The 57,671-nt window shown below is 40.7% G+C and carries 50 protein-coding genes and 1 tRNA gene (1 of these 51 running past the window's edge); 22 read left to right on the forward strand and 29 right to left on the reverse strand.

Going from position 1 to position 57,671, the window contains the following annotated elements:
* Positions 1 to 41: 41 nt before the first annotated feature.
* Positions 42 to 1,733 (forward strand): serine/threonine-protein kinase, encoded by a 1,692-nt coding sequence (locus tag H6H03_RS18280; protein ID WP_190956645.1) that lies wholly within the window; start codon positions 42 to 44, stop codon positions 1,731 to 1,733.
* A 114-nt stretch (positions 1,734 to 1,847) separates the two neighbouring features.
* On the opposite strand, the gene H6H03_RS18285 is transcribed toward H6H03_RS18280, so the two are convergent.
* The 4 genes from H6H03_RS18285 to H6H03_RS18300 all read right to left on the reverse strand — a co-directional run bounded on the left by H6H03_RS18285 (position 1,848) and on the right by H6H03_RS18300 (position 6,870).
* Positions 1,848 to 2,636 carry an ABC transporter permease gene (locus H6H03_RS18285; RefSeq protein ID WP_190956524.1) on the reverse strand — a complete coding sequence of 263 codons (789 nt, stop codon included), beginning with the start codon at positions 2,634 to 2,636 and terminating at the stop codon, positions 1,848 to 1,850.
* A 76-nt stretch (positions 2,637 to 2,712) separates the two neighbouring features.
* A complete protein-coding gene (locus H6H03_RS18290) occupies positions 2,713 to 3,696 on the reverse strand; it encodes an ABC transporter ATP-binding protein (RefSeq protein WP_190956525.1) in 984 nt (327 codons plus the stop codon).
* A 228-nt stretch (positions 3,697 to 3,924) separates the two neighbouring features.
* Positions 3,925 to 5,571, reverse strand: coding sequence for an ABC1 kinase family protein (locus tag H6H03_RS18295; RefSeq protein ID WP_190956526.1), 1,647 nt, complete (start codon positions 5,569 to 5,571; stop codon positions 3,925 to 3,927).
* 234 nt (positions 5,572 to 5,805) lie between these two features.
* Positions 5,806 to 6,870: a mannose-1-phosphate guanylyltransferase gene (locus tag H6H03_RS18300; protein WP_190956527.1), complete on the reverse strand. Its 1,065-nt coding sequence runs from the start codon at positions 6,868 to 6,870 to the stop codon at positions 5,806 to 5,808.
* A 115-nt stretch (positions 6,871 to 6,985) separates the two neighbouring features.
* On the opposite strand from H6H03_RS18300, the gene H6H03_RS18305 reads away from it, so the two are divergent.
* The 5 genes from H6H03_RS18305 (at position 6,986) to H6H03_RS42055 (ending at position 10,630) form a co-directional block, all read left to right on the forward strand.
* The gene (locus tag H6H03_RS18305) at positions 6,986 to 8,500 is read left to right on the forward strand and encodes an LCP family protein (protein ID WP_190956528.1); all 1,515 of its coding nucleotides are present in this window, start codon (positions 6,986 to 6,988) and stop codon (positions 8,498 to 8,500) included.
* Positions 8,501 to 8,606: 106 nt separating this feature from the next.
* A complete protein-coding gene (locus tag H6H03_RS18310; protein WP_190956529.1) occupies positions 8,607 to 9,113 on the forward strand; it encodes a pentapeptide repeat-containing protein in 507 nt (168 codons plus the stop codon).
* 42 nt (positions 9,114 to 9,155) lie between these two features.
* Positions 9,156 to 10,082 (forward strand): hypothetical protein, encoded by a 927-nt coding sequence (locus H6H03_RS18315; RefSeq protein ID WP_190956530.1) that lies wholly within the window; start codon positions 9,156 to 9,158, stop codon positions 10,080 to 10,082.
* A gap of 84 nt (positions 10,083 to 10,166) precedes the next feature.
* On the forward strand, positions 10,167 to 10,454 hold the full coding sequence (locus tag H6H03_RS18320; RefSeq protein ID WP_190956651.1) for a hypothetical protein: 288 nt from the start codon (positions 10,167 to 10,169) through the stop codon (positions 10,452 to 10,454).
* Entirely contained in the window at positions 10,352 to 10,630 is a 279-nt protein-coding gene (locus H6H03_RS42055) for a Uma2 family endonuclease (RefSeq protein ID WP_190956531.1), read from the forward strand. Before H6H03_RS18320 ends, H6H03_RS42055 begins: the two co-directional genes overlap by 103 nt.
* Positions 10,631 to 10,742: 112 nt before the next feature.
* On the opposite strand, the gene H6H03_RS18330 is transcribed toward H6H03_RS42055, so the two are convergent.
* The 3 genes from H6H03_RS18330 to H6H03_RS18340 all read right to left on the reverse strand — a co-directional run bounded on the left by H6H03_RS18330 (position 10,743) and on the right by H6H03_RS18340 (position 15,412).
* Positions 10,743 to 11,336: a Uma2 family endonuclease gene (locus H6H03_RS18330; protein ID WP_190956532.1), complete on the reverse strand. Its 594-nt coding sequence runs from the start codon at positions 11,334 to 11,336 to the stop codon at positions 10,743 to 10,745.
* 419 nt (positions 11,337 to 11,755) lie between these two features.
* Complete coding sequence (locus tag H6H03_RS41805) at positions 11,756 to 14,656, reverse strand: GAF domain-containing sensor histidine kinase (RefSeq protein ID WP_313931878.1); 2,901 nt, start codon at positions 14,654 to 14,656, stop codon at positions 11,756 to 11,758.
* A gap of 180 nt (positions 14,657 to 14,836) precedes the next feature.
* Positions 14,837 to 15,412: a GAF domain-containing protein gene (locus H6H03_RS18340; protein ID WP_313931875.1), complete on the reverse strand. Its 576-nt coding sequence runs from the start codon at positions 15,410 to 15,412 to the stop codon at positions 14,837 to 14,839.
* A 671-nt stretch (positions 15,413 to 16,083) separates the two neighbouring features.
* Between H6H03_RS18340 and murJ the strand changes: the two genes are divergently transcribed.
* From murJ to H6H03_RS18355, 3 genes are all read left to right on the forward strand, one after another.
* Positions 16,084 to 17,748: a murein biosynthesis integral membrane protein MurJ gene (murJ, locus tag H6H03_RS18345; RefSeq protein WP_190956533.1), complete on the forward strand. Its 1,665-nt coding sequence runs from the start codon at positions 16,084 to 16,086 to the stop codon at positions 17,746 to 17,748.
* A gap of 292 nt (positions 17,749 to 18,040) precedes the next feature.
* Positions 18,041 to 18,562 carry an outer membrane beta-barrel protein gene (locus H6H03_RS18350; protein WP_190956534.1) on the forward strand — a complete coding sequence of 174 codons (522 nt, stop codon included), beginning with the start codon at positions 18,041 to 18,043 and terminating at the stop codon, positions 18,560 to 18,562.
* A gap of 207 nt (positions 18,563 to 18,769) precedes the next feature.
* Positions 18,770 to 19,060, forward strand: coding sequence for a hypothetical protein (locus tag H6H03_RS18355; RefSeq protein WP_190956535.1), 291 nt, complete (start codon positions 18,770 to 18,772; stop codon positions 19,058 to 19,060).
* Between the two features lie 85 nt (positions 19,061 to 19,145).
* Here the strand turns inward: H6H03_RS18355 and trhO are convergent, their stop codons facing one another.
* A complete protein-coding gene (trhO, locus tag H6H03_RS18360) occupies positions 19,146 to 20,054 on the reverse strand; it encodes an oxygen-dependent tRNA uridine(34) hydroxylase TrhO (protein WP_190956536.1) in 909 nt (302 codons plus the stop codon).
* Between the two features lie 71 nt (positions 20,055 to 20,125).
* On the opposite strand from trhO, the gene H6H03_RS18365 reads away from it, so the two are divergent.
* The 3 genes from H6H03_RS18365 to H6H03_RS18375 all read left to right on the forward strand — a co-directional run bounded on the left by H6H03_RS18365 (position 20,126) and on the right by H6H03_RS18375 (position 21,299).
* A tRNA-Ala gene (locus H6H03_RS18365) sits at positions 20,126 to 20,198 on the forward strand.
* Between the two features lie 357 nt (positions 20,199 to 20,555).
* A complete protein-coding gene (locus tag H6H03_RS18370) occupies positions 20,556 to 20,783 on the forward strand; it encodes a hypothetical protein (protein WP_190956537.1) in 228 nt (75 codons plus the stop codon).
* A 72-nt stretch (positions 20,784 to 20,855) separates the two neighbouring features.
* Complete coding sequence (locus H6H03_RS18375; protein ID WP_190956538.1) at positions 20,856 to 21,299, forward strand: hypothetical protein; 444 nt, start codon at positions 20,856 to 20,858, stop codon at positions 21,297 to 21,299.
* A 391-nt stretch (positions 21,300 to 21,690) separates the two neighbouring features.
* Here H6H03_RS18375 and H6H03_RS18380 read toward each other — a convergent pair whose 3' ends face one another.
* Complete coding sequence (locus H6H03_RS18380) at positions 21,691 to 21,888, reverse strand: DUF2795 domain-containing protein (RefSeq protein ID WP_190956539.1); 198 nt, start codon at positions 21,886 to 21,888, stop codon at positions 21,691 to 21,693.
* 516 nt (positions 21,889 to 22,404) lie between these two features.
* On the opposite strand from H6H03_RS18380, the gene H6H03_RS18385 reads away from it, so the two are divergent.
* Entirely contained in the window at positions 22,405 to 23,838 is a 1,434-nt protein-coding gene (locus H6H03_RS18385; protein WP_190956540.1) for a lysophospholipid acyltransferase family protein, read from the forward strand.
* 403 nt (positions 23,839 to 24,241) lie between these two features.
* Here H6H03_RS18385 and H6H03_RS18390 read toward each other — a convergent pair whose 3' ends face one another.
* Positions 24,242 to 24,856 carry a Uma2 family endonuclease gene (locus H6H03_RS18390; protein WP_190956541.1) on the reverse strand — a complete coding sequence of 205 codons (615 nt, stop codon included), beginning with the start codon at positions 24,854 to 24,856 and terminating at the stop codon, positions 24,242 to 24,244.
* A 251-nt stretch (positions 24,857 to 25,107) separates the two neighbouring features.
* On the opposite strand from H6H03_RS18390, the gene H6H03_RS18395 reads away from it, so the two are divergent.
* Positions 25,108 to 25,776, forward strand: a complete 669-nt coding sequence (locus H6H03_RS18395) for an HAD family hydrolase (RefSeq protein ID WP_190956542.1) — start codon at positions 25,108 to 25,110, stop codon at positions 25,774 to 25,776.
* A gap of 135 nt (positions 25,777 to 25,911) precedes the next feature.
* Here H6H03_RS18395 and H6H03_RS18400 read toward each other — a convergent pair whose 3' ends face one another.
* Both H6H03_RS18400 and H6H03_RS18405 read right to left on the reverse strand, forming a co-directional pair.
* Positions 25,912 to 27,279 carry a cytochrome P450 gene (locus tag H6H03_RS18400; RefSeq protein ID WP_190956543.1) on the reverse strand — a complete coding sequence of 456 codons (1,368 nt, stop codon included), beginning with the start codon at positions 27,277 to 27,279 and terminating at the stop codon, positions 25,912 to 25,914.
* Positions 27,280 to 27,489: 210 nt separating this feature from the next.
* Positions 27,490 to 28,158 (reverse strand): 2OG-Fe dioxygenase family protein, encoded by a 669-nt coding sequence (locus H6H03_RS18405; RefSeq protein ID WP_190956544.1) that lies wholly within the window; start codon positions 28,156 to 28,158, stop codon positions 27,490 to 27,492.
* A 304-nt stretch (positions 28,159 to 28,462) separates the two neighbouring features.
* On the opposite strand from H6H03_RS18405, the gene sfsA reads away from it, so the two are divergent.
* A complete protein-coding gene (sfsA, locus tag H6H03_RS18410) occupies positions 28,463 to 29,188 on the forward strand; it encodes a DNA/RNA nuclease SfsA (RefSeq protein ID WP_190956545.1) in 726 nt (241 codons plus the stop codon).
* A 274-nt stretch (positions 29,189 to 29,462) separates the two neighbouring features.
* Here sfsA and H6H03_RS18415 read toward each other — a convergent pair whose 3' ends face one another.
* The 14 genes from H6H03_RS18415 to H6H03_RS18480 all read right to left on the reverse strand — a co-directional run bounded on the left by H6H03_RS18415 (position 29,463) and on the right by H6H03_RS18480 (position 43,928).
* Positions 29,463 to 29,864 carry a fasciclin domain-containing protein gene (locus tag H6H03_RS18415; protein WP_190956546.1) on the reverse strand — a complete coding sequence of 134 codons (402 nt, stop codon included), beginning with the start codon at positions 29,862 to 29,864 and terminating at the stop codon, positions 29,463 to 29,465.
* Between the two features lie 268 nt (positions 29,865 to 30,132).
* The gene (locus H6H03_RS18420) at positions 30,133 to 31,368 is read right to left on the reverse strand and encodes a nucleotidyltransferase domain-containing protein (protein ID WP_190956547.1); all 1,236 of its coding nucleotides are present in this window, start codon (positions 31,366 to 31,368) and stop codon (positions 30,133 to 30,135) included.
* A 3-nt stretch (positions 31,369 to 31,371) separates the two neighbouring features.
* Positions 31,372 to 33,189: an ABC transporter ATP-binding protein gene (locus tag H6H03_RS18425; protein ID WP_190956548.1), complete on the reverse strand. Its 1,818-nt coding sequence runs from the start codon at positions 33,187 to 33,189 to the stop codon at positions 31,372 to 31,374.
* A 3-nt stretch (positions 33,190 to 33,192) separates the two neighbouring features.
* Positions 33,193 to 33,639, reverse strand: a complete 447-nt coding sequence (locus H6H03_RS18430) for a lasso peptide biosynthesis B2 protein (protein WP_190956549.1) — start codon at positions 33,637 to 33,639, stop codon at positions 33,193 to 33,195.
* A gap of 47 nt (positions 33,640 to 33,686) precedes the next feature.
* The gene (locus H6H03_RS18435; RefSeq protein ID WP_190956550.1) at positions 33,687 to 34,655 is read right to left on the reverse strand and encodes an NAD-dependent epimerase/dehydratase family protein; all 969 of its coding nucleotides are present in this window, start codon (positions 34,653 to 34,655) and stop codon (positions 33,687 to 33,689) included.
* A gap of 4 nt (positions 34,656 to 34,659) precedes the next feature.
* Positions 34,660 to 35,562, reverse strand: coding sequence for a glycosyltransferase (locus H6H03_RS18440; protein WP_190956551.1), 903 nt, complete (start codon positions 35,560 to 35,562; stop codon positions 34,660 to 34,662).
* A 55-nt stretch (positions 35,563 to 35,617) separates the two neighbouring features.
* Positions 35,618 to 36,631 (reverse strand): HPr kinase/phosphorylase, encoded by a 1,014-nt coding sequence (locus tag H6H03_RS18445; protein ID WP_190956552.1) that lies wholly within the window; start codon positions 36,629 to 36,631, stop codon positions 35,618 to 35,620.
* A gap of 125 nt (positions 36,632 to 36,756) precedes the next feature.
* Entirely contained in the window at positions 36,757 to 36,897 is a 141-nt protein-coding gene (locus tag H6H03_RS18450) for a hypothetical protein (protein ID WP_190956553.1), read from the reverse strand.
* A 64-nt stretch (positions 36,898 to 36,961) separates the two neighbouring features.
* The gene (locus H6H03_RS18455) at positions 36,962 to 37,105 is read right to left on the reverse strand and encodes a hypothetical protein (protein WP_190956554.1); all 144 of its coding nucleotides are present in this window, start codon (positions 37,103 to 37,105) and stop codon (positions 36,962 to 36,964) included.
* 186 nt (positions 37,106 to 37,291) lie between these two features.
* Positions 37,292 to 37,429, reverse strand: a complete 138-nt coding sequence (locus H6H03_RS18460) for a hypothetical protein (protein WP_190956555.1) — start codon at positions 37,427 to 37,429, stop codon at positions 37,292 to 37,294.
* A gap of 500 nt (positions 37,430 to 37,929) precedes the next feature.
* Positions 37,930 to 39,111: a glycosyltransferase gene (locus tag H6H03_RS18465; protein WP_190956556.1), complete on the reverse strand. Its 1,182-nt coding sequence runs from the start codon at positions 39,109 to 39,111 to the stop codon at positions 37,930 to 37,932.
* 28 nt (positions 39,112 to 39,139) lie between these two features.
* Positions 39,140 to 39,430: a PqqD family protein gene (locus H6H03_RS18470; protein WP_099067599.1), complete on the reverse strand. Its 291-nt coding sequence runs from the start codon at positions 39,428 to 39,430 to the stop codon at positions 39,140 to 39,142.
* A 314-nt stretch (positions 39,431 to 39,744) separates the two neighbouring features.
* Positions 39,745 to 42,006, reverse strand: coding sequence for an FAD/NAD(P)-binding protein (locus tag H6H03_RS18475; protein ID WP_190956557.1), 2,262 nt, complete (start codon positions 42,004 to 42,006; stop codon positions 39,745 to 39,747).
* Positions 42,007 to 42,560: 554 nt separating this feature from the next.
* Positions 42,561 to 43,928, reverse strand: coding sequence for a cytochrome P450 (locus H6H03_RS18480; RefSeq protein WP_190956558.1), 1,368 nt, complete (start codon positions 43,926 to 43,928; stop codon positions 42,561 to 42,563).
* A gap of 523 nt (positions 43,929 to 44,451) precedes the next feature.
* On the opposite strand from H6H03_RS18480, the gene H6H03_RS18485 reads away from it, so the two are divergent.
* The 3 genes from H6H03_RS18485 to H6H03_RS18495 all read left to right on the forward strand — a co-directional run bounded on the left by H6H03_RS18485 (position 44,452) and on the right by H6H03_RS18495 (position 49,151).
* Positions 44,452 to 45,804, forward strand: coding sequence for a glutamate-cysteine ligase family protein (locus H6H03_RS18485; protein ID WP_190956559.1), 1,353 nt, complete (start codon positions 44,452 to 44,454; stop codon positions 45,802 to 45,804).
* Between the two features lie 260 nt (positions 45,805 to 46,064).
* On the forward strand, positions 46,065 to 47,633 hold the full coding sequence (locus H6H03_RS18490) for an alpha-amylase family glycosyl hydrolase (RefSeq protein WP_190956560.1): 1,569 nt from the start codon (positions 46,065 to 46,067) through the stop codon (positions 47,631 to 47,633).
* 345 nt (positions 47,634 to 47,978) lie between these two features.
* Complete coding sequence (locus tag H6H03_RS18495; RefSeq protein ID WP_190956561.1) at positions 47,979 to 49,151, forward strand: homospermidine biosynthesis protein; 1,173 nt, start codon at positions 47,979 to 47,981, stop codon at positions 49,149 to 49,151.
* Here H6H03_RS18495 and H6H03_RS18500 read toward each other — a convergent pair.
* The gene (locus H6H03_RS18500; protein ID WP_190956562.1) at positions 49,101 to 49,295 is read right to left on the reverse strand and encodes a hypothetical protein; all 195 of its coding nucleotides are present in this window, start codon (positions 49,293 to 49,295) and stop codon (positions 49,101 to 49,103) included. The genes H6H03_RS18495 and H6H03_RS18500 overlap by 51 nt on opposite strands.
* 3 nt (positions 49,296 to 49,298) lie before the next feature.
* The gene (locus H6H03_RS18505) at positions 49,299 to 51,008 is read right to left on the reverse strand and encodes a PAS domain S-box protein (protein WP_190956563.1); all 1,710 of its coding nucleotides are present in this window, start codon (positions 51,006 to 51,008) and stop codon (positions 49,299 to 49,301) included.
* 921 nt (positions 51,009 to 51,929) lie between these two features.
* On the opposite strand from H6H03_RS18505, the gene H6H03_RS18510 reads away from it, so the two are divergent.
* The 3 genes from H6H03_RS18510 to H6H03_RS18520 all read left to right on the forward strand — a co-directional run bounded on the left by H6H03_RS18510 (position 51,930) and on the right by H6H03_RS18520 (position 55,848).
* Complete coding sequence (locus H6H03_RS18510) at positions 51,930 to 52,289, forward strand: VOC family protein (protein WP_190956564.1); 360 nt, start codon at positions 51,930 to 51,932, stop codon at positions 52,287 to 52,289.
* A gap of 91 nt (positions 52,290 to 52,380) precedes the next feature.
* Positions 52,381 to 53,673 carry a recombinase family protein gene (locus tag H6H03_RS18515; protein ID WP_190956565.1) on the forward strand — a complete coding sequence of 431 codons (1,293 nt, stop codon included), beginning with the start codon at positions 52,381 to 52,383 and terminating at the stop codon, positions 53,671 to 53,673.
* Between the two features lie 558 nt (positions 53,674 to 54,231).
* Positions 54,232 to 55,848, forward strand: a complete 1,617-nt coding sequence (locus H6H03_RS18520; RefSeq protein ID WP_190956566.1) for an ArnT family glycosyltransferase — start codon at positions 54,232 to 54,234, stop codon at positions 55,846 to 55,848.
* A 702-nt stretch (positions 55,849 to 56,550) separates the two neighbouring features.
* Here H6H03_RS18520 and H6H03_RS18525 read toward each other — a convergent pair.
* The gene (locus H6H03_RS18525; protein ID WP_190956567.1) at positions 56,551 to 56,934 is read right to left on the reverse strand and encodes a hypothetical protein; all 384 of its coding nucleotides are present in this window, start codon (positions 56,932 to 56,934) and stop codon (positions 56,551 to 56,553) included.
* A gap of 548 nt (positions 56,935 to 57,482) precedes the next feature.
* Between H6H03_RS18525 and H6H03_RS18530 the strand changes: the two genes are divergently transcribed.
* Positions 57,483 to 57,671 carry the 5' end (the start) of a chloride channel protein gene (locus H6H03_RS18530; protein WP_190956568.1) on the forward strand. It continues 1,716 nt past the right edge of the window, so the window shows 189 of its 1,905 coding nt (coding positions 1-189); it begins with the start codon at positions 57,483 to 57,485; the stop codon falls past the right edge of the window.

Consider the following 57,671-nt stretch of genomic DNA (forward strand, 5'->3'; position numbering starts at 1 on the left):
CCATCCCCTCATCCCCCACTCCCCACTCCCCACCCTCAGTCATGAGCCTTTGTATCAATCCCGTTTGTCCTAAACCAAATCACCCAAATAATCATCAAAACCGTTTTTGTCAAAGTTGTGGTTCTCATCTGGAATTGCTAGGGCGTTATCGGGTGAATTCTCTGTTGAGTGACAAAACAGGTTTTAGTAAAGTTTATGAGGCATACGAACAAAATACCCCCAAAATCCTCAAGATACTCAAAGAAGATTTATCAAGCAACCCCGAAGCAGTAGAACTATTTCAGCATGAGTTCACTGTCCTTTTGAAACTAAACCATCCCGGTATTCCCAAGAAAGATAGTTATTTCCAATATCAAACTCGAAATGGTTTAGTTTTGCATTGCATCGCAATGGAAAAAATCGACGGTTACAACTTAGAAGAGTGGTTTCAACAGCACAATCAACCTATTTCCCAAGAACAAGCGATCGCCTGGTTAAAACTGTTAACAGAAATTTTAGATTTAGTCCATAACAAACAATACTTGCATAGAGATATTAAGCCATCCAACATCATGATTAAACCCGATGGCCAATTAGTAATCATTGATTTTGGCACTGCCAATGAAATCGTCAAAAACTACCCAGACGAAAGCCCTAAAATGACAGCACTGATGTCGTCTGGTTACAGTGCTCCAGAGCAAATGAATGGTGAAGCAGTGCCACAATCAGATTTCTTTGCCCTGGGACGCACCTTTGTGTTTTTGCTGACAGGAAAACATCCCTTAGATATGTATGATGTCCAGCACAATTTGTTGCACTGGAAAAATCATGCGATCGATATCTCACCCTTACTATTAAATTTAATTGATTGGCTGATAGCACTAGATATAGAAAAACGTCCCAACAATGCCCAGGAAATTTTACAGCGGTTAGAAGAAATTGAAAATAAACTAATAAAAAATAATACTTCAAATCCCGATATCAATAACTTTGAAACCGAGCGATCGCTCCCAATAAATCCAAACTTTTCCAATGCAAATAACCATCTGGAAAAATTACCGCTACTGCGGATTTTCGCAACACTGCTAGTAGTTTTAGGATTACTTAGTATACTAATAATAGCAACGCAGACATCAAAAAGTTCTTTAATACCAAATTATGGGCAATTTCCCGAAAAAAAAGGTAATATTGATTATTTTCCCTATCAAGAAGGTAGAGATAGTCAAGGAAGAATCGCCAAATTTAACATCGCTGTTTTATCACTACAATACAAGTGGGTTGTAGGTAGCAATTTTCAAATTCAAAATAACGATCAAATTATTAGCCTTAACCTTTTAAAGTTGAACTTAGAAACAGAAGGTATACAGAATATAATGGAAGAACCCAGTGAAATTATTTCTGTAGGTACAGCTTCTTGCAAAGGCAATATAGAATTTCAACAACGTGTAGCTTTAGAACGTTCCTTCCAAATACAACTTTTAGTAAAAAAATTATTTATCAATCAACCCAGCATCAAACGCTATCGCTTATTAAACTTGGGTCAATTTAAACGGGCTGATTGTCAAGCACACCAGGATTTAACTACATATCAAAGAAGTATTATAATTATTGGCGTTAAAAAAGAATCAACAAGCGTAATTCTAGATGAAGCTTTACGAAATAGGTTAGAAAAAAAGCCTTTTGCTGATTTTAAATTAGAAGATTATTCTTTGGGATCGGCTGAGAAATTTAAGACCATACCAGGTAATTTATAATGATTATTTCTGGCGGATAGATAAACCTAAAACACCACACTAAATTTAGAATTTGGTGAGATTTTTAGGTAGCGATCGCAATTTCCTATCTCTTGATTCTGAATTTTACTGTACTTAAGCTCCCATGCCAGAATAGCGCTTCAAACCCGCACGCCAAAGCAAGCGATTCGCACCCAAAAATATTAATATCCAGCCCATCATTGAGAAAAATCCTCGCCATATATCCGCAGGTAGCCCCACCAAAATACTTGCAGGAAAATCAACTAAATAGGGAAAAGGTGTAAACATCACTATTTTCCGTACAGGTTCTGGAAAAACTTCTAAAGGTGCTATCAAACCAGATAAAAATAGATAAAACAACAACCAAAAATTTTCTAAAGCGCTAGCCCGTTCTGTCCAAAAAGCCAGCATTGCAAACGTATACTGAATTATAAACCGCAAAGTAAAAGCCAGCGCCACCGCCAATATAAACAACAGAATTTGGCTTAAACTTGGTAACCAAAAAGCTTGAGGATAAAGAATAAAAAATAATCCTATTAATAAAAAAGCGAAGCTCAAACGGGCAAATCTTTCAGAAATATGCCCTGCAAGATGATGCCATACTGGATCGATTGGTTGTAGTAATCTCGGCGAAAGCTTGCCTTCTACTACCTCTCTTTCAAAGTCCCAAATTACCCAAGCCACGGTAAATTGCCTGACAATAAAAACGGTAATGAAGTAACGGGCAAAATCTACAGGTGATAGTCCAAACCGCCCACCTTGGGCTGCTTGTATCCAAATACCCATGAGGATAATTGGCAAAGTTCCAGCCAAAACCCATAAAATAAGTTCTGCTCGATATTCAACCATATAGGCATAGTATACAGAGAGAAAAGTTAAGGCTTTTCTGATTATCCGCTTCATCTATTTACTTCCCACAACAAAAATTATTTAACACCCAGAATTTAGACTTTTTGTACAGACGCGATTAATCGCGTCTCTACTCCACCACCCCCGCCTGAAAAACTTGCCCAATCACCTGTTCTATAGGCGGTTCGGTAACTGTTAAATCAATTACTTCTAAATCTGCCAAAATTTTAGATACAGTGCGGGTGAGTTCCTCTCGTGGCACCAGAAAACGCGCTGTTCGCCCTTCTAGGTGTTGCACATCACCATAGGTCATGAGTTTTTGTATTGTTATAGGTTGGGCTAACTCGATATCGACTTCGCGGTAAGGAGCAAAACGTTCTAACAGCCCATCTAAGCTACCGTCATACATTAAGCTTCCTTCATGAATCAACAGCACCCGTTGACACAAAGCTGTAATGTCAGCCATGTAATGACTTGTTAACAGCACTGTAGCTTGATAAATTTGATTGTACTCGCGCAAGAAATCGCGCACCGCAGCTTGAGCATTGACATCTAGTCCCAAGGTTGGTTCATCTAGAAACAACACGTGGGGACGGTGCAAAAGTGCTGCTAATAGTTCCGCCTTCATTCGCTCACCCAAAGACAACTTTCGCACTGGTTGGGTAAGTTTACCTTCCAGGGAAAGCATCTCTGTTAATTCTCCTACCCGCCGCTGGAACTCTTTATCAGAGATGTTGTATACAGCAGCATTAATTTTCAAAGAATCTAGCGCTGGTAAATCCCAAATTAGCTGTTGCTTTTGCCCCATCACCAAAGTAATTTTTTGCAAAAATGCTTCTTGGCGACGAAAGGGGACTTGTCCGGCTACTGTGACTGTACCACTCGAAGGATGAATCAGCCCCGTGAGCATTTTGAGTGTGGTGGTTTTACCAGCACCATTTGGCCCTAAAAACCCCACTACTTCACCAGGAGCAATTTCAAAGGAAACATCCTGAACTGCTTTAATTGTACGGTAGGTGCGGTGAAAAAAGTGGGCGATCGTGCCTTTAATACCCGGATTTTTTACCGCCACAGGATAAGATTTGCTTAGCTTTTCGGCAATGATAACTGACATATTTCTATCTTAGAACTACAGAAAAAAATTCAAAATTCAAAATAAAAAAAGACTTTTATAGTTGACCTCTTAGCTATTTTTTCGTTGGCATTTCAATGCAGATGAAGCTCAAACATAGATGAACACAGATAATTTATCTGTGTTTGTCTGTAGTTCCAAATAATCAAATGCAGATTTAGTAATCATAAGTTCCCTTATTGGGAATTATTCAATCCAAAAGCATCAACTTTACCGTAAACGTCCCGATCGCAGTGTACTAATAATTAGCCACAAACCCAATAAACTAGCGGCTGCAAACAAAGCGCTGCTTAAAAAAGATAGCTGGGCTGTCTGCGCTCTGGTAGTAATAATTGCTGCTCCCATAATTAGGGAACCCACTAAAATGCTAAAAGATAATCGGTTAGCAGCGTCGTCCATAGTTCGCCGCACGCCATCTAAGCCTCGCAGTGATAAATTCCACTGTAGGGTTTCGGAGGTAACTCGGTCTAATAACAGTTCAATTTGTCGGGGAGATTGCAAAGACAGACTTTTCAAATCTAAGGCTGTTCTTAAGAGCGATCGCACTGGATTATCCCCTAATAACTGCCGACGAAACAAGTCTGTAATTAATGGCTTGACTTCATCAAAAAAATTAAGCTCTGGGTTGAATGTCCGGGCTACACCCTCTAAATTGGCCAGGGTTTTGGCATACAATCCCATATTGCTAGGTAATCTAATTTTATTGTTGCGGGCAACTTGTAAAACCTCATAAATTATCTGACTGAAGTTTATTTGCGTTAGGCTGACGTTGTGATATTTTCGCAGCATCCGGTCATAATCATTTTCTAACCGCGATAAAATTACTGGCTGACCAGAATCTGAGAGCTGCAAAGTTAACTGAGCGCACCTTTGAGCATCTAAATCTACGATCGCCAACAACATTTCTGTTAATATCTGCTGTGTGCGAGGATCTAGCCGTCCCACCATCCCGCAGTCTAAAAGCGCAACCCGACCATCTTTGAGATAAAACAAGTTACCTGGATGGGGATCTGCATGAAAAAATCCATCTATATATAGTTGCTGAAAAAATACCCGAAATAATAAAGTAGTTATTTCTTTACGCTCTACAGCAGGGTCTTTGCCATTGTTGCTACTGTTCAAATCTGCCGACAGGAACGGCACCCCGTCTAACCATTCCATCACCAGCAATTTTTCTGTGGTCAAATCCCAATAAATTTCCGCAACCACTATTTGTTTGGGATCGTACCAGCGACTATTAGATAAGTTACGTCGCAGTTGGTCAGTAAAACCTGCTTCTCGTGTAAAATCTAACTCAGCTTCCAAGGCTTTGGTAAATTCTTCCGCAATGGATTTGATTTCGTAGGTTTGCCCAAAATCAGTACGCGCTACTAAATCGGCAATACCTTGAATTAAAGCAATATCTTGGGCAATAGTAAGATCGATCCCCGGACGCTGCACTTTGAGAGCGACTTCTCGACCGTCTACTAATGTAGCCCTGTGCGTCTGGGCAATCGATCCCGCTGCTACTGGAACAGGATTGATTGTACTGAAAGTTTCTGCCAGTGGACGTTTTAGCTCTTTACGAATGAGTATTTCCACCTCCGACCAAGGAACTGGCGGTACCTCATCTTGGAGGGTTGACAATTCTTCTATATAAGATGCGCCAAGTAAATCTGGACGGGTGGAAAGAAGCTGACCGAGTTTGACATAAACTGGCCCTAAATCAACCAGAATATTTTTCAAAACCGCAGGTGTAGGTAGCTGGGGTTCATCAGCTTTACCACCAGTCAGTAACCTTCGCATATAGTCCCAGCCATTGCGAAGGAAAACTTCAATAATTTCTCGTTGACGGGGAACAGTTTGAGTTAGAAACATTTTGGGATGTGGGGATTAAGGAGTGGGGAGGTGGGGAGATGGGGGGGATGGGGAAGTGTGGGGGGATGGGGAAGTGTAGGGGGATGGGGAAGTGTGGGGAGAAAGAGAATTTATGCCCTCGTCTCTTCCCACACCTCCCACACTCCTGTTTGCCCAATTCCCAATTCCCCTTTTTCAACATTCAAGTTATAATGAGAAAATAGACTTTTTAGCTTCTGCCAAGGGTTTTAACTTTTACAGCAGGTCGGTGAATCGGGAATCGCTCTGGAGAATTTTCAGGATCTGCTTAATTTCCTGGGTACGTTCTTTTTTAACAACAAGGGTGACGTTGCGATCGCGCACAATCACCACATCGTCTAAACCAATAGTAACAACTACATCCTCTGGATTTGAAGCATAAATAATTGCCCCCTCGGTATCTAGTCCTATATGGGTAGCAAGCTCTACATTGGGAGTCTCTTCTTTTTTCAGTAAGCGTTCGATCGCATTCCAATCTCCTAAATCATCCCAACCAAAGTCAACTGGTAAAACGTATGCTAGACTTGTCTTTTCCATGAGTGCATAGTCTATACTCTTCTTAGGTAACTGGGGATAGACATTAGACCCATATTGTTGTAATGGTTCAATGATTTCTGGAGCATGGGTGTGTAGTTCCTTGAGAACAACTCCTGCCCGGAAGACGAACATGCCACTATTCCAGCTAAAACGTCCCGTAGATAAAAAAGTTTCTGCTATTTCACGGTTGGGCTTTTCAGTAAAGCGGTTGACGTGATAAGCTGGCAACTCATTAAAGCTACCTATTTTTTCACCTTGTTCAATGTAACCGTAACCGGTTGATGGAAAAGTAGGCTTGATCCCCAGTGTGACGATGGCTTCTGTGGTCGTCGCCAGTTGCGTAGCTGCACTTAGTGTGTCTGCAAACGCCTGTTGGTCGGCAATCCAGTGGTCAGCAGGGAAAAAGCCAATCACAGCGTCTTCACCATAACGTTGTTTGATTTCTAAACTTGTCCAAGCAACGGCGGCGGCGGTGTCTCTTCCTTCTGACTCAATTAGTAAGTTAAGAGATGGTAGATTGGGTAATTGTTGTCTAACCCCTTCGGCTATCTGACTAGAAGTGATTACCCACAAGGAATCCCACCCGCCAGCGAGTTTTAACAACCGATCGGCGGTTGCTTGTAATAAGCTTCTAGAGCTACCATCAAGACTTAAAAATTGTTTGGGTCGGTCTCGCCGGCTTAAAGGCCAAAAACGTTCACCTTTACCACCAGCAAGGATTACAGGGAACAATAAAGTATTCATGTTGTCATACACGTCTACTGAAGAACATTACAAGTTTACAGTGAGGTTTTCTACTGGCAATATTTGTAGCTTGCATTAACATACTTTTAGGGAGTGGTTCAGTGGGGAGATAATCGTGATAAAACAAGTCGAATGGTCGGAAAATCAGGTCACATCAGGGCAAGTAGTATTTGAAGATGAAGTGCGGGAGCCGGAACTTGAAGATCCGGAAAATCAAGCAACACTTCCATCAGTAGCAGACCCCCAACAAGAGGTCGAATTCAAAGCGCCAGCAAATACTAATCGTAGCGTTGTTGAATCGGTGGGTGCAATTCCCAATCAGCTTTATGAGAGATTGGGCTTGACCATGCCTCGATGGCTGTTATGGTTCATGACGATTGTTATCGGCATCATTTTATCTGGGCTGCTGGTGTCAACGTTAGCGTTATGGACTCCTTTATGGAGCAATTTAGACCGAACAGATGATGATTTAGGAACTGGTACTAAGGACGAGCAAAAAATCCCGCTACCGGGCGAACTATGGAGCAAAATTTCTCAGTACAAGCTTTCACGACCCATGAACATCCTAATTATGGGGATTGAACCAGTCAACGGTACCGTTGATGGTTCGCCAGAAAGCTTTGCTGGTAAAAGCGACTCTATGCTGCTAGTACGGCTCAACCCTAATGAAAAATCTGTACGGGTGCTTTCCATCCCCAGAGATACGATGATTGCGATCCCAGAAAAGGGAGAAAAGGGTTTAACTAAGGTATCTGATGCCAATGCCCAAGGCGGCCCAGTTTTGGCTGCACGGGTAGTTAGCCGTACTTTAAACAATGCCCCAATCGATCGCTATATTCGCATCTCTACCAGCGGTTTACGCCAGTTAGTCGATCAATTAGGTGGAGTTGAAGTCTTTGTTCCCCAATCAATGGAATATAAGGACTCCAGCAGTCATCTGTCGATTAATTTGGTTAGTGGCTGGCAAACCCTCAACGGCGAACAAGCAGAACAGTTTGCCCGGTTCCGCGAACCCGGTTTGGGAGATTTGCCAAGGGTGCAGCGCCAGCAAGCACTCATCGCAGCACTGCTGCAACGCCTCAATAGCCCCACCCTCTTACCCAGGTTGCCTCAATTAACTCGCCTCATGCGAAAATACTTTGACACCAACCTGAAAATGGAAGAAATGATGGCGTTGGTGAATTTCGGTCTGAACTTAGATCGAGATAACTTCCAAATGACCGTTTTGCCTGGTACCTTTAGCCGCTTCAGCAAAGACCCTGATAGCTATTGGCTGAACATGACCGGACAACAAAGCCTGCTGAATGATTATGTTGGGGTAAATGTACCTGGTCTTAAGCCAGATATGCGCCGGGTTCCTAACCTCAAAATTGCTATTCAAAATGCTTCCAATCAACCTCAATTAACTGAAAAAGTTATTGCTTATCTTAAACAGAAAGGCTTTACTAATATTTACAAAGTTCCTGATTGGCCAGATACCCAACGTCAAACTCAGATTGTTGTCCAAAAAGGTAACCGACAAGTTGGGGCTGATTTGCAACAAATCTTAGGTTTGGGTCAAATCGAGGTGGCGGCCATTGGTGATTTAGAATCTGACCTGACAATTCGCATTGGGAAAGATTGGAAATAATCATTGGGCATTGGTCATTGAACAAATGATAAACCGCAAGTGATGAGCGTCGGCTTCCGGCGCTCATCACTTTGTAAGATATAACTAATGACTAATAATTAAAGTTATGAAAAAGATTTTATTCCGCTTTTTGGGTTTGATTGTGATTTTGATACTAGCAGTTATGTGGATAGTACTTAATCCAAAACCTGCTTTTGCTCAACTAAACACAATCAACTACAACAATATAAATTTAGAAAATCGTGACTTTTCCCATACTGATTTGGCAGGCGTAACTTTTGTTGCAGCAGAAATGCGAGGGACAAATTTTCAAGGCGCGAATTTAACCAACGCAATTCTGACTAAGGGAGTTTTATTAAACGCAAACCTAGAAGGCGCGAACCTGACTGGTGCTTTGGTAGATCGCGCAACTATGGATGGTGCTAATCTGAAAAATGCCATATTTACAGAAGCAACTTTAACCCGCAGTCGTTTTTATGATGCTGAAGTCACTGGCGCTGATTTTAGCGATGCTTTAATTGACCGCTATCAAGTGTCGCTATTGTGTGAAAGAGCCGATGGCGTAAATCCAGTTACAGGTGTGTCAACGCGGGATAGTTTAGGTTGTAAGTAGATAATTTGAGTGTTGAGCTTGAAAACACAGATATACTCAAGAATGCAAGATAAAACTGCCTTATTAGACTATACATTATTAATTACGAATTTGCTTTTATTTTTGTATTTTCTCAAAGGGAAAAATCTAAAAGTTCATGAGCAAACACAGAATAAACTTAACTTTACTATCGAACCAAAGTTGCTTCGATTTCTTGGGTTATTTATTGGGCAATTAGGAATAATTTACTTATTTGCTATTTTTGCGATCGTACCTGTGACACAACTTAATTGTGACCGCGTAACGCAAAAGTTAGAAGCTTCCAGTATTGAGCAAAAGTCAACAAAAATTATATGTCAACTGAGAGAATTTGATTTTGTTGGTCATGAAAAAAGCCAAAAACAAGTTTCTGGATTACTTGGAACTAGTTTAGAAAAACAAAATAAAACAGATAAAGAGGGAAAAATTATATATGAATATCAAGTTCAGCTATTGACTAATACAGAGAGTATTCCATTTAGACGAATTCCTTACAGTGATTATTTTTCTGAAGAAGCAGAGTTTATAATATTAAAGATTAAAAATTTTTTGGCACAACCTTTAGAAAAAAAATTATTGGTTAAGCAAGATGACACTATAATGCTTTATGGTGCAATTGGAATGACCCTATTTTGGTTTTTATTAGGTTTACTGATTATAGCACCAAGTTCATTTATTAACTATTATTTTGATAAAGAATCAAATAGTTTCACTCTTAGCTGCTATCGATGGTTTGGGATATTGGGAAAAGCGATTTCTTTGTACTCGTTGAATGAAATTGTTAATGTTAAAGTTGAAAGCTTTAATTATGATGAAGGTGGCACAGGGCATCGAGTTAGCTTAATTTTAGAATCTGGTGAAACTGTGCCTTTGAATGGGTGCTATAGTTTTGGTTTTCAAGAGGAACAAGAAATAGTTAAGATGATCAAAAGTTTCCTCGCTGCAAATTAGTAGGTGTCTATACCTCAAGATGAATTGGTGCGATCGCACTCCGAATAATCCTAAACTATATTCAGTAGATACGAAGGTAGCAACATGACTACAACTAAACAAATAGTTACCTTTGAACAATATTTAACTTATAACGATGGCACTGATACACGCTATGAAATGGAACGGGGAGAATTGATACCAGTGGCTCAAGCTCGTGGCGGACATGGTGAAATCATGCACTTTTTAGAACGTGGTTTTACAACACAAATTGAGCGACTAGGACTAAATTGGGTTGCGCGTCAAGCTGCTATAGTGCTGGAACCGAAAGCCGCGACCATCGAGCCAAAAGAGCAGAATACAATATTGTTGGCATCCCAGTTTATCTACTAGTAGATTTTCTGGACTTTGACCAAAATGGCAAAGCAGTAGATAAGCGCGTAACAGTTCTCACTTTAGTTGAAGTTTTTTACGATGAAGCAGTTTACAGGGGAGAACAAATTATCGAAATTCCTACATTCCCCGAACTGAAGCTGACTGTTAACCAAGTTATTAATGCTGGTGTATAGGTATATAGCAGGGAACAGGGAATGGATTAACCTCCGCGATAGAAGATTATTCTACGCATCTTGAGGAAAAATCCTCGTCAAATCCAACAAGGTATCTTCAAACTTTCTCATTTCATAAGGTAGATCCAGTACCTTTTGGAAAAATCCTCGTCAAATCCAACAAGGTATTTTCAAACCCAGGAATTCCTACTTTCTCATTTGGTAAATAGATTTGCTTACTGAGATAATTAAACTTACCTTGAGCATTTTGATAAGGTTGACTGTAATGCTCTAACTGACGAGCATTTAAATTGACAATCCAATAGTTAGTAATTCCAGCTTCTGCGTAGAGTTCTAACTTTTTTGTTTGGTCATAATCTAGGGTTGAGTCGGAAATTTCGACAACCAAGAAAATATCTTCGGGATAGGGATGATGAGCTAAATAATCAACTTCATCTCCTCGTGCGATCGCAACATCTGGCTCAGGCTCACTATTTGATGGGAGAATAATCGGTTCTTGACAACGCACAACAGCGCGATCGCCTAAAAGTCGGTCTAGTTGACGGCAAAGTCGAGTTGCACAGAAGGTATGAGGTGTTCCCTTAGCTACCATTTGAATCAATTCTCCCCGTATTAATTCGATGCGATCGCCCTCCTTTAAAAATCCGAGTTCAATTAACTGATGATATTCTTCAATGGTGAATCGCTTCGGTGTGACAACGCTCATAACACAATTATCCAACGTTATTCTTTCACTTGCACCGTAGCAAAAATTAAGCTACCTGCCCACTTCATAATAATTCTTCCAAATTAACAAGGAGGTAGTCAAAAACTTTAAACTGCTCTATAAAATTTACCCAAAACTACCTCAATCTAGTAAAAGCTAGACATGGCTAGTTTTAGAAAGCTAGGTTTTTAACTTATAGCTTTTTCTAATCTGGTGAGGTACTGAATAATTCACTCTCTAAATTAGGCAAACATCTGTCTTGAAAAGCTTTGATGCCTGCGGCAAGCCCCTTCGGGTCTACGCCGGAAGCCGGCACTCAAACTTTTTGCTGCGTAACTCTGCGCTTGACTCTGCGCCACTTTGCGTTTAAAAACAAAAATTTCTGTACCTCACTTAACAGGGAAACGCTATATTCGTCCTTAATTATCAGTGGGAATTTTAATTAAAAACTCTGTTCCTTCACCTGGTTTGGACAAACATTTAATTTCACCATGATGTTTTTCAACCACAATTTGATAGCTAATAGACAATCCTAAACCTGTACCTTTACCTGGTTCTTTTGTAGTGAAAAACGGGTCAAAAATGTGCGATCGCACTTCCTCTGGCATACCCAAACCATTATCAGCTATTCTAATTAAGACTTGCTGATTAACTATTTGCGTACTAATCCAAATAGTTAAGGGAATCCTGGGGCGTTTTTCTTTTGAATCTAAATATTTTTGCTGTATAGCTTTGAATTTTTCCTCTAAAGCATCAACACTATTGCTCAGGAGATTCATAAATACCTGATTTAATTGCGCCGGATAGCATTCGAGTAAAGGTAGGGTACTATATTCTTTAATAACCTCAATAGCTGGGCGATCGCTATTACTTTTTAGCCGATGCCCTAAAATCAGTAAAGTACTATTTAATCCTTCATGAACGTCTACTGCTCTCAATTCTGCCTCATCTGTACGAGAGAAGTTTCTCAGTGATAACACAATTTCATGAATCCGCTCTGCTCCTATCTGCATTGAGTCAACTGTTTTGGGTAAATCTTCAATAATAAAGTCCAAATCAGTCTTTTCAATTTTATTTTGTACATCTGGCAGTTGACGATAAAATTTCGCAACTTCCAGTAGTTCTTGAGTATATTCTTTTAAATGTATAAGATTGCCAAAAATAAAATTAATTGGATTATTAATTTCGTGAGCAACTCCAGCCAGGAGTTGTCCTAAGCCAGCCATTTTTTCACCCTGAATTAATCGGCTTTGAGTTTGTTTTAATTCTTGTAGAGCTTGAGTTAGTTCTGAAGTTTGACGTTTGGTTTGTTCGAGCAATTCTGCTTGCTGAATTGCAATTCCTAATTGCACTCCCACTTGAGCCAGGAGATTAATTTCCTCATCTTTCCAATAACGTGGTTGAGAATTTTGATAAGCAACTAACAAACCCCATAATTTTTCCCCTTGACGAATGGGAACGAAAGTTTCGTTGCGTGGAAGTTCATTATCATCATCTGTGTCTTCAAAGGTTTGTAAAATCAATGGTTGAGTTTGTATCACAGGTTTCCAACCATCTTTAAAGGAATCTGCTACAAATTTACCGCTCCAATCTGAGTTAAAGCGGTAAATTGCAACTCGTTCAACTTCGAGTAATTCTCGTACAGCTTGAGTAGTAGTTCTAAAAATAGTTTGAATATCGAGAGACTGACGTATTTTATCAATAGTAGCAGCCAACAATTCTTGTCGTTCCATTGCTTTTTCTCGTTCAGTAGCTTCTGCTAACTGGACAGCTTGCATTTGAACTTGTTTGAAATAAGAATCTTGTTTTAATGCTACTCCTAATTGTTCGGCAATTTGAGTAGCAAATTCAATTTCTGATGGTTGCCATTGACGAGGAGCGTTACATTGGTGGATACATAGTAAGCCCCAAAGTTCGCCTTTTTTCAAAAGTGGAGCGACCATATTAGCACGTACTTGAAATGCTGCTAGAATTTGCACATAACAGGCTTGAAAATTTCCTTGATAAATGTCAGCGATCGCATTTACTCGACCTTGGGCATAAAGCGGTGCAAAATGTTCGCTAAAGCAGTAATCGAAAACTTGTTCTCCGATTGCTGAAGTCCAACCATCAGCCACATCTTCATAAACAAATTCTCCTTCCCAGTCATTTTGAGGATTAAAACGGAACACTCCCACTCGGTCAGCTTTGAGTAGTTGCCGCATTTCCGTAACAGAAGTTTGAAAAATAGTATCTAAATCTAAAGATTCACGAATTCTAGCAATAACACTAGTTAATATCTTTTGTTGTTCTGCTTGATATCGAGCTTCATGCAAAAGTTTGTTATGTTGTAAAGCAACGCCTAAATTTTCTGCAATTTGGCTAACAAATTCAATTTCCGAAGGCTGCCAAGTTCGAGGATTGCTGCATTGATGAACACACAATAATCCCCATAATTCACCCTGCTTCAACAAAGGAACCACCAGATTAGCTCGCACTTGAAACTTGCCCAGAATCGTTACATGACATTCACTTAATCCCGCGTCGTAAATATCTGCAACTGCTTGCACTCGACCTTGTTGATAATCAATAGCAAACTGTTCCCCAAAACAGTGGTCGTAGACTTTCGCTGCTATTACTGAGTCGCATCCAGTTACAACATCTTCGGAAATAAATTCTCCTTCCCAGTCTTTTTGAGGGTCAAAACGAAAGACTGCCACTCTGTCTGTTTGTAACATTTGCCGGACTTCGGTGACAGAAGTTTGAAAAATTGTTTCCAAATCCAGCGACTTCCGAATACGAGTAATCACGCTGGTTAATGTTTTTTGTTGTTCTGCTTGATACTGAGCTTGTGCTAACAACTCATGATGTCGCAGTATGACACCAATTTGCGTGCCAATTTTACTCAACGATTCGACTTCATAGGATTGCCATTCTCTAGTTGAGGCATTTTGGTAAGCAGCAATAATTCCCCAAAGTTTATCTCCTTGGAGAATTGGTGCAGTTGCAAAGGCTTTTGCTTGAAATTGCTCTAACAAAGTGACATGGCAATCTGTTAATCCGGCTTGATAAATATTATTAACTGTAAATGTTTCGTTTTTAAGGTAGCGTCCACCTTGAGTTTGCTGTAAATAAGTATCAGCGATCGCTCCTTGAATTCCAACTAAGGGAGTCCACCCTTCGGCAAATGATTCAGCTACAAAGCTACCACTCCAATCGGCATGGAAGCAAAAAATTGCAACTCGGTCGGCTTGCAGTAGTTTGCGTATTTCTTCACTTGTTGTTTTAAAAATAGTGTCAAGATCGAGAGGCGAACGAATTGTATCAACAAGCTGAGCAATTACTTGGTCGCGCTGGGCTGCTTGAGCTAATTTTGCAGCTTGTAATTCAACTTCATGGAGATGCTTTAAGTAGGTCGGTGTTGAAAATTGTCGTTATGACAAGGCAGAAGGCAGAAGGCAGAAGGCAGAAGGGAAGAGCTTTTTGGGCATCTTTACTTTTCGTTACATATTTTGGTTTTTTTACCCTGTTCTACTTACTTGTTGGATAGCAACTGTTAAATGATCAGCAATTTGGCGAATAAATTCAATTTCTGATTCTTTCCAATTACGAGTATCACTACACTGATGAATACAAATTAATCCCCATAGTTTCTTCTCCCTTAATAGAGGAACAACGAGGTTAGAACGGATCTGAAATTGAGCCAAAATTTTTATATGACAATCACTCAAGCCCGCTTCATAAATATCACTAACTGCTTGCACTTTTCCCTGTTGATAACTAGCAGCAAATTGTTCTCCAAAGCAGTGGTCGTGGACTTTGACAGCCATTGCCGAAGTCCAACCAGCTGCAACATCCTCTGAAATAAATTCTCCTTCCCAGTCTTTTTCAGGATCGAATTGAAAGACTGCAACTCGGTCAGCATTGAGCAACTGACGCACTTCCGTAACTGTAGTTTGAAAAATCGTCTTTAACTCAAGAGACTCCCGAATTCGTATAATCACACTCGCCAGAGCCTTTTGTTTCTCTAGTTGTTCTTGAAGTTGAGTGCTTGATAATAGAAGTTGATTTTCAGTGAAAGTTGAATTGAGTTCCATTGCTATTGATTTGAGGGATTGTTATACAAAAATTTATCATGTCAAACTTCGTCAGGTTGAAGAGTGTCAAGCTTGTAAGTATGACAAACTTCTTTTTGAAGTATCCAATTCTTGTAAAGAAGATGGTTATTGTTATAGTTCCCCTTTCTTGACCTATCTTCACAACTTGTTAAGAATCAGTCATTAGTCCTTTGCAAACACAAATGACAAAGTGCAAAGTGTCTTGGGTAGTCGTTCAAAGAAGCAAGCTAAGCAAAGCGTCTTGTAGAGAGGTTTGCGATCGTCATAACTCTGTCAGACACGACAAATGACAGTTATTATTTCTGAAAGTGCTATTTAAATGTGTAAACCTTAGCTCAATTGTTGATTGTTCGCTAATTTTACCGCATGTCTGTGTATGCATTAGTATAAAATTTTAGCGTTTTTAAGCACACACTAAAATATGTAGACGGGCAGTGACTGATGCCTATTTGCACGATCGCTTTGTCAATACCCTGTAATGCGTTAACTAAGGAAAAGGCCATGTCTGGTGATAAGACACTTTGCGTCTACGCACTTGACTAATTGCCGTTAGACTAATGACTGACTTATCAAAATCAGCCTGACAGACCATAAAATTTAGGTTAAATGTTTTCAAGTATGGACTTTGCAGGAGTATTCAGGTATTTTTCGTGACACAACAAGACCAAAAACCCTCTCGTTCTTTCGCTGGAATTGCTGGCATTGTTGCCATTGCCACATTAATTAGTAAAATCTTTGGTTTAATTCGGCAGCAAGCCATCGCTGCTGCTTTTGGTGTTGGTGCAGCTGCCACTGCCTATAGTTACGCTTATATTATTCCTGGCTTTCTATTGATATTACTAGGTGGTGTGAATGGGCCATTACACAGTGCGATCGTCAGTGTTTTAGCCAAGCGTAAACAACAAGAAGCCGCACCCCTAGTAGAAACAGTGACAACACTGGTGGGTGGATTGCTGTTAGTGGTGACATTTGCTCAAATTTTCTTGGCAGATGAAATTGTTGATTTAGTCGGTCATGGTTTAGATCCAACAACCAGAGCGATCGCTATTCAACAAATCCAAATCATGGCACCGATGGCTTTATTTTCGGGATTAATTGGCATTGGCTTCGGTACTCTCAACACAGCTAATCAGTATTGGTTGCTCTCCATTAGTCCTTTATTATCAAGCATTACCGTTGTTGCTGGTCTTGGTATCTTGGCTTTGCAACTAGGTAAGGACATTATCAAGCCAGAGTATGCCTTCATTGGTGGCATGGTCTTAGCTTGGGGAACCTTGGCAGGGGCAGTTCTCCAGTGGTTGGTGCAGCTAGTTATTCAATGGCGATTAGGACTAGGTACATTACGCCTGCGGTTTGATTTTAAATCTCCTGGCGTCCAAGAAGTAATCAAAATTATGACTCCGGCAACAATTTCATCGGGAATGATGCCAATTAATGTCGCTACTGACCTATATTTTGCTAGTCCCATCCCTGGTGCAGCGGCAGGATTTAACTATGCAAATCTGTTAGTACAAACTCCTTTAGGAATTATTTCAAATATCATTTTGCTGCCTTTATTACCAATATTTGCCAAACTTGCTAGCCCCGAAAATTGGCACGATTTAAAATTACGCATTCGCCAAGGGCTTCTACTTACTGCCTTCACTATGCTACCGCTAGGAGCTTTGATGGTGGCACTATCTGTACCCATTGTTCGGGTAGTATACGAGCGCGGTGCTTTCAAGCCGGAAGCCACGCAACTAGTCTCATCCTTGCTAGTAGCTTATGGAATTGGCATGTTTGTTTATTTAGCGCGTGATGTCTTGGTGCGAGTTTTTTATGCTTTAGGAGATGGACAGACACCTTTTCGCATCAGTACTTTTAATATCTTGCTAAACGTTTTACTAGATTGGTTTTTCGTTAAACCTTTTGGCGCTCCCGGTTTGGTGTTAGCAACAGTGGGTGTAAATTGCGGCTCAGTATTGATGCTGTTGTGGTTACTCGATCGCAAACTCAATGGTTTACCTTGGCGTGAGTGGAGTTTGCCGATTATTGGCCTAACTGCTGCTAGTGTAGTAGCTGGTGGAGCCAGCTATGGAACTTTGGTTGCTTCTCAACAATTTTTAGGTAAAACAGGTTTCCTGATTCTGCTGTTGGAGTTGTGCCTATCTGGCTGCGTGGGAATTGGGGTATTCGCGGCGATCGCTTTATGCATGAAAATACCAGAGGTGAATACCTTTGTGGATCGTCTGCATCAGCGCTTTTGGAAAAAAAAGAGAACTTACGCAAAGGTAACGGAACCAACCGCAGAGGACGCAGAGGACACGGAGGAATAAGAGTTGCAGAGAGTTATTGTCTAAGTATTAAAAAAGTAACATCCGGTAGGGTAGCACACCTGTGCTACCCTACTTTTCTTAAATTCTAAATCGGCAGTTATACCAAGATAATTTCAAACCCATTGCCCATTGCCCATTGCCTATTCCCTGTTCCCTGCTATCTATCACCCTACTGGGTGAAAAACAATTCAACCACCAAGGTGAACCGAGTGTGGGAGGTTACATTTTGTAAAAAAAGAGATTCTGGTAATAGAGAACATTCATATTACCTAACTCTAGTAAGAAGAATCTTATGAAACTGACAAAATTAACTGCTTCTTTCCTCGCTGCTGCTTCCATTATCCTCTCAGGTGGCATTGCTTCTGCTCAAACAGCGGGTACTAACGGTACTAATGGTAACTATATTGGTGCTGGTATTGCGGCTGGTGCAACCAGTGGCGGACAAGGAAACGATGACGCACAACTTGGTGGGAATGTTCAAGGACGTTACGCCGTTCCCAATGCACCTGTTTCACTACGGGGTTCTGTGCTGTACGGTGGTGATTCTGCTGCCATTATGCCCATAGTTACTTACGATGCGCCCATCGCTAAAAACACTAACCTTTACTTCGGTGGTGGTTATTCTTTTGTAACTGACGAAGGTCAAAACAGCCCATTAGGCAATCGCAATGCACCTGTAGTCACCCTTGGTGTTGAATCAGAAGTTGCTAACAATGTCATCGCCTATGGTGATACCAAATGGGGCATTGACGCCTATAAAAACAGTGATGCTGATGCTGTGAGCTTCCAAGCTGGATTGGGTTATCGCTTCTAAGATCGCAACGGCTGATTCAGAAGCTAATGATATCTGATAAGTGCGATCGCAATCTATCCTCTGAGATCTGAGTATCTACACTCAGATCTCAATCTTTTTATTAATCATTTTTATTTATAACTTTGAAAAAAAATCGTATTGGCTATTATTGAGACTTTCTCTTAGAGTGAAATTAGAGATTTTATATGCTTGTATAAGAGATTACTCATGGACAACATTAATCCCATTCCCGAAATAGTGGGTGAAACAACAGATGTTGAAGTTTGGCTGATTCGGGCAGGGCTAAAATTTTCAGACTTAGGTGATGATGCTGGAAGTATTGCAATTCGTAAGCAATGGCGAGAGTACCAAGCCGCAGTTCAAAGATGCTGTGCAATCCTACACCAGCCACCTTCAAAGGTTCAACTCGGCGGCGATTATGCCAAGCTGAGAATACCTGGTGGCTTGAAGGGGACGCGTGGAGGCGGGGAGGCAAAGACACGGGGACGTGGAGAATAATCAATGACAAATGCCCCATACTTCTCTACGAGAGGCTGCGCCAACGGCTGCGCTCAGTACAAGTGCCCAATGCCCCATGCCCAATCTATTCCTTATTTTTCTTAGCAAGTTGGCTTTGGTAATGTCGCCATTTTTCCTGCTGACGCGCTCTTTTTTCATCAGTTAGGCTATCAAAACAATAAGCACAGGAGATACCTTGCTCATATTTGGAAGATAATTTATCTTCCTCAGAAATGGGACGCCCACAAGATAGGCATAATTCATAACTTCCTTCCTCCAACCCATGACTGACGGCTACGCGTTCATCAAAGACAAAACATTCTCCTTCCCATAAACTTTCTTGGGCTGGAATTTCCTCTAAATATTTGAGAATGCCGCCTTTGAGATGATAGACTTCTGCAAAGCCTTGGGTAAGCATAAAGGATGAGGCTTTTTCACAGCGAATGCCACCCGTACAAAACAGAGCAACTTTTTTGTGTTTTGTTGGGTCGAGGTGTTGGCGCACATAATCGGGGAATTCCCGGAATGAGACAGTTTGCGGATTTTCTGCTCGTTGGAAAGTACCGATATTCACCTCATAATCATTGCGGGTATCAATCACAGTTACTTCTGGGTCGGAAATTAAATCATTCCATTCCTGGGGAGTGACATAAGTACCAACTTGTTCGTTTGGGTCAATTTCTGGCAATCCTAAAGTGACAATTTCTTGCTTTAACCGCACCTTCATCCGCTCAAAAGGTGGAGTTTGGGTATAAGATTCTTTGTGTTCTAGGTCAGCTAGACGAGGGTCAGAACGCAAAAACCAGAGAACAGAATCGATCGCCTGACGCGAACCTGCTATTGTACCGTTAATTCCTTCTTCTGCCAGCAAAATTGTTCCCTTAATACCTTGCCCTTGACAGCAGGACAGCAAAGGTTCTCGCTTTTCGGCAAAATCTGGCAACTTGACGAATTTATATAGTGTTGCGACGACTTGGATATTTTCTGGCTTCATCCCTTTAGTAATTGAACAATATAAGTTACAATAACAACGGCAAACAAAATTACCCGCTATTTTAATTTTACGGGGGTTTAGCTCAGTTGGTAGAGCGCCTGCTTTGCAAGCAGGATGTCAGCGGTTCGAGTCCGCTAACCTCCATTGTTACCCCAAACTCTAAAGGTTGCACTATGCTAAATATTGTACTCTTAGCAATAATGCAGACATGACTGCCTTTGCCACAAACTTAACTCCTTTGTGGTTAACTTGAGTTCGGCATCAGCTAACAAACGCAACCTGGCTGTGACAAAACTTGCCCCTTTACATAAGATATGTAGGCGAAAATTTTCCACAGAAAATACAGAATACCTCCTTTAGTAGAACCAGAGCCACGAGTTCAAGGGAGTATCTTGGGATCAAAGCTATCTTATTAGTCTTTGATTGATTACAACTTCTGCGAGGTTACTGTTTTATGAAATTTTAGTATTTATCAATACTCATTTTACATCTGGAGAAGTTATGAATTATATCAACCAAATTATCGTTGAACAGCTGCATTCCGGGGGAAAAACTGCCGGAGAACTTAAAGACGCCCTTGAGTGTAGTTATAGTGTTCTTGACAAGGCTTTGCGCGATCTCATTGAAGCTTCTGAAATCGAGCCAGGATGGAGTAATGATGATTATCCTGTGAGAATTTATAAACTTAAGCGCAAACAAGGAGCTATTCCTTTTTGGATGAATCAATAACCTTAAAAATGTTTGCTCCATCTAATTTACAGGTTTAGCCTATGGCTATCAGAACCAAAAAAGATAAAATTTATGAGAGATGAAGTACATGAAATCCTCATTGATATTATTCAACGCTGGTTAGAACAAGATAGCGACCCACCAAGCTGCCGACTTTTGTCTCGCTCTGTTTCTCTAACAGAGTTAATTGAAATTAAAACTATTAAAGAACAAGAACAAACCACTTACCAAAATGCTTGTTTCCAAGCAGGCCAGCGATGGCAACAATCTCTAAAAATTCGAGCTTGTGGTGGCGATCTAGTCTGCGTTCCCTTCCTGGCACAGATTAAAATCAAGTACGGTTTAGAACGCCTCAAACAGCAAATTGATAGTGATGTTTTAGCAACTTCTACCAATTGGTGTAACCAATATGGATGGACGGATTTATTTATATTTGAAGGTCGTTTCTGGGCTTTCCCTCATAACGCTGTGCTACCATTGCCAATTTCTGAAGCATCATATAGGAATCCGATTTGATTACTGAAATTATTTGCGTAGATAGGCACTCTTGCAAAAAGCAACAGGTGAAGCAGTGCGCTCTTGCGCTTTCCCGACTTGTTCGCGTAGCGTCTTTGATAGGAGAAGCAACTGCACCAATCCGTAAAGCCTGCGGCATAGCTACGCTTCGGGCGCAGCCTCTCGTAAAGAGGGGCAACAGAATTCAAGAAGATTAAGTGTATTGAGTTTTTTTCATCCAATACTTGTCAGTTAAAGGGGAAAAGGCAAAGGATTTAAATTCGCCCTTTACCCTTTTCCCAAATCGCACCAGAGGTGAAGAGTATTTATCCGATAAATATTGGCAAGCAATCAGTTACTCTGTACTGGTACGCTCGATACTACACAATAAGAATTAGTTATTTACTAACAGTTATTCGCTGCCTCCGATAGCTTGACTGACATCAGTTAAGGTTTGATACTGTTTTGAGGGTAATTGCTTTAAAGCTCGTAAAATAACCTCATCAACACCTTTTTCTTCTGCATATCTCAGCAATTCTTCTCTGCTGATTGGGTAATTAACTTCATTCAAATTGTTTTGTAATTTTGATAAATTGACTGTAGCGCTCATAATTTTCCTCCAAGTTTAATATTGTATACTTACCTAACAAAATGGTTCTGAATTTTAACACTCTTTCTGTAAATAATTGAAAACAGTTATTTACAAATCAAGAAAGCCTATCGCCAGCAAATGTGCTTTTGACTCGATTTGATTTAGGGTTTTATTTCCTCGGTAAACTTTCTCGTTGCCACAATCAGGTTGTTAGTAGCCTAATTGACACCTAAAATTTCCACATCTGCCATCTCTAGCTTCAGACATAACTGTTCGTCAATTCATTCTCCTTAAGTAAGATTTGGCGTTATTGCACTTCAAGCCTCAGCCTCAAATTTTACAAAATCTGCTTAAGCGAATCGAACCACCAAAAATTAGCGAGAACTTGCTGCTAGTGCTGAGCGATATTCTTCAGGTGCGATCGCCAAAGAAGACGTTTTAAATAGTAATTTTTATAACAGAGATAGATTTCTATAGAATCGCTGTTAGCTTAGATATTGTACAATCCCTAAAAATACAATCAAAGAAAGCGACTTGCCTAGATCGATTCAATCTACTCAACCACCACTGAAATTTATTCTCCAAAGGTTTAACCCATCGGTAGTCCAGATTGTTCGGTGGTTACTACCAATGGTGCTACGGTTCCGGACTCGGCCTTGGTTACCAGCTGGGATTGTCGGAATTGAAGCTGAGAATGTTGAGGTATTGGCTGAACTTTATCAACAATTCCAAGCTGGAAAAATTCGCTTTTTGTTGGCATTTCGCCACCCTGAGGTAGAAGATCCGCTGTGTATGCTGTACTTGCTTTCTCGGATTGTGCCACAGGTTGCGCGTCAGAAAAATATCAAGTTGCAATATCCTGTTCACAGCTATTTTCTTTATGACCGGGGTATGACGGTTTGGGCTGGAGACTGGCTAGGTTGGTTATTTTCACGGCTGGGGGGTGTACCGGTTCGTCGCGGTAGGCGACTAGATCGCCAAGCTATTCAAACAGCACGGGAGTTGTTTGCTAATGGCGAACTGCCGATCGCAGTTGCTCCAGAAGGCGGTACTAATGGTCATAGTGGCATTGTTAGTCCGCTGGAACCCGGTGTTTCTCAAATGGGGTTCTGGTGTGTAGAAGATTTGCAAAAAGCCAACCGTTCTGAGACAGTTTTTATTTTGCCGATCGCCATTCAATACTCCTATGACAAGCCACCTTGGTCAAAATTGGATTGGCTATTGAGTAAATTGGAAGCTGATAGTGGCTTGCCTGTGATGGAAATTACTCAAGGCAATGGTGAAGAAATTTACTATCAACGCATCTTTCGTCTTGGTGAATATCTAATTACAGAAATGGAGGAATTTTACCGTCGTTTCTATCATCAAGATATTCCTAAAACTGTCTCAAATGATGAATCTGCAAGTCCAAATCAAGTATTAATTGACAGACTCCATCGCTTACTAGATAAATCTTTAGCAGTTGCCGAGCAATATTTTGGAGTTCAGGCGCAGGGAAATTTCATTGACCGTTGTCGCCGTTTAGAAGAAGCTGGTTGGAATTATATTTACCGCGAAGATTTGCCAGATATTGATAATTTACCACCGTTTAAACGTGGTTTAGCAGACTGGATTGCCCAAGAAGCAGATTTGCGAATGCGGCACATGCGGATAGTAGAAAGTTTTGTTGCAGTCACCGCAAATTATATTAAAGAAAAACCCACAGCAGAGAAATTTGCGGAAACAACTTTGCTAATTTTTGATATGCTTTCTCGGATTAAAGATACCACACTTCCAGGGCGACCTCGGTTAGGTTTGCGACGGGCAAAAATTACTGTGGGAGAGCCAATTTCAGTTACCGAACGTTGGGAAAAATGTCAGGGCGATGCCTACGGCGGTAAACTACGCCACGCGTCTAGGCAAGCTACAAGCCAATTAACTAAAGATTTGCAAACTGCTTTAGAGAATATGATTAATACCAATTTTTGATTTTAGATTTGGGATTTTGGATTAATTAAAAAGACGCAATAAATCGCCGTCTCTACAAAAGAATCATTCTTGTAGAGACGGCGATTTATCGCGTCTGGTATCTTAACCAAACATATTGGAAATTCTGAGGTAAATTATCCGAAATAGCGGCTTTGCCGTCTATATAATCACTGAGATGGGGAAGAATGCCAAGCTGATTTCGGGTGATTTGTGATGAAACTAGATTTAGTCAGGTTTTTTCAAGCTTGCAACCCTGCCAAGACTCTGGTTGTGAGCAAACCGGAAGATGACCAACATTGTAATGTTTTTAATTTTGGCGATCGCCTGCTCTGCATTTACGCCCTTACTCAGATTATCTCAGGCAATGCCATCTCTTCTCTAACCCGTAACGAACAAGATGCTTTCAATCCCACACCCGTCGCAAATTCAAGACAAAACCCGGCAACACCGCTTCACCCGACAACTCAGCTGGATTATCCAACACTTCCACATCCTTAGCCAGTCGATAAATTTCCACCCGTCGCTGCTGCGGATCGATTAACCAACCAAGTTTAGCGCCATTGTCGATATACTCCTTCAATTTATCTTGCAGGGACTTGAGGGTATCTGAACTAGAGCGTAACTCAACTACAAAATCGGGGCAGATATTAGCAAACGTTCCTTTTTGTGCCGAAGTAAGCGCCTGCCATCGTTCTCCACTCACCCAAGAGGCATCGGGGGAGCGAGTCGCACCATTGGGTAAAATGAAGCCTGTAGAAGAGTCAAAGGCTTCACCAGGTTCACCCGCATTACGCCACCACAAATACAATTCGCCAGAAATACTCCAATTACGTCTCCCAGTTTCCCAGCTTGTTGGAGGGTTCACTATTAATTCTCCTTGTGCGGTTCTTTCCAGCCTCAACTCTCGGTTGGCTGCGGCTAAAGCAGCAAACTGTTCTTGGGTAACATACAGCCCAATGGACTTAGGCAACTCAATCAATAGGGTTTCGGTTTCTGGACTAGCGGGTGTTTGTACCATCTTGACCTCTTGCCAATAGGGATTCGGTAAATGATGCCTATCCTATTAACTAACAAATTCTACAAGCTTTCTTAGCGTCCGGCTCCGGCACTGTACCATCGCCCAAGGGTCTCGAATGCAAGCGCAATTGCAAATAATTATAAGCGATCGCCATTTCTTCTCTAACCTCCTTCTCTTCTGTTGGGACGATGAAGTAAATTATTTACCATGCCATCATCAGCTATGAAATAAAACGTCAGGCGAGGTTTTTCATGGCATTAGATGGAGTAATTTTAGATATTGATGGCACGCTGGTTATAAGTAATGATGTTCATGCAAATTCCTGGGTAGAGGCATTTGCAGCTTATGACTTGGATGTGCCATTTGAAAAAGTCAGACCACTCATGGGCATGGGTGGAGACCAACTTATTCCCAAAGTAGTGCCAAAATTAAATGGTGAAGAAGGAACTGGTAAAGCGATCGCTAAACTACGCAAAGAACTATTATTTGACAAATATATACCACAAATTACTGCTGCCAATGGTAGCAGAAACTTAATATTAAAGATGCAAAAATCAGGATTGCGTTTGGTTGTTGGTAGTTCAGCCAGTTCTGAAGAACTCGACATCATGCTCAAAATTGCCCAAGTAGATGATTTGCTATCGGAAGTCACCACATCCGATGATGCCGAAGCATCTAAACCTGCTCCTGACATAGTACAAGCTGCTTTGAAGAAAGGGCAAATGACACCCGATAAAGTAGTGATGCTAGGAGATTCCCCCTACGATATTGAGTCTGCTGGCAAAGCAGGGGTAGGTGTGATTGCTGTGCGCTGCGGTGGCTTTAGCGATGAACAACTATCTCAAGCGCTGGCAATTTATGATGACCCAGAAGATTTGCTACAGCACTATGATTCTTCTATTTTGGGGGCAAATGCTTAAATATTAAAAAAGCGATCGCACCTTCTAGAATTATCTTGTGCGATCGCTTCCAAATAAAATCCCAATTTCTTAATTACGTTAGCGTAGCGGGGCGTAGCCCATTACGAATTACGAATTACGAATTACGAATTCGTATTACACGCCCACAGGAGTTTTCACCTTTTGCCGCTGACCGGTTGCGATTAACCACTTACCGCCAGAAGGGCCTAAAGTTATGCCACGACGGGTAGGTTTAACTTGATAATTGTCAACTAATGCTAAATTCATTTGTGATAGCACTGTTGCTAATACCAATTTCATTTCAAACATTGCAAATGCCATACCTATACAGGTACGATTGCCGCCACCAAAGGGTAAATATTCATACTGTGAATACTGGCGTTGTAAAAATCGTTCTGGCTTAAACTGGTTTGGTTCTGGATATAAATCTTCGCGGTGATGCATTAGATATATAGAACCTGTTAATAATGTCCCCGGTTGCAATTCATAGCCCATAATTTCTATCGGTTTCTTAACTATGCGAGGGATAGTAAGCATAACAATTGGGTAAATGCGGAGTGTCTCTTGGCATACCGCTGTTAGATAAGGTAAGCGAGAAAAATCATTCCAATCGGCATTCTCATTGACATTATCTAACTCAGTTAGCAGCTTTTCTCGTACTTCTGGCAAATGGTGAATCCAATAAATTGCCCAGGTTAAAGCTGAAGCGGTGGTTTCGTGACCAGCGACTAACAAAGTCATTAACTCATCGCGCAACTCAACATCAGTCATGGGTTCGCCATTGACATCACGCGCCGACATCATCAACGAGAGGATATCGCTACGAGAAGCATCGGGACTATCTCTGCGTTCTTGAATCTCACTATAGAGGAGTTCGTCAATTTGCTGCATTTGACGCAAAAATATCCCCCAAGGACTCCAGTTACCCCAATCTACTTGCAGTATGGGAAAAAATGTTATGGAAGCACGCAAGGGGGAACCAGATAACTCTAGGACAGAACGCAACAGTCCCTGCAATTTTGTTAAACGTTCTCCTTGATGCAGACCAAATACAGCTTGGAGTATGACTCTCAGGGAGATTTCTTGCATGGAGTCACGGATAGAAAAAGGTTCGCCAATTTTCCATCTACTGATGACTTCATGAGTGATATTAGCAATAATTTGACCGTAGGCTTTCATGCGATCGCCATGAAAAGGTGGGGTCAATAATCGCCGCTGGCGTTGGTGAGATGCACCAGATAGCAATATTAATGAGTTTTCACCCAACAAAGATCCTAAAAGTTGCGCTGAACCTTTAGCGTCCAACTGCTCAAGTGGAGCCGTAAAAATCTGTTGAATTGCTTGGGGATTACTAAACAACACAAGCGGGTTATTAGCAGTTAGGTTTAGCGAAAAACATTCCCCATACGCCTTTGCAGATGTTTCCATCAGTTTCAAAGGGTTAAAAATCCACTGAAGCAGCTGTATAATTTTTGGAGTTTGTGGACTTTCTGGCAGTTTCATGACAAATACTCCGATCGGTTCTATTTACACTAAGTTAACAGAACTGGAATTAATAGGCGTCTACTGCTAAAAAATGATATCCCCAACTTCTTGAAAAAGTCGGGGATTTAAACACTGCGAGTTTTCACAAATTAACTAGGTTTTTTGTATTTCCCAACTAGGAAAATTTTTACAGTCTCACCTACGCAGCTAAATTATTTGATATTAAAATTATTCGGTTAATAAGCTAGGTGAAGTTAGCACAAAGACATCCCTGCTCCCTTGAACCGCAACCTCTGGTTTGATGGGAGTTGTGAAGTGGAAAAAGTCATGATCGTTGACCAATAAAAGTTCTCCGGGATTTAGAATTTTGCTAAATACAGGCTTTTCTTTTTTGGCAGCGTACAAATGTGTTTCTCCACCTTGAATATTATCTCTATCCACTGAGAAAATACCAATAAAATCAGTACCATCTTGATGGATGCCTTCAGGTGCAGGATTCCCTAAATTATCTGGCGAACAAATAGTTCTGATTTGATGAACTCCAATTTCTGCTTCTGGATGAAGTTTGCAAGAATCGTGAAATGCTAAGACAAGATTTCTAAAAATATCAAGTTCAATAAGTGCATCTTCTAATTCTGCAAACTCTCTTTTGATGTCGCCCAATAATGGATTATAGTCCTTACTTTGGAAGAGAAAGCCATGAGGTAATTTGATTAATTTATCCTCAGCAACTATGAACCGAGATAATCTTCTCGAACGATAATTGCCTTTAATATAAGGATCGATAGGCAGATTCCTAAAAAATGGCTTGAAACCTTCTACATTAATTGAATTTACTTTTCTTAAAGTAAACAGAAAAGCATATTCTAATTCCGTTGATGTCCATACTTTTTGCATAGGATTTACCTCCTTGCACGTTGAATTTCTCCCGGATTTTTCTTTACTGGGAGGGTTATGACACCTAGTATATGCTACTTTTTATTAAACTGTCGTAAATTTGACTACAAAAATTGACATTCTGTGATATACAAAGTTAGCCAAATTCCATCATTGGCTGTAGAGATGTTGCATTGCAACGTCTCTACATCTGTTTGAATAGGGAAAAATTGTGGAGTGTGGGGTATAATGTCTGATTGGCCAACAGTTGTAATGAACTGAAATAATCTAAAATCTAAAATCCAAAATTGTCCAAGGTTCGCTCATGATTGATTGGCTTTACCGTTACCCGCCTTTATATCCGGGTATTCTGCTAAAACGCTACAAGCGGTTTTTTGCGGACGTTCAACTTGCTTCTGGCGAGATAGTGACAGCACATTGTCCAAATACAGGGCCGATGACTGGGGTATCGACTCCCCTAAGCGCGGTACAGCTTTCTAAAACTGATAATCCAAACCGCAAATTGGCTTACACTTTAGAACTAATTCAGGTAAATGACAATGAGCCGACTTGGGTGGGTGTGAATACTATTTTGCCTAATCGGGTGGTAAAGTTAGCTTTGGTGAAGTATCTTTTTCCAGAATTGGGTGATTATAACCTCATCAAAACTGAGGTGGTTTATGGGCTAGATAACAAAAGTCGGGTGGATTTTTTCTTAACAGGAAGTCTTGAGGAACGCCCAATTTATTTAGAAGTTAAAAATACAACTTTCTGCGATGGGAGATTAGCTTTATTTCCAGATACGGAAACTACCAGAGGACAAAAGCACTTGCGAGAATTAATGGCGCTGTTACCTTTAACTCGTGCGGTGATGCTTTATTTTATTAATCGTGGTGATTGTACTGAGTTTTCCCCAGGCGATCGCACTGACCCAGTATATGGTAAATTATTGCGGCAAGCGATCGCTCTTGGTTTAGAAGTGTTACCTTGCCGTTTTGATATTTCCCCCGAAGGTATCCGTTATTTGGGTTTGGCAAAATTGAAAATTTAATTGCACTCGATTAAACAATAAATCCATCTAGACAGTATCTAGATGGATTTATTTATAGCTGATATTGACTAAAAAACCTTCAAACAGTTATAGAGAAGGAAGTAGTAAATAGTCGCCGTCCCAATACGGTTCGGTTAAAGGGGAAAGGTTTTAAATACATCCTTTACCCATTACCCTTTAACCTTTTCCCAGACCACAAGGAAAGTTCATAGTGCTTATCCGAACCGTATTGGTCGCCGTCCCACAAATAGCATCTACTATTTTGACGTTTTGCTTATGCAGGAATCAAAACTTTGTCAATAACGTGGATGACACCGTTATCAGCAGCTACATCTGCGGCTGCAACTGTCGCATCATTGATCTTAACGCCATTAGAAGCGTCAATTTTCACATCTGAACCTTCAACTGTTTTAGCTGTCTTCAATTTAGCCACATCAGCAGCCAGCACTTTCCCTGAAACAACATGATAGGTCAAGATTTTCTTGAGTTTGGGAATGTCTTGAAGTAATGCGTCTACTGTACCTGCTGGAAGTTGATTAAACGCTTCATCGGTGGGTGCAAAGACAGTAAATGGCCCGTCGCTATTAAGCGTATCTACCAGACCAGCCGCTTGGATTGCTGCAACTAGTGTGTTGAAAGAACCATTGTTAGTGGCAGTCTCAATTATGTTGGCCATGTGTTTTACCTAGTTCTGTGTAACTTGTTACAAATCTAAACTATTCTTCGATAAACTATATCTATCATTAGATGTATCTCAAATTATTTATTTTATTGATATAATAGGAATTTACATATATTTTTATACCAAGAGAGAATTATATGTAATCTCGAACGATGGTTTACAAGCACTTTAGGAAGGGATCGATGTTTTTTTATACAGCGGTATGAGCGATCGCTTCTATGGTTCTCGTATTTCAATATTTAGACGCGTTTGCCCTGGTAGTTTACCTATATGTACTATTAGTTATGTATCTGCTTACCAATCGGATTGGTCGGATTAAGTAGTATAGGAAAGAAAGACCAGATGGCAATGGGAAAACTTCTCGGTCTTCTTGATTAACATTAGTGATTACCAACCTGGTTGTAAAACTCAAAAATTGCCACACTAGATAAACACGAACTGGCATTCTGCTAAGTGGCCCTTCGATCATCAAGTGGTGAAAAAAAAGTTTAATAAACAGTGGAGTTTTAACTTCCGTGAAAAGCTGTTTCTGCATCCGCACAGCATAAATTAACATTGTTGGATCGATTTGGATCTGTTGTTGAATAGCCTGCTTTATTTGATCTGGTAAAGGGGTATTCAGGAGAGTGTTAACTATCAACAGACTAATAAAGAATGGTCTTTCAAGTTCTAGACTGTTTACTTGCTGCAATAATTGTTCCCAATCTAATGGTTTTTGAATACGCAATAATTCAGCTAAATCGCAAATCTGAGCCAAAGATTCTCTCCCTTCATTAACTCCTCTGGCAACTTGTACAGCGAGAATGATCAACAAATCATTAGAAGACAAGTCGATGATAGATTCACCTTGGAGTGTTAAAGACCTGCTTCGTTGCCACAAAGTTTCAAAATCAGGAAGTTTAAAAGGGAAGTAAGATAAGGGAGTCAATTCACAGTGAAGATCCACCACTATTTCTGGTTTCTGGCTATGGACAAAAGTTTGTTGCCAACCATAGTGGTCAGCTTCTAGTTGATATTTATGAGCAATCAATAATTCTTGAGCTTTGACTATATCCTGTTGTCTCACCAGAATATCTAGGTCGCTAAATTGTCTCATGGCTAAATTGCCATAAATAGAAATAGCTAAAACAAGGCCTTTAAAAGGAATTGCCCGAATTTTGTGAGCTGCAAAAAGCTTAAGGATGTTAAGCAATTCTTGGCTCAAAAATAAGTTGCGGCTAGCATTAGTGTGATAATGATTCTGAAGCTGAGTTAAAACTGTTTTGGGAATAGCTTCTTTCCCAGTAGTTTTGAGACTCTGGTACAGGAGTGGTATCGTCCCATGATATGCTGCTATTTCCATGAGATATGTCCAGTCTATATCTTGCTGGAGTATGGTATTAATTCGCTCTGCTGTTTCGGGGTCTATGTGAGTCCGGGTACAACACAGAAGTAGCTCAATTTCTGGACGTTGAACCTTTGTTGGCAATTGAGTAATAGGCTTGTTTAAGGTAATCATAAATTACTTATAGTGTTGGGCTTGGGTTTCAAACAAGTTTGCATAGCTATTACCCAGATTTATCAGTTCTTCATGGGTGCCGCTTTCAATAATTGAACCGTTTGCCATCACGTAGATACAGTCAGCCATTCTGACGGTTGATAAGCGATGGCTGATGAGGATAGCAGCTTGATTTTTAATCAGTTGGCGGAAATTATGAAACACCTCTTCTTCGGCTTTAGGGTCTAAAGCACTAGTTGGTTCGTCCAACACAATTAACTGTGAATCTCGCAAAAATGCTCTGGCTAAAGCGATTTTTTGCCACTGACCGATGCTCAATTCTTCCCCTTGTTCAAACAATTTACCTAGTATGGTGTCGTAACCTTGAGGTAGTTTACTGATGACATCATCAGCACCAGAATGACGGGCAGCAGCGATGATTTTGTCGTTGGTGAATGGCAGGTTTATATTTGCTATCCAAATGTTTTCTTTAGCAGTCAGATGATATTTTGTATAGTCTTGAAAAATCACGCTAATTTGACGGCGGAGAGCAGCAATTTCAAATTGGCGTAAATCTATGCCATCAATGGTAATGCTACCAAAAGTGGGATCGTATAAGCGACACAAAAGCTTAATTAAAGTAGTCTTACCTGAGCCGTTTTCTCCTACCAACGCCACCACTTCTCCTGGGCGAATAGTCAGATTAATATTCTGAAGTGCCTGACGTTTTGTAGTTGCATATTGAAAGCTAACATGATTAAACACAATGCCATTTTGCATTGGTATGGGAAATGGTTTTGGATGTAACGGTTCTACAACCTTTGGTTTCAAATCTAGAAATTCATATAAGTTAGCAAGAAATAGATTGTCTTCATATAAACCAGACAGACCACCCAAGAGACTTTTCAGGTCGTTTTGTCCCCGTTGTAATGCCTGGTAATAGAGGACTAAATCACCAAAACGGATAGTGCCTTGCATAGTTTGATAAATAATGAAACCATAGGCAGCAAAAACTAAAGTTGTCGCCGTTGCTTGAGCGCCAAGATTAGCCACAGATTGTCTTTTAATCATGGCTATGTTTTCTTGGTATAGTTGCCGACGCAAGCGTAAATACCACTCACTAAAGAAAGAACCCAAATCAAACAAGCGAATTTCTTTAGCGTGTTGTTCTGTAGTCAGTATCCGACTCAAGTACCCTGCTTGGCGTTCTTGGGCTGTCTTTCGGCGCTGCCAATGATACATGATGCCGGAGTATCTCACCCGCACTACCAAAGCCGGAATCGCGGCAACAAATAAGATAACTCCTATTGCCCAATGCAATGACAGTAGCAACCCCAGCATTGCTATCAAAGAGATACTACTCAAACCTAGCCATCCCAAACGATGTAATATTTGCCCCGGTCGAGAAGGAGCTTCTTTTTGCGCTCGCTGCAAGGCATCATAATATTCAGAGTTTTCATAATACTCTAGGTCTACTTCTATTGATTTAGCATGGAGGACGTTTTGCATATAATCGGTGAGTCGCCCAGATTGGGCGGCATACACTATTTCCGTCAGGGAAGAACACAAAGTAGTTACTAGGGTGATAGCAACAAAGAAGCCAAGCAAAAGTAATACTCGACTAAAGGCTGCTCCTTTGTCAGCAACATTAACACTGGCGGCGACTGTATCTACGATGAGTTTGGTAAGGTAAAGAGAAACTACAGGTAATAAACCTTGAATCCATAAAAGTGCAACGAAAGCAATAGTCAAACGAGGACTACTATTCCAAACTAAGCGTAAGGCAGGCAGAATGCGTAAGCTTTGCTGGATTTTATATCTTAAGGTTTTACCTGCTTTCATGTTTTAAATACACTCTTTTGTAAAAGATGTGATTTGGCTAAAATGAGAAAGGTCTGGAACATTACCAATTACAACCTTTCCCTGATTTTCTAGCCACGCATGAGCCTTTAACTCTCCTTCTATATCTTTGGCAACACCAATGCAGAGATTAGATGTATAACCGTGGCGACTCATGAACACCTGGCAAGTCAAGGCACGCGCTAAACACTTGACACCACCAGGCATATAATGACTGCTAACTTCCACAGCCCAGACGATTTTATCAATAGAGATTTGGTATTTGTCTTGGCGTTGAGGTTTGGGATTACTGATGTTTGATAGAAGTTGCTGCAATCTTTTAAATGATAGCAACAACAAACCCATTCTGACTAATATCAAGAGAATAAAAGTGCTAAATAAAAGTAGTTTTTTTTGATAATTTAGCGCCAAAAATTTAGATAAATGCTTCATTTTCAATTCAAATATTTTATATTTTATATTCAAAAAAATATTAAAAATTAAGCAAGCAGAGGTAATTTTTCTGTTGAATAATTGCCATTGCTACTCAAAGATGATGTAATTAAATTAAGAGATGATTCTATTGAACATTGAGGATGAAAATTTAAACATGAAGATATCCTAGAAATATCAGCTTGTGAATGCTGAATATCTCCCAAACGTGGAGAAGCAAAATTAATCTCTGGTTGCCATTGTGGGAAATTATTTTTGAGGATATTAATCAACTGTACTAAAGAAGTAGATTTTCCAGTTCCTAAGTTGCAAATTAAAGATGAGCCAGGAGTAATATTCGCTTTTAATGCTTGAGTAAAAGCCTTTACTACATCTTTAACATAAATAAAGTCTCTGGTTTGATTTCCATCGCCATAAATAGTAATTGGTAAGCCACGTTGCATAGTATCAGCAAAACGGGAAATTACGCCAGAGTAGCTGGAATTAGGAACTTGTCTAGGGCCAAATACGTTAAAAATTCGTAAGCCAACAAATGAAAAACCTAGTTGTTTAGCAAACATACTAGCGTATTGTTCGCTCACCAGTTTTTGTAAGCCGTAGGGTGACAGAGGAGAAGTTTTTTGTTCTTCTGAAATCGGTAATTGCGTAAGATTGCCGTATACAGATGCGGAACTAGCAAACACTAACTTAGGAATAGTTAAAGCTTGGCAAAGTTGAATCACAGCCAGGGTTGCCGAAAGATTATTGTGATGAGCCTCTAGGGGACGATACAAAGATTCTGTCACCGATGAAATAGCTGCTAAATGTGCGATTCCATCAACTTTAAGTGTAAAATCTTCTGGTTGACATATCAAAATATCTTTTTGGAGAAACGTCAGACGAGGATGTTTGGGTAAGTTCTCTAAGCGTCCAGTGGTCAAATTATCAACTACAGTGACACGATGACCTTCTGATAACAATTGTTCTGTAAGATGAGAGCCAATAAATCCGGCTCCGCCAGTGACAATAAAATGCATGATCTTAAATTTGCTCAGTAGATATAGATAATCGCAACTTCTCATACCTAGCGGTTTCACCCCGTATTTCTCGATAGCGATGCAAAACTCTACGCGCTTGCTCTATTTGATGATTTTGAATATGCAAATTGGCAAGTTGGAGGTAGATATTATAAAAGTAAGGATCGAGAAAATTAACAGGGATTTTTAGGAATTCTGGATTGCGATCGATGACTTTTTCCTTAACACGCAGGTGGCTAGTGAACATCTGCTCTTTATCTTGAGAAAGATTATTTGGCGATTGCCGATAACGTGCTAAGGGTTGATTTAAAAAATAAATCTGAAATTTTTCAATCAGGCGCAGCCATAAATCGTAATCTTCACAAGATCTTAGAGTTTCATCAAACAAACCCACTTTATCTAAACAATCTCGACGCACAACAACCGTTAGGACTGGAATGTAGTTGTATCTAAAAAGAGTCCATAATACCTGAAGATTAGGGGTAGGAAATGCTGTATTGTACGAACCCGGAAATAAACCCCCTTTATCAGAAAAAAAGAGTGAATCTGAATAGATCAAACCAATGCGTGGATTGGCTTCCAAGACGGAAATCTGTTTTTCTAACTTCTGAGGTTCCCAGAGATCGTCATCATCTAAAAAGGCAATATACTTCCCTCTAGCAGAGCGAATTCCAGCATTGCGAGCCGCAGATAATCCTTGATTGGCTTGATGAATAGCGGTAATGCGATCGCGATCGCTAAATTGAGCCAAAACTTGCTGAGTATTATCCTGAGAACCATCGTTAATGACAATAATTTCGTAGTCTTTGTAGGTTTGTGCCAAAACGCTGTTAATTGCCTGACTGACAAGATGGCCACGCTGGTAAGTAGGAATAATAACGCTGACAGCTGGCTTAAAAACTTGCATATTTAAAAATTTGCTTATTAATAAATATAGGCAGATATCCAAATTACTGGTGTTGCTAAACCAAAGTATGAATCAAGCGCAAGTTTTCTAAAATAACATCATAAATTTGCCCCAAATTTCCCAAATTATCAGGAAGTAATAACTCCCGCACAGGAACAGTCTTTGCCAATTGACCTAATTCTTGAAACTCCTGTCTACACTGTTGAGGAGTGAGGAAAGCACGCCCATAGGAATTGAACATTAGATGCTTCATGGCTTCAGGTAGAGAAAGAGAGTTAATGATAGGTGCTGTGAGGTTTTGGTCACGTTCTCCTAATATGTACACAGCAATTAATGGCAAAGCTCCCGATTGAAACTGCCAATGTTCTCTATCTTTTATTTGCAAATCTATAAAGCGTTTATCTAGACTAGTTGATACCAGTGATAAATCTTCTATTGAGCCGTGAATGGCATTTACAGAATTAGGCCACAGGCGTAGACGAGGATAAGCAGACTGTACCCAAAACCTTTTTTCATCAGGAACAAGTGCGGCAATATCATCTGCCAATACGGAGAATCCACGGCTAGCCAACGCTGCTGCTGTGGTTGATTTACCTGCGCCTGATTGTCCTAAAATGGCGATCGCGCTACCATCAACCGCAACCACACTGGCATGAAGACAAGTCACTCCCCGCAGCCGTAACAGATGACCGAGTACACAACCCAGCAGCAAAGATACAGCATCTGTAAATAGTGCATCTCTAGACCAAAAACCCCAAACTTGACTACCATCAGGATTCAAGATGAATTCCAAGCAATCAACCCCATCAAAAGACCTTATCCTCCAGTAAATACCGTCATCTCGGTGCGTTGTCCACAAATGGAAGCCTGTTTGTTGATACCATTCAAGCGGCACATTCCAAAAAGCTTGGTCGAGTAACGGTAGTTGACTTTGTTGTTCACCTACTAGGTGAATAGCAACATCTATCGGTGCAGAACTGTTAACAGTAGCTAACCCTGGAAGCAGTCGATTAATAGATAGGTTGAGTCCATAAAATTGATAGGAATAATTATCATTTTTTATCAACATTTGTGTTTATTTTTATTTGCAAATTCAAATTTTTGAAAATCCCGACTTATTTAAAAAGTCAGGATTTTTTGAAAACTAAAACTTACATAATTTTCCTCCAATGGAAGAAAAAAGTGGAAAATGTATTACGGAAGACCGGTGATGGGTGCGGCTGTAGTACTAAAACCACCACTACCACCGACTTGTTGTGTCAAACCAGATATTTTGCCGTGAGCTTTCAATTCTGGTTCAGAATAGTTTTTTTTCGCGTTTTCAGATTGTGACATTTGAGTAATCCTTATTGTTTTGTGTTCCCTTGATTTGGAATTATCAGATTATGAATTCAGTTCATCAATCGGTAGTGTTTATAATAAATACAGTGGTAGTACCAAAACCACCACTACCACCGACCTGTTGTGTCAAACCAGATATTTTGCCGTGAGCTTTCAATTCCGGCTCAGAATAATTCTTTCTCACGTTTTCAGATTGTGACATTTGAAGAATCCTTACGTGTGTAAACAATAGCCTCATAAGAGGGCAAGTAGAAAGGTGTATTTAATCTAGATTTATTAGGCAATTTTATTGACCTAATAAATCCTTCCTACTTGCTAACTCTACCCTGCCATCATTTATATGACAGCGAGTGAAGTTGAGCTTTTGGTGTTTTTTTCTACTTAACTACTAAGGAGGAGCCACAGTGGTAGTAGGTATGGGGAATCCGGTTGTAGTACCAAAACCACCGCTACCACCCACTTGTTGTGTCAAACCAGATATTTTACCGTGAGCTTTCAATTCAGGCTCAGAATAGTTCTTTTTCATGTTTTAAAATTGAAACATTTGAGTAATCCTTGTTTTTTGTGCTTTGCTGATTTGGAATTATCACATTATGAATACAGTACAACGATCGCGTCGTTGTTTTTATAAAGTTTGTGTAAAATATGTCCTATTTTTTGTTATTAGAATTATCAAAAAAGAGCATAATAAAGATTATTTAAAAATAAAAATCAATTCTGTTCAATTAATGCTAAAAAATGCAATTGATTTAGGTTGAATTGAGGATAATCTACGAGAACTGGTAGAGTAACCCAACCTACTTTTATGCTGAAGCTATATCATTGTTTTGTATCTTCTAAGTTTATTTATTTTGTCATTTATATTTATCAGGACTTACGCAAAAACTCTCTCTTGCTCTTATTTCTTTGTGTCCTACCCTGCGGGAAGCCACTTCGTGTCTATGCGTCCTTTGCGGTTCGTTTTTTCATGATTTTGCGTAAGTCCTGTTTATATGTAAGACATAATCAAACTTAATAATGGAAAATTTAGGCAGAGATTGGCTTAGTAGTAGATGCCAAATCTTCATATACTCGGAACAGCCGATTTTGTAAATTCGCTTCATCATATTGTTCGACAATCGCTTGCCGTGCTTTTGCAAGATGTGATTCTCGTTCTTGGGGAGGTTGATTGACGACTTTAATCATTGCCTTTGCCAAAGCTTCTGGGTTTTCAGATTCTACCAAAGTACAAAATTCTTCAATAAAAGTACCCCGATAAGCTGGCAAATCACAAGTAATCACCGGGCGTTCGCAGGCAACTGCTTCAATGAGTGTGGAAGGAAAAGCATCGTTAGTAGGATAATTGATAATTACATCTGCTAAGTTGTAGCCTGTAGGCATGAAACTATAAGGTAGGGCGGGCATCCAGCGCAGGTTTTCTAATAAGCCAAGTTGTTGAGCTTGTTTGCTGATGCTTTCGTATATAGTTACTGCTTCTTCCCCACCAGCACGCCCTAACTTTGAAAAGACGAGTACCGTTGGTTTGGTGAATTGGGGAAAAGCCTGTGTATAGGCTGTAAATATCTGCTCGTGGTTGTACAGTTTAGACCAGCCACGGGGCGAAAGCAGAATTGTGGCTTCTTCATCAATCTTCAAGATTTCCCGTCGCCACTTTGGTAAATCTTTTGTGACTCCAGAGCGAAAATGTTTAGGGTTTGTCCCTAGAGGAATTAATTCTACCCGTTGTTCGGGGTTCAACAGTGCTTTGGATTTTTCTATCAAATTGGGTGTCTCTACAATCAGCACACCAGTATGCTTAAATACTTGGCTAACCCTATCTTTATGCTTGCTGGATTCCTTTTCTGGTTGTAGCAAATGATTTAAAAAGCCCCAAGCAGAGACGACAAGAGGGCTTAAATTCGCCAGGACACAACACTGGGCGTGCCAGCCAATGGCGTGGACATGGATGATATCAGGCTGGAATTCGTCTGCAAGTTTACGTAACGGCTCCGCCATTTCCTCGGCCATCCGATCTTCGTATGGGTAGGTGTTGGTAAACTCCTCTTGATACTTTCGCCAAACAGTGGGGAAATAGCGATAATTTTTGGGAGCTTCGGTTTCATAGGGGTCTACATCTCCTAGTAGCCAAACTTCATAACCTGCTTTAACTACCCAATCTAAGGGTCTTGTCAAGGCAACGCCCCCAGCACCAATCATCAGTACACGCATGATTTGATTTTTTGCTTTAAGTTAAGAGTTAAGAATCAGTAATTTCCACTAGTCCAGCCTTAACCAATTTATCAATAAACTTGAGCAAGTCTTGTTTTAACTTCTCTGGCTCGACATCATACTCTTTTAGCAAGGTGTCGTAAGCTGTCTGGATAGAATCTGACTCAGTTAGCACAAAGAATATTTTTGTACCAACTTCGTTTTGACTAAAATATTCTTCAGTTTGCAAATTCAATAAAACTGACTCCCCTGCTAAGTCTTGAGTCAGAACATTTGCAGATAAGGATACTTTTTTATTTAAGACTATTTGTGTTGTCATTTGTTACAAGAGGTCATGATTGTAGTTGATTATAAGTTTTTTTGTCATTCTGTAGGTTTTTTCAAGACTTTGATTTCACTCTTAATCTGATTGAGTTCTCCTTTAAAAGTGTGAATTTCAAACCAATGATTTTGGAGAAGCCAAGCGGTAAGGGCACAGCATTGCTGTGCCCCTACGACAGATGTGGTTCAAATGCATGAAAAGTGCTGTAATTATTGGATTAGTTTATCCTACAGCGATCGCCTTAATGAACGCATCGTATAAGTGTCCTATTTTTGACTAGGATCAATGACCTATATAAGTATTAATTATTGTTAGATTTGATAGTCCAGTGCAAGTAAAACTCTGCCACATTGCTGATTTGCGGGTACGGCTTCCAAGATTTTTTTCGGTTGGGGTAGGTTGAGGTTGTTCATTTGTTCGATGAACTGGTTGCGAGTGCGTCCAGCAAATCGGGGATTCCAGCGTTTTTCTTCGCCAATGGTGGATACTGTCCGTCCTTGGTAGTCGTGAGCGGGATATACTAGGGTGTCTTCTGGTAATGTGAATAGCTTTTGAGTAACGGCATCATATAATTCTCCTGGGTCGCCGTTTTGGAAGTCAGTACGACCGCAACCCCCAATAAATAAGGCATCTCCCGTTAACAGATGAGTGTCGTTGACTAAATATGCTAAGTGGCTGTTAGTATGACCAGGAGTAGCGATCGCTCGAATCTGGACACTCCCCAATTGCAAGATATTACCATCGCCAATGTACTGGTCTGCACAGATAACCGCTGAATTCTCAGGCACAATACCTAAACAACCTGTCAGTGACCTGAGTCTGTCTGTACCAGTAATATGGTCGGCATGAATGTGAGTTTCCAGACAGTAGCGCAGAGTCAGATCTAATTGTTGCAATACTTTTAAATCGCGTTCAACTTGTTCCAATACAGAATCAACTAAGATGGCTGTTTTCGTTTCTGGGTCAGCAATCAAGTAAGTATAAGTACTCGATTCTTTATCGAACAGTTGACGAAATAGCATAACAGGTTTCCTCAACGATGATAAATTTTCTTGGGCTGGTCGCGGCCACGAGTTCCCCACTCTGGGGATTGGGTACTGGGGATTGGGTACTGGGGATTGGGTGGGAAAATTTACCCAGTCCCCAGTTCCTAGTCCCCAGTCCCTTTCACCAGCAATAGCATGAGAATTGAGGGATTTCAGTAACTCCTGCGCCAAACTTGCTGCTTGAACCCGAATTTCTGGAACAGCGGTGGTTTCCCAAAGATTGCCTTTGCGCGGTGTCCCTAAGGTGTAAAGCATTTGAGATGCTTTGCCATCTGCATCTATCAGCGCACCATTGGTGGCTGTGTCGATTCCCATTGACAATGAATTGGGACGAATCAAGCGTTGTTCTTGCAAGCTAGCCAGCAATGGGTGTTGCAATCTGCGGTAATCGCAATTTGCACCGGTGCAGTTGATAATTCGCTTGACTCGCAGAACAATATCTTTGTGCGTTCCGCGTTCGCAGATTTTTACTTCTACGCCATTTTCTAACTGCTCACAGCTTTGAATTCGACCTGCGTAATGGATGAGTTGACCAGATTCCATTGCAGCATCGAGTACTTGGGCAATTTCTTCGGCAATGCGATGGCGGTGAACTTCCCAATAAGCTTTGACATGACGCAAAAATCGCTTCTGTTCTGGTAATGGTAGTGCTTGCCACAGTTGTTGAGTCACTGGACGAATGGCATCAATTACCCCGCGCCAATCTTGCCCTTGGGTAAGTGTCCGCAGTTGTTGACGTACTAGATGTAGCAGTCCTCGTGCGGTTTTTGGTGCAGTTTCGATATCAATAAATGCTGGGTAAGGAGTTGTTGATTTGTGGCGACAAGGCATTAATCCGTGACGCGAGACAGCATGGATTTTTCCCTGGAAACCTTGCTGGCGTAAGGCAACTACGGTATCTGCCATTGTTAAGCCGGTGCCCACCAAGAGAATAGCATCCTCTGGATTTAAGTCAGCGATCGCATTACTCGACCAAGCATCTTTGACATATTGCTTGTTTAAATTCGCAATTGGTTTGGGCAGAATTGCCGGGAAATTCCCCAAAGCTAGCACAGCCTTTTGTACGTGCAAACACTGACCGCTGCCCAGATATATTATTGTGCTAGAGGATTTTGTTTCAATGGCGATCGCTTCATCTACAATTCTCTCTAATTGCACATACGCTGCCGCATTTACCTGTGCTGCTTTTAAAGTGGCTTGGACATAATCCCCATAAACCCGTCGTGGAACAAAGGTAGATGCCGTTACCTGTTCGTGTCCGTTGCTGTGCAGCCAGTTGAGAAAGTGATTTGGTTCATCTGCAAAAGCACTCATCTTACCAGCTGGGACATTCAGCAAATGACAATCCACTGGTGTACCGTAAGCAACTCCTCTTCCCACTTCGGAATTCCGTTCAATTAATTTAATAGATAATGGTGTAGTTGCATGACGTAAAAGATTAGCTGCAACTAAAGAACCGCTTAAACCACCACCAATAATTGCAATAGTAACTGGAGAAACTGTTAGATTAAAAATATTGTTATTCATATCAGTTTAACTTGACGCTTTCTACACAATTAATTTACGCCAGATAACTGAAAATTATGCATGTTGAAAACTCGTAATTGGCATAAAAACCACATAGGCACATGAAAAAGTGGGAATTTAATTTCAGTGTCTAGTTTCCTAAATTTAGAAAGTGGCGATCGCAATATAAAATCACCTACGTACCTTATCCAGTAAGCTTTTGCAAATATTTTTTACAAAAAATTCTATCTTTTGCACCCAAATCCGATGGAAAAACCGTGGTTTTTAATTAACCCCACAATATCCCTGAAAAACCCATAACCTTATCCTGAAAATTGTCACAATTTTCTGACACTAATTTTATCCTACGGCAACAACATCTAATTTGTGGTATTGGATAACAAACGATAAAAGTTATGCATGAACTCTTCATTCTCTCTGTGTCTTGAGTGTCTGTGCGTGAGATAAATCATCTTTTTTTTGCGTAGACGCGTAACGGCTTACCGCAGGCTACCGCCAAAAACGTCAAGGGCGCAGAGAGAAGAAAAATAAGTAATCTTCTAGCAAGAAAGCACTTAAATCACACCCTGAGTCGTGAGGGGTGTGGTTTGCTTCAATGTTACTTTTACCCCAGTTGCTGGACGTAGGGTAATTGAAGCTTGAGGAACAATTTGATGATCTGGAACAAGATTTAATTCAAATTTTTGGGCGATGGTTGCTAATAATAAAACTGCTTCCATCAAGGCAAAACTTTTACCAATACAAATCCGAGGGCCATTACCAAATGGAAAGTAAACTCCTCTCGGCAGCTTTTTTTCTAAATCATCAGCCCAACGTTCTGGTTTAAATACTTCTGGGTCTTCAAAGTAGCGAGGATTGCGATGCATTACCCACTGGCTCATAATAATTGTACAATCTTGTGGCACTTGATAACCGCCAATTTCACAATCTTGGCTAGCTTTACGCGCCATGTTATATACAGGAGGAAATACTCGCATTGTCTCCTTAATAACCATATCGGTGTAGCGCAAGTTTGGTATATCTGCAATGGTAGGAGAACGCCCTCCTAAAACTTGTTGTAATTCTGCTAATAATTGACTACGTACTTGTGGATATCGAGATAAAAGTATCCAGGCTCCTGTTAAAGTATTGGATGTGGTTTCATGTCCTGCTAACATTAAAGTTGCGATTTCATCTCGTAATTGGCGATCGCTCATTTGACTGCCATCTTCTTCATCCTTTGCTACCATTAACATTGACAGTAAATCTCCAGGATTTTCACCACTAGCCCGCCGTTGATTTATCATCTCATAAATAGTTTTATCCATCTGCTTGATAGCATTTCTGTAGCGAATATTCTCAGGTCTAGGGAACCATTCTACAAAAATAAAATTTTGCTGGCGTTTACTTTCAAACCAATCTAATGTTACATCTAGTGCATGGGCAACATCTTGCGCTTGTCCTTCGCTGAGGTCGCGGTTAAATATTGTTTTCATTACAATATTTAATGTCAGGCGCATCATGTCTCGATGAACATCACGAGTTTCCCCATCTTGCCAAGTATCCAGCATTTGTTCGGTGTAGGCGACCATAATATCGCCATAACTAGCGATGCGTTTCTGGTGAAAGATAGGTTGTATCAACCTTCGTTGGCGAAACCAAGAATCTCCTTCGCTAGTGAGAAGTCCTTCACCTAATAACGTTTTGAGGGCATGTAAGGAACGACTTTTAACAAATAAACTTCTGTCTTTTAATACTTGCTCAATATAATCAGGATTGGTTAATATACAAGCTGGTGTCAATCCTAAACGTATCGGTATAATCTCACCATATTCACGAGCGCACTTAGTTAAAAATCCCAAAGGGTCGCGACCAAAATCAAGCAGACTACCCACGATAGAATTTGCTTCTGGGCCGGGTAATTCAAAGATATCTTGAGTCATGGAGATTTATCGCCTCGCTGGGTAAGTCCTAACTCAAATCTTGAAAAACCTTTCATTTTCTAACTTCTATCAAAGGGAAGAATACCATTTGGGTAGGTAGGAAGTAGGGAAAAAGTTTTGTTGAGTTTTACCCAGTTTTGCGAAAGTCAAGACAATTCGCAATTTTCAGTTAAGCTTGTTCCTCTCTACGAGATGTTACGCTAAGGCAGTTATAATTAGTAGGGACTTGAAACCCATTAATTGCCCAATTATTTAATTGAGCAGATTTTTTGTATTTTAATTGTGAATTACGTAGCTTGCTTCCCGCTTTGGGAGTATTGCAAATTGACAATCTTAAGAAGTTGGAATTTTATCCTCAAACGCGACTTACAAATAAATGTTTGAGATTATTGCCCATATTCTAGTAGCATATTTATGTCGGGAATTAAAAGTTCCACTTGATGTTTTTTAATAATCTCTAATACTGTCCCCAAGTTCCAGTAAATCGATAATTACAGCAAATTAACTAAGAGAGACTTGAGAAATGGATGTACTAAAACGTCGCATTGGTCTTGAGCAAGAGTTTTTTCTAGTAAATGAGACGGGTGAAATCAGTAATCGTGCAGATGAATTTTTACAGGCTTGCCATTTAGCCGCACAAGCACAAGGAGTGAACCCACAATACTTTGTGCCAGAGTTCGTCAAGAATATGGTGGAAATTAACACCGCACCGGCGTATAGTGCCACAGATTTAGCAAAAGAATATCTGAGAAATTTAAAACTAGCGATCGCTGTAGCCAGACAGATGGATTTAAGGCTTTATGCTCAGTCTAGCTACCCCTTACATATCATGCCAGTCATGCGCGACCAACTCAATTATCATATCCAAGCGCGGACTGTGGGTTACGATAAATTTTTACACGCTGGCAAATGTACGGGTACGCACATACATCTAGAAGTGCCAGCGGGAGTGATTGATTCTCGCGTGGTAGTGTCTTACAATTCAAATGCCGCAGAGCGAGAAGAGCTACTAAATATTTATAATTTAGCTACAGCCTTCGACTCAGCATTAATTTGCTTAACGCGATCGTGTCCGTTTTATGAAGGACGAGCGATCGGACTAGCCATGCACACAATTCGTTATCGTGGTAGCGAAACCTTTGACTGGGAAGGAGTTTACACTCATTTGCAGCCTGTTGGTGGACTGATGCCTTATGCCGACAGTATTGAAAGTTTAGTTGAACAGCAATTCGCTCGTTATTATGCTTGGTTGCAAGCAATGGACAAAGCGGGAGTTGAGCGTCATCTTTTCAAAAAAGCGGGAGGAAGCTTACTTAAATCAGCTTGGAACCCAATTCGACTTAACAAACTTGGCACAGTAGAAATTAGATGTATAGATAGCAACTTTCCCTCAGTAATAATTTCTGTAATCGCACTTTTAGAAAAAGCTGCTCGGCGCGTCAGAACAGAACAACTAAAAGTCATGCCAAATAAAGAAGTTGATACATTTCATCTAAGTGGAAATCATCTTTGGGTGCCAGATTTTGAGTATTTAAATGGCCAATTACTGTATGCTGCGGCTACAGAGGGAGTTAAGCATCCGAAAGTCAAAGCTTACGTAGATTCTGTTTTAGACTTTGCCATTACAGAAGGTGGCGAAGGAGCAAAATATTTAACAAAATTGAGAGCAGAACTAGAGCAATATCAAAGTATCGAAGCGAAAATTCTGGAAGAATTTACCCCTGCAACTGCGGAACTTTCACGAGATCAAGGCTTGCGTTTAGTGCGGGAGTGCTGCGACAAATTAGAAGCGCAGGTGTCATATTTAGACGGCGAACATCCTTTAATAGCGTTAGATGAACTCGCAGTTACGAGCAATGAGTCTGCCTGTTTTTAAGTAAGTAAGTCGGTGTGAAAAAATCAAACTATGTTAATAAAGGTTAATTTAGCTCAAACCCTCTTTCCTCCTGCCTTATCCTGACGATAAATATTCACAACCACCTACTTACAGTGAAAGCGCTGTTATGAAGCCTTTTTCTGTGTATCTTAAATTAAAATTTACGAAATAATATTAAATACCTCTGTGGATTCATGAAAATTTGAGGTAATTGTTTTAAACATTGAGGTGCATATTTCGGAATCAATGCGTAAGTCCTCATGGCTAAAGTTGAAGAATTTGCACCCCAAAAGCTCTCTGACACAGACCTAAAACCACGCGGAAGGGTTCAATTAAGTCCTGTCAGTTGGCGAGACCAGTTTTTATACCATCTACTACCTGATAGATTCAGTGACGATAACGAAAGTCATAGGGAACTTTTTGACCGTATCAATCCTTTAAGATTCCAGGTAAAAAACAAAGCTGACTGGATAGCAGCAAGTACAAAGTTTTTAGGTGGAACTTTCAGGGGAATTAGAAGTAAGTTGGATTACTTACAAGGATTAGGAGTGACAACATTATGGATTAACTCCCCTTGGCGACAACTTGACCTAGAAACAGACAACAATCACAGCATTCAAAACTTTTTAGATATTGACCCCCACTTAGGAACTTGTCAAGATTTAAGAGATTTAATAGATGCCGCCCACGATCGCCGGATGTATGTCATCCTAGATGTCATCTCTAACCACAGTGGTAATGACTGGTTCTATAGAGATGAAATGATTGCAAATCTGGCAAGAGTTTATCAGTACTGGATTGCTCTTGTTGACTGCGATGGGTTTTGCATCAAGACAACCGAGCGCATTCCTCCTCAAAATGCCCGCAAATTCTGTACTGCTATTCGTGAATATGCTCAATCTATCGGCAAGGACAACTTTTTGCTGACTGGAAAGATAAATTCCGATAACATGGCAGATGCTTACTTAGATATTTTCGGTTGTAACCTCAGTGCTGTACTCGACATCGCCAGCGCTCCTGATACTTTAACCTCAATGGCTAAGGGTTTAGCAGACCCTTGTGTATTTTTCGATTTGTACAGCGAAAGTCATCTTGCAGGGCAATGTCGTCAAGATGGTTTGTATCATGTTTCTATTTTGGATGATGATATATCATCCGCTAATTGTAAGCAGCGATTTGCTGTCCATAGCGATGTTCCCAACCTTTATGAGCAGGTTGCTAACGTTGTTGGCGTGCAATTAACCATGCCAGGAATTCCTGCTATTTATTACGGAACAGAACAGGCTTTTGATGGCAATGTAGATAATCTTGAAGACACGCAGTTTGCAACATATAAATGTAGCCGTGAAGCCATGTTTGGTGGTGATTTTGGCGCGTTTCAAACAGCAGGCTGTCATTTCTTCAATCCAGATCATCCCACTTATTTAAGAATTGCAGCGATCGCTCGCCTCCGCAACCAACACGATAAAATTGGCAAAGCTTTACGTCGAGGACATCACATCCTACGGGAAACATCGTTTTGTAATTATCCGTTCTCGATTCCTCAACAAGGAGAATTAGTTGCTTGGTCACAAATTCTGTTTGATACAGAGGTGTTGATGGTACTGAACACCCACGCCTTAGAAAATCGCGGTGCTGAAGTGACAGTCGATGCTGCTATGCATCCTCCCGATTCAACCATGACTTATTTATACAAGAGCGATTGGAGCGATAAACAATTACGCTATCCGCCAGATAGACAAACTGTCACTGTGCAACATTATCACGATCGTGGTAGGGCTTCTGTACGGATTGATTTGCCCCCCTCCTGTATGGCAATTCTAGTGTAGTTAGGCAAATAAAACTACAACTCTTCGATAAGTGACTCAATCACCCTGACGGAACTGCACTACGAGTTTATGCTCATCAAGTAGTGCAGTTCCCACCAGAGTTTGCCTTGTACCCGGATTTCTCCCTCGTGAGAAATCCGGGTCAAAGAAATGGGAGTTAATGGTTAAAGTATCATCATCTCACCCTCGTAAATTGGCGAAGGTATTGTTCGATCGAGTGTTTATACTCATTTTTTAATTAATTGCCCTTTTTCGCTAAATTAGTATAATTCTTAACTCCCAACTCCGAACCCAGTACTTTGCTATAACATTAGATTCGGCGTGTTACTGTTCAGGAGTGCCAAAATGTCTAAACAGCTGGGTCAAAAAATCGCACCCACACCTATATCTAATGATATTGGCGTGGTGGATTTAATTGATAGATACTTCACTGCGTACAACTCAGCACGTTTGCGCGAAATCTGCCAACTACTCAGCCGCGATGTGCTAACAGAAGGTGTCACCGTGGGAGTTAGCCTTTCAGGTGCAATGACGCCAGCCGGATTTGGGGTTTCAGCCCTTGCACCTTTAATTCGCAACGGCTTTATTGACTGGATGATTAGTACTGGTGCAAATCTTTACCATGATATGCATTATGGTTTGGGTTTTGAACTGTTTGCTGGTAATCCGTTTTTAGATGATGTGAAACTCCGCCAACAAGGCACAATCCGGATTTATGACATTATCTTTGGCTACGATGTACTTTTGGAAACCGATGCTTTTATCCGCAAAATTCTGCAAGCAGAACCTTTCCAAAAACGTATGGGAACCGCTGAGTTTCACCATTTACTAGGCAAGTATGTCCGGGAAGTAGAAAAGCAATTGGGTGTGCAGAATTCTTGCTTGCTGGCTACAGCTTATGAATATGGCATACCGATTTATACTTCTTCACCTGGAGATAGTTCTATCGGGATGAACGTAGCAGCTTTGGCATTAGAAGGTTCGCAATTAGTATTAGACCCTTCAATTGACGTGAACGAGACAGCAGCGATCGCTTACAATGCCCGTGAAGGAGAAGGGAAAAGTGCCGCTGTCATTCTCGGTGGTGGCAGTCCCAAAAACTTTTTGCTACAAACACAACCGCAAATTCACGAAGTTTTAGGACTAGAAGAACGCGGACATGATTACTTTGTGCAATTTACCGATGCTCGTCCAGATACAGGTGGTTTGTCTGGAGCAACCCCATCGGAAGCCGTCAGCTGGGGTAAGATTGACCCAGAAGAATTACCTAACACAATTGTTTGTTACACGGATAGCACCATCGCTCTACCACTTGTAACAGCATACGTCCTCAACAAGTGCCAACCTCGTCCCCTAAAACGCTTGTATGACAGACGAGAAGCCATGTTAGAGAAACTGCAAACAGATTATTTAGCAGCCAAAACCCAACCATCAGATCGAGTTCCAGCAGCCGTAGCTGAAAATGCTTCACAGCCAACAGCTACTTATCCTTGCGGTAGGTTGATTCCGAATACGTAGGGATTGGGGACTGGGGATTGGGGGATGAGGGAGCAGGGGAGTGTGGGGAGTGTGGGGAGTGTGGGGGGAAAGAGAATTAATGCTTCCCCATCCTCCCATTCCTCCCACACCTCCCACCCCTCCCACACTTCCTGCTTGCCCCATGCCCTATTCGCTTTTTTCTGCTGCTAATTGCTGGGTAACATTGCGAAAAATCCCATGAGTAGCGACTGGATGACCTTCAATAAATTTAGCGTTAATGTTACCTTCTAAAAATATCGTCTCACGGTTTTTGGTAATAAATGCGGCTTTGATTTGCTCTTGTTTTTCTCCACAAAGCACGCGATAAAACTTTTGCCAACAGTATTGTCTAAAGTCTGAATGTATAATATCAAAGACATTCAAAGAAGCAATTTCAGCTTCGCTATATCCAAAAGCTTCTCGCCATGCGCGATTCACATATAAAAAACGACCATAGGCATTTACAGCTTGAATCAAATCATTAGCATTTTCAAATAAATCTCGATATCGTTGTTCGCTTTCAACAAGAGCGATTTCTGCTTGCTTGCGTTTGATAAACTGGGCGATTTGGCTACCAATAGAACCTACCATTTCCAACAGTTCTGTATCTTTTGGTTGAATGTCTCGGTTAAAGAAAACCATCACCCCTAAGATTTCATTATCGTCTAAGATGGGGAAACCAAAAGCCGCGTGTAATCCAGCTTCAGCAGCAGGTTGCGATCGCCTTGTGTCTCCATCTTGTGTGATATCCTCAGTCCACAGGGGCGATCGTTGAATCCAAATTTCACCAGGTAACCCAACACCAGGAGTATATGTAGTTTGCCACGTAACTGCTTTAAACTCTCTGCCAGAAACTACTCGACTTGACCAAATTTCTACACATCTTAATACTGCATTGACGCTATGTCTTTTGACTGAAGTACCGATATATTGGCTTGGTGTCCAAAGTTCGCCTAAATCCCATCCCAGGTTTTGACAAATCGACCGCAAAATTTCCGGAATTACCTGCTTTATACTCTGTGATTCTGATAATATGCGAGTGATAGCATACTGGGCACTTGTACGCTGTTCCCGGCGCTGTCGAGCAGTAATGTCTCGACCGATAAAAACAATATCTTCTAGACTTTCTGTTCCTTTGGAAATCACCGAACAAGAAAAAGCAATTAACCGCTTTTCTAGGTTTTTGGTTCTACAAACTACCTCTAAATTCTGAAAACTTTGCTTAGCAGCAAAATGCTGATAAATTGCTTTGATTACTACTTGGTCGTCAATTATTAATGAAATAGGTTGATTAATTAATTCTTCTTGATTAAAACCAAATAATTCTTCAGCAGCATGATTGAATTTGATAATTTTTCCCAATTTATTAGTTACTAAAAAAGCATCTGCCATTGAAGCGATTACTTGTTCCATGTAACTTTTACAAGTTATTAAAGCACTGGATAGCAAATTTGCTTCATTCGTTTGCTGTGCCAACTTTTGTTTTAAAACAATTTTGTCAGTAACATCCTCAATCAGCACAATTAATTTATTTTCAAGTTTTTCATGTTGTTCGCCGATAATATATATATCTATATATAAATGAGATTGTTGTTTTGAAGTTCGTCTCACCCCTTGTAATTCAAACAGTTCTTGCTTGCCGTACAAAATAGCTTTTAAAATATCCTCAAGTCCAATCAATTCAGGAAAGCTTAGCCGGATATCTTTACCCCGTGTCACCTCCTCAGGGCGATGTGCAAACCGTTGCACTTGCTCGGATGTATCTATAATGCAAAAATTATCATCCAATTCCAAGCGTTCAAATTTATGTGGAAAAGAAGGTTTATTTAAAATCCGGTCTAATACTTGGTCTTTCATTGTGGTGTGAGAACAGGCTTGAGGCTGATCTTGCAAAATGATGGGTTAGAGGAAAGAGAAGATGTCAGAACTACAAATTCAGTATTTTCTAAGTCAGAATTAAGAAGGCTTTAGGGTCAAAGCTTAATAATTTCAAGAAAATCAGTAAGCTATATAACCATTAATGTTCTAAATGTTCTGCATTTTGACCACTGACCGGATCAACAGAAACTTCTCTGGCTTTGCTCCTGAACCCTGGCTAGAAGATTTCAGGAAAGAGAAACAAAAAATTTCAGCTATTGCTATGTGAAACTATCATCTCATCAACAATTAATGGCTCAGGAATCAGAAATAACAATTAATAATTCAGCATCACTGATAATTCTTTAATTATTCTTTCAAACCTTTGAACAACATACAAGCCTGTCGAGGCAGAATTTACAGAAGCTGGTAATACTCAGTTTTTTTACTGAAATTTATATTAGTTGATTAAGTGTACTATATTTTTATTACCAACTCCGTGTGGTTACTTGAAAACGACTTTTAGCAATCCTTCGAGTCAGGCGATCGCAATTGAGTAAGTAAGTTGGTATTAATAAGTATCGTTGGCAATAGGCAATAGGCAATAATAAGGGTTTTAGCCTAATTTATTTTTCTGAACATTGTTTGATTTAATTGTGTCTACTTACTTAACTGATAGTAAATAGACTTTACATTGATGGTTTGTGCCTTTTGGAGTATTGACAATAAAATATGAATCTGCATCTATCAAAACTTGTTCTCCCAAATTCCCAAATATTTAACTTTAATCCTAGCAATGCCTTTTGATTATTGACTGTTGAGTGTTGACTGAGGAGTTATTTCCCTTGTCTGTCTCATCCCCCTCTCCGTAATAGTTCAAACTAGGTCAAAATTGAAATAAACGCGATCGCACTTACCAAAATGCAGATTACCCAAAGTCTTCATACAGCAATTCTCGTCACTGACTTAGAACGCTCTGAACACTTTTATGGCACAGTATTGGGATTAACCAAAATAGATCGTTCTCTAAAATACGCTGGCGCATGGTATGAAGTCGGCAACTATCAAATTCACCTCATAGTTGCACCGACTGTCCCCACCGAAAACCAAAACGAAAAATGGGGACGTAACCCCCACTTCGCCTTCTCGGTTGCTGACTTGGAGGCTGCAAAACAAGAGTTGCTCGACCGCAATTATCCCATCCAACCCAGCGCCTCAGGCCGCCCCGCCCTGTTTACTCAAGATCCTGATGGGAATATTGTTGAGTTGAGTCAGCAGTGAGGAGATGGGAAGCAGGGGAGGCAGGGGAAGCAGGGGAGGCAGGGGAGGATAACTAATAACTAATGACAGATGACCAATGACTAATGACTAAATGAAAATCATTGCCTATTCTTACACCGATCCTCTACTAGAATCTTTCCCCGATGAAAGCAGCTGGGGATGGGAAGTAGATCGAGTTTATCAAGATTTGGGCAAGCGAGAGCAACTACAACAATTACTCACAGATTGCCAAACTGAAGGCGCGGATTATCTGCTGATTCGTCGCTTGGAAGAATTAGGCGATACTCTAGAACAAGTAAGCGATCGCCTCAATGAACTCGAAGCGATGGGAGTAGCGGTAATTGCCACAGAACAACCCTACACCTCAGAAAATTCTCCTCTTGGCGCTGACTTGCTGACTTTACTACACGCAATCCAAAGCGAACAACGCAGTCGTCGCATCCGTCAAGGACACGCCCGTAATCGTCTTGACGCTGCACCACCACCCGGTAAAGTTCCCTACGGCTATCGCAGAGGTAAGGGAAAATATACCATTGACCGCAGTACTTCACCAGTGGTCAAGGATTTTTTTGACCATTTTTTACTCTATGGTTCCTTACGAGGTTCAGTCCGCTACTTGGCGAAGAAATACGGTAAGAAAATTTCTGTTACCACTGGACGCCGTTGGTTAACTAATCCAGTTTATCGTGGCAATACAGCTTACCAAAATGGTGAAATTATCTCCGACACCCATATTCCCATCATTTCTAAGGAAGAAGCTGCCCAAGTTGACCGACTTTTACGCCGTAACAGCCGTTTACCATCCCGCACTGCTAGTGCGCCACGTTCTTTAGCTGGGTTGGTTGTCTGTAGCGAATGTAGATCGCATCTGACGGTTACCCGTGTCACCCAACGCAAGCAAGATCGAGAATATCTGTATTTACGTTGTCTTAGCTGTCCCCGACGCCCTAAGTGTCCGGCTATTCCTTATCAGGAAGTTTTAGAACAGACAATTGAAACCGTTTGCCGCGACTTACCTTTAGCTGTAGCGGGAATGAATTTTCCGCAATTGGATGCTGTTAAAAATAGTTTAGGTGAAGCGATCGCTCGTCAGCAAGAAATACTCGCTCAGTTACCCGCTTTAATTGAAAGTGGAATTTTAGATACCGAAACAGCAAAATTAAGGGCTTATAAACTCCGCACAGAAATTTCTGCACTCGAAGCCAACTTGGCAATTCTCCCCCCCGTTAATTTGCGTTCTGTCGCTGTTGCTGTTTCGATTCCGCAATTCTGGTTAGATTTGTCAGAAACAGAAAGACGATTTTACTTTCGGGAATTCATTAAAGAAATTGAAATTGTTCGCCAAGAGCAAAAATGGCACTTGCAAGTTATTTTTATTTTTTAAGAATTCAGAATTCAGAAGTCAGGAGTTAGAATTCAGAAGTCAGGAGTACTGTAGAATTCATACAGCAGAATTCAAAATTATAATACACATCTGGTGAAATTAAATATGCGTTACCCATAACCCTTGTAGAGACGTAGCACTGCTACGTCTCTACATTGTTTTTCTCTTTGAGACATAGATAACGCACCAACTAAAGGTTTTGGTGTATTACTTTCGGCGATCGCACAACTCTTGATTCTGAATTCTACTATGTAATCTTCTCATACTAGTAGTAACAAAAAACTGAATAAAATATTAGACAATGTAGATTTATTTACAGGATATACCAAAATAATAAAGCCAATTTTTATACGTCTTATTTTTATCATTTATCTATAAAAATGATCGTTAAATAATTCAGATAATTTTCCCGGAAAAATAGTACTAATTAAAGAAAGTTGAGTTAACCTTGGAAACTAGCAATAGTTAAGAACAGACGTTGTTACTGGGTGACAACATTGGAGATTCGCTTTGGTCTCTATGTAATCAAACCAGCAAGTAAAATGATTACCAGAGAATATGCAAGAAGGAAGCTTTATTTGGGGTCATCTAGAAAAACAGCATCGCACAGTCGGCAGATGGGTTGATTGGGTATGGCTTGTCGTGTTGCTGTTAGCGGCAGTGTTACTGTTTAGCGTCAATCTAGGAGGATTACCTCTACGAGATTGGGATGAAGGTACCGTGGCACAAGTCGCCAGGGAAATTTGGCACGCACCAGCAGGCTCAATGCGCTGGCTTTACCCAACGCTAGGAGGCGAACCATACCATAACAAGCCGCCCTTAATGCATTTGCTAATTGCTTGGGCTTATTCTCTAGGAGGTGAAAATGAATTCACTACGCGGGTTCCTGGAGCAATTTTAACATCAAGCTCAGTACCTTTACTGTATTGTATTGGTCGGGAATTATTTCGCCAACGTTGGGCAGCTATTTATAGTGCCTTGATTTATCTAACAATGCTACCCGTGGTGCGTCATGGACGGTTGGCGATGTTAGATGGCGCGGTGGTGAGTTTTTTGATGGTGATGATGTTGTGCGTATTGCGATCGCGCCGCGATTTACGTTATTGCCTTGGTGTTGGCATCGGTTTTGGCTTAATTTGTCTGACTCAAGGATTGGTTGGCATATTGCTAGGTGCGATCGCGATCGTATTCTTATTTTGGGATACACCACGATTACTCACCTGTTACTATCTCTGGATAGCCATCTTAATCGGCATTTTACCTGTGGTTGGTTGGTACGGCGCCCAACTAATTCACTATGGTTATACCTTCGCCGAAGTTGGTCTTGTAAATTCATCGACCCGAATTGGTACAGTTGCACAGATGAATTTTGAACCACCTTGGTACTATATCATTGAACTTTTTAAGTACACATGGCCGTGGTTATTATTCTTACCGCAAACTGTACGTCTAACTTGGGAAAATCGCAACCTTAGCTGGGCAAAACTAGTACTGGCGTGGAGTGGTGTTTATCTACTGGTAATTTCCTTGATGATTACCAAACTTCCCTGGTATGTATTCCCGATTTATCCCAGCTTAGCCTTAGCTTTTGGTATCCAGTTAGCAGAGACAGAAAATTTGCCTTTAGTGTCATCCTATCCCCGTACTTGGGTAGCAGGTTTGGCGATTTTGGCCGTATTCGCTTCTGCGGGCAGCATTTATTTTAGTTGGGGTACAACACCGAAAACCGACTTACAACTAATTTTTGCAGCAGTAGCTTTAACAATGACCTTAGCATCTATTTTGGCAGAGCGAGGCGACGGGCAATTTCTGAAGATTTTGTTCTGGGGAAGTTATATTTCGCTGCTACTGTTAATGAAATCGAATTATTGGGTTTGGGAGTTATCTGAGGCTTATCCAGTTAAACCAGTAGCCGCGATGATCCTGCGGGCAAATCCAGCGACGCAGAAGATTTATACATCTTTTCCCTACTCTCGTCCCTCGTTGGATTATTACAGCGATCGCACCATTATTCCTGCTTCTGTTGGCGAACTGCAATATTATTGGCACTACAACGGCCAACCCTACTTCCTGCTTCATGCATCTGTTCTCAATAATCTGCAACTAGAGTCAATCAAGCTAATTGACCAAGCTGAAGGTTGGAAATTAGTTACTAAAGATACAAATCGTTTATAGATTTGGGCATTGGGGAAAGAGGAGGCAGGAGGCAGGCTTCGCCGTGAGTTTCGACAAGCTCAACTTCCGCGTCAGCCGAACGGAGGCAGAAGGCAGAAGTTCTTTAATGCAAGAATTTTGAATTGATTTGTCTCCCCATATCCCTCATACCCTATTGCCCCATTCCCCTATTTTGAGAAAATGATGAACTCCGTAATCTTGCGGTTTTGTCTGCAAGATGAATTTTTTTTGTACCTATGCTCAACAAATTTCCCCATCTAAATTTTTTACATGAATTGCCAAGAATTTGGGAGATATTCGACACAAATACATAGCAGACGATCCCAGAGTCATGGGATTTATTTATTAGTATGCAGTTCCACTACAGTGGACAAATGCTGCTCCAGTTAACACCACCAACTCAGCAACCATCGTTGAGTGTTTACTTGAAGGCGATCGGATACAAAGGTTGGATTATACCTTAATGCCTCCTGCCTCCTGCCTCCTGCCTCTTGCCTCTTGCCTCCTGCCTCCTGCCTCCTGCCTCCCGCCTCCTGCCTCTTCCCTACTTCATAACTTTTCACTAATAATTTAGTAGCGTTATATATAAAACAGTGTTCTATTTCTTGGAAAAATATAGAACACTGTTTTACATAAATATTATTGATTGCAAAATTAGAAAGATTAAAGTAAGATCTGATTCATCATATGGAAAAGACCAAATTATGGCGATTTTTCCTGTGGTTTTTTAATTTGTTCTGTAGGAAGCACTTGGCGATCGGAACTCGTGGTTTCTTGAGTGATAGCAATCATACTAAAAAAAATTGCACTTCCTACAGCAAACGCCACCATAGGACGCTTAAGTAGGACAAAATCCCTGACAATCCTAGCCAAAGGTCGGCTTTGACGGCGCAGCGCCGAAGACACCATCATTTGTCTCCAAGTAAACGGATCGCGGACATAATGACCGCTTTGGCAAACTACTAGCCGTTCTTGGCAATAGGGACAACAAAACAAGCCAATACGCGTTTTAATTGGTTTGGGTGTGGCATTTCTTTGGCAAATCGGGCAAGTAACATAATGATTATCAAACGTGTGTATATTCATTTACTCGCTCTATAAGAATAGCTATATTGAATTGGGGTCAACGAAGAGGACAAGGAGAAGGTGAGACAGGGATAAGCACAGACAAAGGCAGATAGTTATCTTATAGGTTTTGTCTCGTTGTTTCCTTATCTAGCACTCCTATGACTTCTAAGTATATTTTTACATCAATGCTGAATCACACATACATTCTATTACTACCAAGGATGGCTCAATGGTCGCAACACGAGTATAGCTAGATTTAGGCAAAAATGGCTTCTCATTAATGTTTCTGGCTCATAGAACTTCTGCTGTCTTTAGGGAAAATAGGGTTGACGTTGACTCCTACCCCATCAGCTGAGGCTAGCAAAAAGCGTAGGCATCGCTGACCCCTAAATAATTGTCTCCCATTTAACTATTTTCCCCACAAAAATTTTGCATAGTCACATTTTTTGCTATGGCTTTGTCAATCGAGTAAATAAAGTCTACTTGTCTGGTTGCTAAATAATGGCTCACAATGAGAAGTAACAGATAAAAATTTAAATTTTTTCTTACATTTACCCCGCCTCTCAATGACTCTCTTGCCTCCCACTCAACTGAGGAAGGTAACGGAACAACCTGCCTTTCCCACACCTTCTGCCCGCTTAGCTCACCTAATAAACCGTTTTCAACCATCCCCAGAAACCGTTGTGCTCTTTTTAGCCATGTTAATTGGCGGTGGCACTGGTATGGGTGTAGTCACCTTTCACTATTTGATCGAG

This window comes from Nostoc paludosum FACHB-159 (assembly GCF_014698835.1).
GTDB classification, from domain to species: Bacteria; Cyanobacteriota; Cyanobacteriia; order Cyanobacteriales; family Nostocaceae; genus Nostoc; species Nostoc paludosum.

Bases quoted from the DNA above. Each gene is read 5' to 3' on its own strand.
- H6H03_RS18280 (WP_190956645.1), top strand. From the start codon at position 42: ATGAGCCTTTGTATCAATCCCGTTTGTCCTAAACCAAATCACCCAAAT.
- H6H03_RS18285 (WP_190956524.1), bottom strand. From the start codon at position 2,636: ATGAAGCGGATAATCAGAAAAGCCTTAACTTTTCTCTCTGTATACTAT.
- H6H03_RS18290 (WP_190956525.1), bottom strand. From the start codon at position 3,696: ATGTCAGTTATCATTGCCGAAAAGCTAAGCAAATCTTATCCTGTGGCG.
- H6H03_RS18295 (WP_190956526.1), bottom strand. From the start codon at position 5,571: ATGTTTCTAACTCAAACTGTTCCCCGTCAACGAGAAATTATTGAAGTT.
- H6H03_RS18300 (WP_190956527.1), bottom strand. From the start codon at position 6,870: ATGAATACTTTATTGTTCCCTGTAATCCTTGCTGGTGGTAAAGGTGAA.
- H6H03_RS18310 (WP_190956529.1), top strand. From the start codon at position 8,607: ATGAAAAAGATTTTATTCCGCTTTTTGGGTTTGATTGTGATTTTGATA.
- H6H03_RS18315 (WP_190956530.1), top strand. From the start codon at position 9,156: ATGCAAGATAAAACTGCCTTATTAGACTATACATTATTAATTACGAAT.
- H6H03_RS18320 (WP_190956651.1), top strand. From the start codon at position 10,167: ATGACTACAACTAAACAAATAGTTACCTTTGAACAATATTTAACTTAT.
- H6H03_RS18330 (WP_190956532.1), bottom strand. From the start codon at position 11,336: ATGAGCGTTGTCACACCGAAGCGATTCACCATTGAAGAATATCATCAG.
- H6H03_RS18340 (WP_313931875.1), bottom strand. From the start codon at position 15,412: ATGGAACTCAATTCAACTTTCACTGAAAATCAACTTCTATTATCAAGC.
- H6H03_RS18350 (WP_190956534.1), top strand. From the start codon at position 18,041: ATGAAACTGACAAAATTAACTGCTTCTTTCCTCGCTGCTGCTTCCATT.
- H6H03_RS18355 (WP_190956535.1), top strand. From the start codon at position 18,770: ATGGACAACATTAATCCCATTCCCGAAATAGTGGGTGAAACAACAGAT.
- trhO (WP_190956536.1), bottom strand. From the start codon at position 20,054: ATGAAGCCAGAAAATATCCAAGTCGTCGCAACACTATATAAATTCGTC.
- H6H03_RS18370 (WP_190956537.1), top strand. From the start codon at position 20,556: ATGAATTATATCAACCAAATTATCGTTGAACAGCTGCATTCCGGGGGA.
- H6H03_RS18375 (WP_190956538.1), top strand. From the start codon at position 20,856: ATGAGAGATGAAGTACATGAAATCCTCATTGATATTATTCAACGCTGG.
- H6H03_RS18380 (WP_190956539.1), bottom strand. From the start codon at position 21,888: ATGAGCGCTACAGTCAATTTATCAAAATTACAAAACAATTTGAATGAA.
- H6H03_RS18390 (WP_190956541.1), bottom strand. From the start codon at position 24,856: ATGGTACAAACACCCGCTAGTCCAGAAACCGAAACCCTATTGATTGAG.
- H6H03_RS18395 (WP_190956542.1), top strand. From the start codon at position 25,108: ATGGCATTAGATGGAGTAATTTTAGATATTGATGGCACGCTGGTTATA.
- H6H03_RS18400 (WP_190956543.1), bottom strand. From the start codon at position 27,279: ATGAAACTGCCAGAAAGTCCACAAACTCCAAAAATTATACAGCTGCTT.
- H6H03_RS18405 (WP_190956544.1), bottom strand. From the start codon at position 28,158: ATGCAAAAAGTATGGACATCAACGGAATTAGAATATGCTTTTCTGTTT.
- sfsA (WP_190956545.1), top strand. From the start codon at position 28,463: ATGATTGATTGGCTTTACCGTTACCCGCCTTTATATCCGGGTATTCTG.
- H6H03_RS18415 (WP_190956546.1), bottom strand. From the start codon at position 29,864: ATGGCCAACATAATTGAGACTGCCACTAACAATGGTTCTTTCAACACA.
- H6H03_RS18420 (WP_190956547.1), bottom strand. From the start codon at position 31,368: ATGATTACCTTAAACAAGCCTATTACTCAATTGCCAACAAAGGTTCAA.
- H6H03_RS18425 (WP_190956548.1), bottom strand. From the start codon at position 33,189: ATGAAAGCAGGTAAAACCTTAAGATATAAAATCCAGCAAAGCTTACGC.
- H6H03_RS18430 (WP_190956549.1), bottom strand. From the start codon at position 33,639: ATGAAGCATTTATCTAAATTTTTGGCGCTAAATTATCAAAAAAAACTA.
- H6H03_RS18435 (WP_190956550.1), bottom strand. From the start codon at position 34,655: ATGCATTTTATTGTCACTGGCGGAGCCGGATTTATTGGCTCTCATCTT.
- H6H03_RS18440 (WP_190956551.1), bottom strand. From the start codon at position 35,562: ATGCAAGTTTTTAAGCCAGCTGTCAGCGTTATTATTCCTACTTACCAG.
- H6H03_RS18445 (WP_190956552.1), bottom strand. From the start codon at position 36,631: ATGTTGATAAAAAATGATAATTATTCCTATCAATTTTATGGACTCAAC.
- H6H03_RS18450 (WP_190956553.1), bottom strand. From the start codon at position 36,897: ATGTCACAATCTGAAAACGCGAAAAAAAACTATTCTGAACCAGAATTG.
- H6H03_RS18455 (WP_190956554.1), bottom strand. From the start codon at position 37,105: ATGTCACAATCTGAAAACGTGAGAAAGAATTATTCTGAGCCGGAATTG.
- H6H03_RS18460 (WP_190956555.1), bottom strand. From the start codon at position 37,429: ATGAAAAAGAACTATTCTGAGCCTGAATTGAAAGCTCACGGTAAAATA.
- H6H03_RS18465 (WP_190956556.1), bottom strand. From the start codon at position 39,111: ATGCGTGTACTGATGATTGGTGCTGGGGGCGTTGCCTTGACAAGACCC.
- H6H03_RS18470 (WP_099067599.1), bottom strand. From the start codon at position 39,430: ATGACAACACAAATAGTCTTAAATAAAAAAGTATCCTTATCTGCAAAT.
- H6H03_RS18475 (WP_190956557.1), bottom strand. From the start codon at position 42,006: ATGAATAACAATATTTTTAATCTAACAGTTTCTCCAGTTACTATTGCA.
- H6H03_RS18480 (WP_190956558.1), bottom strand. From the start codon at position 43,928: ATGACTCAAGATATCTTTGAATTACCCGGCCCAGAAGCAAATTCTATC.
- H6H03_RS18485 (WP_190956559.1), top strand. From the start codon at position 44,452: ATGGATGTACTAAAACGTCGCATTGGTCTTGAGCAAGAGTTTTTTCTA.
- H6H03_RS18490 (WP_190956560.1), top strand. From the start codon at position 46,065: ATGGCTAAAGTTGAAGAATTTGCACCCCAAAAGCTCTCTGACACAGAC.
- H6H03_RS18495 (WP_190956561.1), top strand. From the start codon at position 47,979: ATGTCTAAACAGCTGGGTCAAAAAATCGCACCCACACCTATATCTAAT.
- H6H03_RS18500 (WP_190956562.1), bottom strand. From the start codon at position 49,295: ATGGGGCAAGCAGGAAGTGTGGGAGGGGTGGGAGGTGTGGGAGGAATG.
- H6H03_RS18505 (WP_190956563.1), bottom strand. From the start codon at position 51,008: ATGAAAGACCAAGTATTAGACCGGATTTTAAATAAACCTTCTTTTCCA.
- H6H03_RS18510 (WP_190956564.1), top strand. From the start codon at position 51,930: ATGCAGATTACCCAAAGTCTTCATACAGCAATTCTCGTCACTGACTTA.
- H6H03_RS18515 (WP_190956565.1), top strand. From the start codon at position 52,381: ATGAAAATCATTGCCTATTCTTACACCGATCCTCTACTAGAATCTTTC.
- H6H03_RS18520 (WP_190956566.1), top strand. From the start codon at position 54,232: ATGCAAGAAGGAAGCTTTATTTGGGGTCATCTAGAAAAACAGCATCGC.
- H6H03_RS18525 (WP_190956567.1), bottom strand. From the start codon at position 56,934: ATGAATATACACACGTTTGATAATCATTATGTTACTTGCCCGATTTGC.